The sequence below is a fragment of the Corynebacterium sp. HMSC078H07 genome, from assembly GCF_001812805.1.
Lineage (GTDB): Bacteria > Actinomycetota > Actinomycetes > Mycobacteriales > Mycobacteriaceae > Corynebacterium.
Window position 1 is genome coordinate 429 of sequence record NZ_KV810504.1, and the last position, 41,630, is coordinate 42,058.

Here is a 41,630-nt window from a genome sequence, read left to right on the forward strand (position 1 = left end):
TCGCAAGCGGCTCGAACAACATTACCCAACAAGCCCAACCAAAGTCAAACCCGCCGAACAAACATTGTCCCAACATCTACCACCAGTTAACCAAACGGCTACCTCGCGGCGACTCGAATTAATATACGCACACCCCCAACAAACAACAAATCGCCTGGCTAGTGCATATCTTTCACAGCACTCCAGGCGATGAGTTTTCGGACTTTCTAGTGGTAACAGGCTAAAAGCCCATCCGGACCATCGATCACGGTGATAGGCGTTTCGAAGATCGGTGTGAGAATGTCATCTCGCATAATCTCATCTGGCCCGCCGAAGGCCACGATGTTGCCATCCTTCGCGGCACAAATGTAGTCGGCATATCGCGCGGCGAAGTTAATATCGTGCAGGACAATGATGATGGTGCGTCCAAATTCTTTAGCGGCCCTGCGTAGATGTTTCATCATCTCGACGGAATGGGCGATGTCGAGGTTGTTGAGTGGCTCGTCGAGAAGCACGTAGTCTGTCTCCTGGCACAACACCATCGCCACGTATGCGCGCTGACGCTGACCACCGGAAAGTTCATCGAGGTAGCGGTTTTCCAGTTCACCAAGGTGGAAGAAGTCAATGTAACGCGAGACTATGTCTTCATCCTCGGCGGTCAGGCGGCCCTTGGAATACGGGAAGCGGCCAAAGCTGACGAGCTGGCGCACGGTCAACTTGGTGATGAAGTGATTCTCCTGGCGCAGGATGGACAGAATCTTGGCCAAGTCCTCGGACTTTGTGGAGGAGACGTCGTAGCCGGCGACCTCGATGGTGCCCTCGTCGGCGTCGAGAAGCCTGCCAATCATAGTGAGCATCGTGGACTTGCCCGCGCCGTTCGGCCCAATAAGAGCGGTGATACCTCCGGTGGGGATTTCCAGATCGACGGGGCCAATGGTGGTCTCGCCGGAATAGGCCTTAGAGACCTTGGAAAGCTTGATCACAGCTTGCCCTTTCGCAGAATGACAAAGAGGAAGACACTGCCGCCCACCAGCTCAATGATGATGGACACCACGCCCTGCGCATAGAAGACGTGCTGCATGAGGAAGTAGGCACAGGTAAGCACGGCAAAGGCGGTGGCCATGGACATCGGGAAGAGATAGCGGTGATCGTAAGTCTCCGCCGCCTGGTAGGCCAAGGTGGCCACGAGGAAGCCCAGGAAGGTCATGGGGCCCACGAGTGCCGTGGTCGTAGCCATGAGGATGGAGACCAAAATCAAGGTATAGATAGCGTTGACCTTGTGGTTCACGCCCAAGTTGGTAGCAGCATCACGGCCTAGAGCCAGCACGTTGAGACGGCGCGAGTTAAAGAACATCAACGCCGTGACCGCAATAACGAGTGGAATAGCGATGGGATAATACTCGGTTTCGGCGTTATTGACTGAGCCGAAAAGGCGTGCGGTAAGCACGTCGAACTCACTCGGCGTGAGCATACGCTGCATGAAAGTGGACAATGAGCCTAAACCACCGCCAATGATGATGCCTACCAGCAACATCGCATGCATATTGTTGCGGCGGCTGGTGAGCAGCCACGAGTACAGAATCAGTGACAGCCCCACCATGAGCACGAGTTGAACAAGGAACATGCCCATGTTGCGGGATTGCGTCAGCCCAGCAGCGCCGAGAAAGAAGATGGTGGCAGTATTAATTGCCACATAGAGGGACTCAAAGCCCATGATGGAGGGCGTCAAGATGCGGTTATTGGTCACCGTGTGGAAGGCCACGGTGGCCACCGCCTGGCACACCGCAACAATCGCCATGGCGGTGACTGCATCAGCGCGGCGGCGCGCAATGAGCCACCACTTCCGGGTTCCAAAATCCATCGGATTGTCGTAGGCCAACAGGCCGAAAGCAAAGATGAGGCCCGCGGCGATGAGGGCGCCGAGGATTATCCAGTACTTGCGCGCAGCAGCAGCGGACTGGAAGCTTCCCACGCTGCGGCGCGAGTTATCGACCTGCAGCTGAATAGTCGTTGCTGGAACGGAGATACGCACACTCACTTGGTTGACTTCACAATCAGAACGACGAAGACGATGGCGCCGACGACGCCAAGGATGACGGAGACGGGCATCTCAAACGGAGCAATAATAACGCGGCCCAGGATGTCACAAAGCGTTACGGTGGCAATACCCAGCAGGCACACCCACGGCAGGTTGGAGCGCAGGTCATCGCCACGCAGCATGCTCACCATGTTCGGGACGATGAGTCCTAGGAAGGGCAGGGCGCCTACGACGACGGTGACCACGCCAGTCGCCACCGCAATAAGGCCAGTGCCCAGAAGAATCATTCGTTGGTAGTTCAAGCCAATGTTGGTGGCGATATCCTTGCCAAGGCCGGCCACAGTGAGTTTGTCCGCGTAAAGGTACACGGCAACAAGCACAAGCAGAACTACCCACAAAACCTCATATTGTCCCTCATAGACCGAGGTAAAGGACCCCATGAACCAGATGCCGAGCTGCTGCAACGTGTCAGTGCGCAACGCCACGTAGGAGGACACTGCGGACACAACGGCACCGAGCATGATTCCGATGATGGGCACGATGAGCGAGGAGCGCAGTGCTACTCGGCGAAGGAAAGCGAAGAAAACCATGGTCCCCGCAAACGCGAAGGCCACGGAGATGATCATCTTCACCAGTACCGATGCATGCGGGAAAAGAATGAGGGAAAAGAGCAGGCCCAAGCCGGCCCACTCGGTGGTCCCCGTGGTCGTGGGTTCCACGAAGCGGTTCTGGGTCAGCAGCTGCATCACCAAACCGCTCATCGCCATGGCCGCACCGGCCAAGACGAGCGCAATCGTGCGCGGCACGCGCGTAGTGAAGAACATGGTCCAGCCGTCCTCATTATCGAGGATGCTGTACTCCCCCACCATGAGGGACAGGGTGAGGAGGGCAACTACGCCGAGCACACCGAGGCCCAGCGTCCATGTCACAACGGGTCCACGAGAGCTGCGCGTGGGCATGCGCCCACGATCATCTTGTGTGCCCATCCGCACCGTCACGGTCTTCACACTGCTCCTTTAAGTTTTAGGCGTTGGCCTTTGCGAAGGCGTCGGCAAGCGCGTTGAGAATCTCGGTGTAGGTAATGATGGATTCATCAATGTAGGTGTCCTGCGGCGCGACGTAGACATTTCCGTCCTTGACCGCGGTGACGTTCTTGAGCGCCGCGTTGTCCTTGACCAGTTTCTCGCCCGGGGTGACCTGCTCGCCTTCCTTAGAAATGGCAGAGTCGCGGTCCATGACCAGTATCCAATCCGGATTCGACTGTGCAATAGCCTCGACGGAGATGTCGTCGCCCTCGTGATCATCAGAAGCGTTGTCCACCTCCAGTGCCGGGGTCAGACCAAGCAGGTCGAAAACCGGCCCAAAGGTGCGGCCAACCTGCGGCGCGATGTAGCCAATCTCGCCACCAGAAGTGTTGACGGCCATGACCTTCTGCTCCGGGTCATAGGCCTCCTTGGCGCGCTGAGCAGCATCATCGAAGTCTGCGATGAGCTTTTCGGCGTCTTCTTCGTGCCCAAAGACTTGGCCCAGTGCTTCGGTGTGGCGCTTGAGTTCCTCGAAGAAATCCTCGCCGTCGCGCGGCTCGAAGTCAAGAACAGAAACGTCCTCGAGCAGCTTCTCCATGTCTTCCTGGTGCTGCTCGAAGCGCTGGCCGTTCCACACCACATCCGGCTCGGCCGCCACGAGGCCCTCGAGGTCTGGCTCCTTGTGCGAGCCGAGATCCACCTCGACGGTGTCCTTGTTGTAGGTATCACGCAGGGACTTCGGCACCAGCGGAAGCGGTGCTGCAGCGAGGTCAATATCCCACTGGGCCAACACTGCAAAGGCACGGTTATCCGTCACCGCCGGGTTCTCCACCGGGGTGGTAACGGTCTTTTCCCCGAAGTTATCCTCCAGAGTGATGGTGGAGGCGTCTGCTGCCGCGGAACCCGCTGCCTCAGTGGTCTCCTCGGCAGAATTGGAGGAGCATCCGGTCAACGCCAGTGCTGCAATAGAAACAGTCGCAGCAATCTTGGTGGTAGTCGTGCCGAAGGCGCGGCGGGAAATCGTGAACATAGTTTCCTTGCGTATTAGGTGTGGCTAACCACAGTCGGTAGATAACATCGCCGCCTAACCTAACCTATGTAAGGGTTACCTTTCAAGCACACTATTGTTTCCTAATTCCTCGCGGGGGTACCTGCACCTCCCGCCAGAAGGGTATCCACGGCGACTGGGCCCTGCTTATCGAAGTCCTCGCGGGCAGCGCGCCGAAATTCCGGGTCCGCTAAGAAATCCAGCGTGACCTGCGCCAAGCCAGCCGCCGAATCCACTGCAGCGTCGACGGCTTGGGGCGTGGCCGCCCACCGCGCGAAGTCCTCGGTATGCAAGGCCACGTCCGACGGTGAGACTTTCACCATAGGGTGCAGGCCCGGCACCAGATTCGAGACATTGCCAAAATCTGTCGACGCCGCCACGGTGTCCGGCACCGTCCCAGCCGGCAACGCCGTGCGCCCCCGGCGCGCTTGCGTAGCCGCCCATCGCTCGACGAGCGCAGCATTATTGCGCACCGGCAGTGTCATCGGGTGCTCATCCCACTCGAGGTCTACCTCAACGCCCGCCATTAGGGCCGCGCCCCGCACAATGTCCTCGACGCGTCCGGAGAGGTCCATCAGCGTGCGCGTACCTAAAGAGCGCACGTAAATGTGCATATCCGCGCTCTTCGGAATGATGGACGGCCTGTCACCACCAGCCATGGTGGCGTGAACGCGGTCTGACGGCGGCATCTGTTGGCGCATAAGCCCAATGCCTTGATAGGCCAAGCTCGCCGCGTCGAGGGCATTGCGCCCCATAAAGGGCTGCGAGCTTGCATGGGCTGCCACACCGCGGTAGGTCACACGCAGGATACGCCGGCCAACCCACGCATGCGCCCCGATGTCATAGCCAAATCCGTGAATCATGACCGCAGCATCCACGCCGTCCAGGCTGCCACCGCGAATCATATACTCTTTGCCCGAATGCCCCTCCTCCGCTGGGGTTCCTTGCAGGAGGATGCGGCCAGGCAGGGGGACGTCGACAAGCGCAGCGGTCGCCGCGAGGAATCCCGTCACACCCGCCGCGGCGATGATGTTGTGACCGCAAGCGTGACCAATCTGCGGCAGTGCGTCATACTCCGCCAAGATGGCCACGGTGGGGTGACGCTTCGGGTCGAAGTCCTCGCTCTGCCACGAGGCTTCGAAGGCAGTATCCACCCCATAGGCCCCGCGACGCGTGGAGAAGCCGTGTTTTTCCACGATGTCTGCGAGCACCGCCATGGAACGATGCTCCTCGAAGGCGGTCTCGGGGTGGGCATGCAGGTCTGCCACGATGTGCGCGGCGGTTTCCCGCAGCCCTTCCGCCTGCGCCGCAGCGCTGTCCCACGCCTTCTTCTGGCCGGGGTAATCCTCCTCCGTATGTTTGGGCGGGGTGGCGGCCGCCACGCGCTTGGCGACGTCCCCCTCCATCGCTTCCAGATATGCCGTCGAGGGAGTGTTGGGTTGAGTCATACGTCTACCCAATCATGACCGCATTACCGGGGCCTAGTGGAAGATCGGCATAGAACCAGACAGCCAGCAAGATGGCCCAAGCGGTGAAGAATGGAATAACGAATGGCACGAGGCGGGACATGAGTGTTCCTAGACCTGCCTCACGTTCATAACGCTGGAGGAATCCCAGCATGACAATCATGTACGGATTGAGCGGGGTAATGATCTGGGTTGCCGAGTCACCCACGCGGAACGCGCCTTGGATGAAAGCCGGCTCGTAACCGAGCAGCGCAAACATGGGCACGAAGACCGCTGCCATGAGCGTCCACATGGAGGAACCGGAAATGATCAGCAGGTTAAGGCAGGAGGCCAGCGCGATGAAGGCGAAGATGGCCGGGAAGCCGGTAAGGCCGATGGATTCAAGGAAGGCCGCACCTTTGACCGCGGTGAAGGTACCGATGCCGGTCCAAGCAAACAGCGCCACAAACTGGCCCAAGATGAACGCCAGAATAAGGAAGCTCATCATGTCCTTGAGTGCGCCGATCATCATATTGACGACGTCATTGATCCCCTTGACTGTGCCGACAACCCGGCCGTAGACCACACCGAGCACCAAGAAGTAGGCAAAGACAATGAAAACGATGGAGTTCAGCAGCGGCGATTTGGGCAAGAAGCTGCCCTCCTCGTTACGCCAGGGGGATTCTGGCAGAAGGACCGCGAAGAGGATGACGGCGGTGAGAATAACTGTGGCTACACCGGACCAGATAAGACCCTTGTTCTCCTCTGGGCGCAGCTCGGCGGTCAGCTCTTCACCGTTCTCGTCACGATCACCACGCTCAGCGGCGTCCTCTGGGTCGATGTCCTCCTCGGTAGGAACCTCCTGCTGCCACATACGCGGCTCGATCACCTTGTCGATGATGAATCCGGCAAGCACACCGAGCACGATGGAAGAGGCCACGTTGAAGTAGTAGTTCGACATCGCGTTGACGGGAGCGAACTCCGTGTTCGGCAACGTGTCCATGACCGCTGTCGTAATTCCTGCAAACAGGGCATCCAGCGAGGTGGGCACCAGTGCCGTCGAATAACCTGCGCCCACAGCGGCGAAACCACCAATAAGGCCGGCAACGGGGTGGCGGCCAGCAGCCTTAAAGACCATGGCAGCCAGCGGTGGGACGATAACGAAGGCTGCATCCGCCATGACAGACGCCGTCACGCCAATAACACCCACGGCGTATGGCAGCAACCACGGCTTCGCCGAACCGAACAGCTTGCGGATAAGAGCAGAGAGCATTCCGGAGCGCTCCGCCACACCCACGGCCAACATGATAGGCAGCACCGTGACCAGCGGCGGGAAGTTGATGTAATTCTCACCCATCGTCGTGGTGAACCACGTCAGCCCCTCACCGGTGAATAGGCCCTTAACCGGTTGGATTTCATCTGAGCCTGGAATCTTAATCTCCACGCCCATTTTCGCCATGATGGTAGACAGCACGCCCGTAATCAGGAAGAGGATTAAGAAGATGGTGAAGGGCTCCGGCAGTTTGTTGCCGATGTATTCCACACCGTTGAGGAACTTGTCCAGCATTCCCCCGCTAGGCTGTGGGCTCTTGTTCTGCTCTGCCTTGACGGAATTCGCCTTGGGCTTCTCCGCGGTACCAGCGCCGCCTTGTGGCGCTGCGTTGGTCGGGCTGTTCATGGGTACTCCTGTCGTAGGGGTCAGTCCCAGTGCTCCACGTCACACTGTTGGGAAAAGGCTACCACGGAAATGTAACTCAAGTAACAAATATTTCGGACCCACGTCACATTTTTATCTAGCTAGCCCTACTCCGCTTTCTTCCCGGCCCCTACCCCATTACAAGCCTTCTCTCCCCCCGCTACGGTCACGGTAGATAGCGGCAAGAAAATCGCCGGTTTTAGCCCCTTATCTACCGTGAGCGTCACAGAATCTGCCCGAAAGCCACGACGCCCCCCTCACTCAGCATCGTCGCCGCTCGACGACGCCAGCCCATAAAGCCGAGCGTAAGGATCCCACTCGCTGTCGCGGTGCGGCTCATACTCTGCAAGGTTGGCAGCAGCCAGCGCCACTTCTTCAGATCTGAGATGCGCAATGAGCGCGACCATCATATCCATCCCAGCCGCAACACCTGCGGAAGTCCATCGATTTCGGTCGTGTACCCACCGTGCTTCCGGCTGCCAAGCCACAGCCTCCCCAAAGGAGCTCGCCCACGCAAACGCGCGTTTGTTGCTCGTTGCGGCATAGCCCTCCAAGAGCCCCGCCGCCGCTAGGACCGCAGAACCCGTGCACACGGCGGCAACCACAGGCGCTTGCGAGCCCACGCCACGAAGCCACGCCAGAAAAGATTTGTTCGTTACGAGCTGCCGGGTTCCTTTGCCGCCTGGGACAAGAATGATGTCAGCCTGCTCAATCTGCTCATAAGAAATTGTCGGCACCACTTCCACACCTTGAGAGCTAGCAACTGGCTCGCCCGTGGGCCCGGCGAAATCCACGATGACGTCAGGGACAGCTTGAAGCAGTTGGACGGGCCCGAAGACGTCGAGAAGCTCAAAGCCCTCGAACAAGACAACAGTGACGCGTTGTGGCTCAAAAGTCATACAGCAATACTATGTCCGACGATGACCATTCCCCGTGAGGAACAGTTGCTTCGGCGATGATGGCTAACCTGACTGGCATAACCACTGCCGCACACAATTCCGACGACACTCACCAGACCTTGAGATTTAGCAGTTTCCTCCCGAAAGGACATCAGCATGAAGAAGCTCACCATCGCGCTTACCACACTTGCCATCGCCGTAGCTGGGTGCAGCTCCAACACCGAGCCTGCTCCGACCCCACCGAGCAGCGCGGCGTCATCTTCACCTGAGACGTCCGAATCCAGCTCGAGCATGCCACCCACGAGCGAGACAGAAGAAGCAAAGCCCGAGACCACGAAGCCAGAAGCCAAAGAACCCGATCCCACCATGGCTTCCCCACAAGCTGATAATCCAGTAGCTGAGGCTCCCGCGGTCGAGCAGGCCCCCGCAGAACCCGTCGTTGTGGAATGCCTCGAGGGCACCCCAGGGTCAGCACGCTGGTCTGACGGCACCGTCTCCTATTCCCAATGGTGTTTCGACACCATGGGTGGTGAGCAGTCCCTCGAAGACGAAGCAAACGCAGGCGTTCCGCCCACGCCAGAACAGCAACAGCCGCGCAAGCCTAGCCCATGGGTACAGGGGCAAATTGACTGGGCAAACTGCCTCGACTCCGGCAAGACCAAGGAACAGTGCCGAGAAGAGCTGAACTAAAGCGGGCCTACTTCACCACGTGACATAAACGAGAAGAAACCCCAGCTAGAATGCTATCTAGCTGGGGTTTTTCGGTGGAGCCGCCGGGAATTGAACCCGGGTCCTTCGTCATCTTGCCAGGGCTTCTCCGTGCGCAGTCTGCACAGGATCTCTACTCGGCCCTCCGGCTCGGGCAAACACGCTCCGGATGATGGGCCCAGTTGCTCTAAAAGTCCCCAACCGGCCGAACAACAATCCGGTCAGGCAAGTTCCCTAGTCGATGCCAGGATCTAGGTCAGGAACAAAACCTAGGCTGACAGACACGCGTCGCTGGAATTAGGCAGCGAGGGCGTAGTCACGCTGAGAGTTCTTCTCTGCGTTTATTGGTTGCTACGACGCTTAACGGTGGTCTCTAGCCTGCACCGGCACGCTTCCCCTGGCTCAATGTACGAAGTCGAAACCAAGTCGACCCCTTGTCCGCAACTGTGCGAAAACATTGCTGTGAAAAGCGCTGTAAAGAAAGCTCGCGCTTCCTCTACGGTTCGTACAACGCTAGTGCATTCAGACCTATTCCCGCAAGCAATCCACCCCACAGTCCCTATGCAACCCCGCCTTGTGACCTGAAATAAATTCAACGTTGCTAAGGTGTGTGAGTCACATCCGTCAAAATAGTTGAAGGTAGCGAAGTGAGCTCAACGACCGAGAACTCTGCCTCCGTACACACCGACCAGAAACAAGCCAGCAACACTGAATGGGCAATTTCGCTCTTTGGCACCGCCGTGGGTGCCGGCATCTTGTTCCTTCCCATCAATGCCGGCAGCTTCGGCTTCTGGCCACTGCTGGTGGCCACCATTCTCATTGGCCCGATGACGTACTTCTCCCACCGCGGGCTCGCGCGCATGATTTGTGTGTCGCCCCGCCAGGGTGAGGACATCACCGCCGTGGTTACGGACTACTTTGGCAAGACCGCAGGTCTTATCATTTCGGTGGTGTACTTTTGCGCGATTTTCCCCATCGTGCTGATTTATGGCGTGTCCATTACAAATACGGTCAACAGCTTCATCGTCAACCAGCTGCATGGTCCCACCATTTCACGTCCACTGCTGTCCTTCCTGCTGGTGGGTGTGATGACCATTGTCTTCGCCTTTGGCCAGCGCATCGTGCTGACCGTTACGCAGTTCTTGGTTTACCCACTGATTTTCTGCCTCGGCGCGCTGTCCATTTATCTCATCCCACGCTGGGATATTGCCTCCTTCATGGAGGTGGGCAACAATGATTGGCGCGTCGTCGGCGCGGTGGCGCTCATCATTCCGGTGCTGGTGTTTTCCTTTAACCATTCGCCGGCAATTTCGCAGTTCTCCCTCGCGATGGTCGCTGCACACGGGCGCGAAAAGAGCTCCGAGAATGCCTCGCGCGCACTAGCGCTCACAGCGATTTTGCTCACCGTGTTCACCATGTTCTTCGTGTGGTCCTGCACGCTCACTCTGGGAGCGGATGGTCTGGCTGAGGCCCGCGAGCAGAACCTGCCGGTGCTGTCTTACCTGGCTAACGTCACCGGTGTGCCGGTCTTGGCTTTCATCTCCCCCATCGTCGCGATGGTGGCCATCATCTCCTCCTACTTCGGCCACGTGCTGGGCGCTACCGAAGGCGGTAACTACCTCCTGCGCACCGCGGCGCCGCGAGCCACCCAGAAGCTGACGGAGAAGCAGTTGACCTCCATCATGCATGGCATCATCTTTGTCTCCGCCTGGGTCGTTGCCATCATTGATCCGTCGATTCTCAGCCTTATCGAGGCCATCGGCGGCCCCTTCATCGCCTCGATTCTCTACCTGCTGCCGATGTACGCCATCAACCGTATTGACGCTCTCAAGCAGTTCCGTGGCCGCCCGAGCAACGTGTTCGTTGTCATCACAGGCCTCATCGCCGTGGGCGCCGCCATCTGGGGACTTTTCGTTTAGTCCTCGTCGAGCCACGCCTTCAGCACGACGGCGTGGTTCACCTCGCGGTCTTTGGCGGCGAAGAGGAGGGTGACGTCGCCAGCCGCGGCAAACTGGCGCAACTGCTTCAGCTCCTCATTGTCGTTGTCATCGAGCTCCGCACGGTAGCGCTGCGCGAACTCCTCAAAGCTGTCAGCATCGTGTCCCCACCACTTTCGTAGTTCCACGCTGGGAGCCACGTGCTTGAACCAGTGGTCGTAATCGAGGCGCTCTTTGGCCACGCCGCGGGGCCAGAGCTTATCGACGAGCACCGCTTCCCCACGCAGCTCCTCGTCACCGTGAATAACGTCATGAACCTTGGCCGTATAAATCATGGCACCCAGGCTAGACGTTCACAGATTAGGCGTTAATGCCCTTCACGCGGCGCCCCAGCTCACGGGTAATATCGCGGTCTTGGTCGCGGCGTTTAATGGCTTCGCGCTTGTCGTAATCCTGCTTACCCTTAGCCAGCCCCAGCTCGCACTTGGCGCGGCCGTTCTTGAGATAGACCTTGAGGGGGATAAGCGTCTTGTTGCCATCGCGCACTTGGCCCATGAGCTTGTCAATCTCACGGCGGTGCAGCAGCAGTTTGCGGGTGCGCTTGGGCGAGTGATTCGTCCACGAACCTTGGGAATACTCCGGGATGTGGAGGTTGCGGATGTAGACCTCGCCGTCGTCGATAGTGGCGAAGGCATCCGCCAGGGAAATCTTGCCTTCGCGCATCGACTTGATTTCGGTGCCCACGAGCACCATGCCGCATTCCAGGGTGTCAAGGATGGTGTAGTCGTGGCGGGCACGTCGGTTGGTGGCCAGTGTCGAGTTGTTATCGGCCACTGCCCCTTTTTTCTTCTTTGCCTTCTTCGCCATAGTTCGGACTATATTACGCCACAGCCAGGCAAAAACCACATCGCGGATGCGGGCTTAGGTCCGCACGTAGGCGCGCATAGTGACCTGCGCTGTGAGCGCAGCCAGAACCAGCGCCACAATGCCAACGATAGGCAGCACCGTCCACACATCGGACGAGGTCACGGGGGCCAAGAGTTGCTTCTGGTAGAGGTCCTTGAGTGCCGGGTCGATGACCAGGTTCTTGCCCAAGACGATGCCCGCCCCGGCGAGGATAACGCCGCCAATCGCACCTAGGATGGCCTCAACGATGAACGGCGCGTGTGTAATCCAGCGCGATGCACCTACCATGCGCATGATGGCGGTCTCGCGCTGGCGCTGGAAGGCGGCAATCTGCACCATGTTGGCGATGAGCATGATGGCGGCCAGCGCTACCACTCCGGCCACGATGAAGGTGGCGTTGCGGATCGCATCCAGGTTGCCGGCGGCGCTGCGCACATCTTCCTGTTGGTCGATGACGTCGGTAACGGCGGGGTCATCCGCGATGGCGTCGATAGGCGCGGTGTCCGTCGGGTCCTTCAGCCGCACATGGAAGGCTGCGGGCAGCGCGTCCGGTGATGTTTCCTCCACCATGACTGGGTCAGTTTCCTTGAACAGCTCAACGAAGCGGTCATAGGATTCCTTCTGGCTGCGATAGCTGACGGATTCAATCTCATCGTCTGCCTCCAGCTTCTTCTTCAGGCCAGCGCAGGCAGCGTCCTTGCACTCTGGGTCGTTAGCGGAGATGTCCTCGTTGAGCTGCACCATGACCTCCACCTGCTCAAGGTAGATATCCTTGGTGTCCTTGGTCATCTGGGCCACGAGCACGCCGGCAACCACCAGCGCCACCGAAATTGCCGTAGTAATCACCATGGCGATGGTCATGGTGATGTTGCGGCCGAGCCCCTTAAAGGCCTCCCGAAAAACAAAGCCTAAGTTCATCTAGAGCGCCTCCCCGTACATCGCGTTCTTCTCATCGCGCACGAGCGTGCCGTTGTGCAGCTCGATGACGCGCTGGCGGGCGTCGTTGACCGCGCGCGCATTGTGCGTCGACATCACCACGGTGGTTCCGCGGCGGTTGATCTTGGTCAGCAAGGCCATGATTTCCGCAGCAGTGGCGGGATCGAGGTTGCCCGTGGGTTCGTCGGCAAGCAGCAGCTTGGGACGGTTCACAAAGGCACGCGCAACGGCCACGCGCTGCTGTTCGCCGCCAGAAAGCTCGTGCGGCATGCGGTGCTGCTTGGCGCCGAGGCCCACCATGTCGAGGACCTCCGGAACCTGCTTCGCAATGCGCGATTTCTTCTTGCCGATGACCTGCAGAGCAAACGCTACGTTGTCGTAGACATTGAGCTTGGGCAGCAGGCGGAAATCTTGAAAGACATAGCCAATGGACTGGCGCAGTTGGTTAATCTGGCGGCCCTTCAGCGCGTTGACGTGGAAGTCCCCAAAGTGAATATCACCGGAGCTCACATTTGTCTCGCGCACCATGAGCTGCAGAAAGGTGGACTTTCCGGAGCCCGAGGGACCGATGAGGAAGACAAATTCGCCGTCGTCTATGTCAAAAGACACGTTGTCCAACGCGGGCCTAGTGGAGGTCGGATAGACCTTGGACACATTCTCAAAAGTGATCACTTAAGCAACAGTAGCAACAATTGTCACTGAAACCTAGGCTTCGTTGTCCTCCATACGCCACCGAATACCCGCCTCCAAGAAGCCGTCAATATCGCCATCCAGCACCTTGGACGGGTCCCCGACCTCATAATTCGTCCGCAGATCCTTGACCATCTGATACGGATGCAGAACATAGGAGCGCATCTGGTTACCCCAGGACGCATTGCCGCCCGCGCCCAACGCGTCCAGCTCCGCGCGCTCCTCCTGGCGCTTGCGCTCCAGCAACTTGGCCTGCAGCACGCGCATGGCAGAGGCCTTGTTCTGAATCTGGGACTTCTCGTTCTGGCAGGTCACCACGATGCCGGTCGGGATGTGCGTCAGACGCACCGCCGAGTCCGTCGTGTTGACCGACTGTCCACCGGGGCCCGACGAGCGATACACATCCACGCGCACCTCCGAATCCGGCACCTCGATGGAGTCCGTCTGCTCGACCACCGGAAGCACCTCCACCTCGGCAAAGGAGGTCTGGCGGCGCCCCTGGTTATCAAAAGGCGAGATGCGCACGAGTCGGTGCGCGCCCTGCTCAACTGAGAGCTGACCGTACATATATTCACCGTGGACAACGAAGGTGGCAGACTTGATACCGGCCTCTTCGGCATAGGAAATGTCGTAGACATCCACCTTGTGGCCATTCTTCTCCGCCCAGCGGGTGTACATGCGCATGAGCATCTCCGCCCAGTCCGCAGCATCCACGCCACCCGCGCCGGAGCGAATGTTGATAACAGCCTCGCGCTCGTCATACTCGCCGGAGAGCATAGTGGTGATCTCAAGAGATTCGATGGCGGCTCCCAGCTCCTTCAACTCGGTGTCCACCAACTCCTGGGAGGCCTCATCGCCTTCTTCCTCCGCCAGCTCAGCCATGACGGGCAGATCCTCAATCCTCCCCCGTAGGGAGGTCAGCTTGCGCAACTTCGCCTGTTCCGCCGAAAGGGCTGAGGTCACCTTCTGTGCATGGTCGGGGTCGTCCCACAGCGACGGGTCCCCCGCCTGGGCCTCGAGCTCGCGCACGCGCTCGGACACCGCCCCCGGGTCCATGACCTTCTCAATCGAGGTCAAGGTGGCGCTGAGTTCCTCAAGTCGTGCTGTTTGTTCCGGACGCATAGCCCCCTACTTTACTTATTCTCACTCCCTGATTAGCCATCGGCCGCATTTAGCGCGACAATAGGCGGCATGAGTGACCAGCCAAGCCTCACCGAGATGATCGATGCCATCATCAAGACCTTCATCGTCGCCCATGCGGACGATTCCGACGCCCACCTTGCCCAGGCGCTTGTGTACAACGCCGGCCGCCTGGCCTGGCGCCTGCGTGAGCAGGGCGTAGACGTGTCTCAAAAGACCGACCGCGCGGACGTCGTCACTGACGCCGACTTTGCCGCCGAGCGCTTCGTCGCAGGCGTCCTCGAGGCCCTTCGCGGCGAGGACGGCATCGTGGGCGAAGAAGGCGCCAACCGCGCGTCAAAGTCCGGCCGCACCTGGGTCATCGATCCCGTCGACGGCACCTTCAACTTTGCCTCCGGTTTCGACTATTGGTGCTCCGCACTTGCGCTTATCGACGCCAACGGGGTCATCCTCGGCGCCGTCCACCGCCCGGCCATGGGCTACACCTGGTTCGGTGGCCGTGACTTCCCCACTACCTTGGACAGCAAGGAGGTCACCCCGCTGACCGATACCCCCGCGGAAAACCTGTGCTTGTCGACCTACCTCCACCCTTCCTGCATCACCAATCCCAAGATTTCGGCGGCGTGGGAAAAGGTTGCCCCGCATTTCGCCACCGTGCGCATGCTCGGCGCTGGGTCTGTGGATCTTTCCTCCGTGGCCGATGGCACGTGGGGCGCATGGATGCAGCATTCTGTGAAGGACTGGGATTGGTATCCAGGCCAGGCGCTGGTCATCGCGGCCGGCGGCGCGGCGCGCAAGGTTGAAGCCGGCGGTGTGGAATGGTGTATCGCGGGTAATAAACAGGTAGTCGATCAGATGGAGGAATGGCTCCGTGGGTAAGTACAAAGAAGACCTCGGTCTGGCCTTGGAAATGGCGGGCCACGCGGATGCTGTCACCATGCACCGCTTTGAGGCTGCCGACCTTTCCGTAAAGGAAAAGCCAGACATGACTCCGGTCTCGGATGCGGACTTAGCCTGCGAAAAGGCCATCCGTGAAGCACTCAAGCGTTCCCGCCCGCGTGATGAAGTTTTGGGCGAAGAGTTCGGCGGCGAAGCCTGCTATGAGGGCCGCCAGTGGGTCATCGATCCCATCGACGGCACGAAGAACTTCGTTCGTGGCGTCCCCGTCTGGGCCACGCTTATCGCTCTCCTCGAAGACGGCAAACCCGTCGTCTCCGTCATCTCCGCCCCTGCCTTGCGCCGTCGCTGGTACGCCGCCAAGGGCGGTGGCGCCTACCGCGTTTTCGGCGGCGAGCCGAAGCGCCTTCGCGTCTCCGAAGTCTCGAACCTAGAGGACGCTTCTTTGGCTATGAGCTCCCTGGCCGGCTGGGGCCTTAATCGCGACACCTTCGTATCCCTGACCGACAAGGTCTGGCGCCTGCGCGGTTACGGCGACTTTTGGAACTACTGCCTGGTAGCCGAAGGTGCGGTCGACATCGCCGCAGAGCCTGAGGTTTCCCTCTGGGATTTGGCAGCCCCTGCCCTCCTCGTCACCGAAGCAGGCGGCCGCTTCACTAACGTCCGCGGCGAAGACGGCCCCCACGGCGGCTCGGCCTTGGCCACTAACGGCACGCTGCACGACGCCACCCTCACCGCTCTGTCCTAACCCTCGTGCGGCGCCGCACGCCGGTGCCGCACCTCAGCGCCGGCCTGCGAACCGCACTCCGCAGGTCATTTCGATCAAATAAGGCCCCAGATCTTTAACGATCTGGGGCACAATTTGTTAGAAACGTACTTTTAATCTTCCGGAAGCGTGAAACCGGAACCGACCTCACCGCGGCGGTTGAGATCCGCGATGATGGCATCGGTGTTAGAAACGACCGTCGGGTTGTGCAGCGCTCCCTGCCACGGAGTGCGGCAGGACGGCAGGCCCGGGAACAGTCCACGGGAGATAGAACCGACGACGCGACCGTCACGGAAAACCGGCGCGCCAGAGTCACCCACCATGGCGCAAACCTGGTTGACGGAGATCTCCTTGCCGTGCTGGAAGGTCATACCGCAGGTGGTACCAGTGGCAACGCCACGCTTGCAGGCAACTTCGCCCGGCTGTGCCGCGCCGCCGACACCGTGGGCGGTCACGCCGTTGTAGCTGCGGGTTACCTCAGCCTTGGAACCGAACTCAATGACCGAGTAGTCCAGGTAGGTGTTCTTGCTCACCAGGGTGCCGGTGGGGCCAACCTGCCAGGAGTCCGCCGACGACACAGGATCCCCCACGTTGCCGCAGTGACCAGCGGTGATGCCTACCTTGCGGCCTTCAGCATCGGTACCTGCTGCAGTCAACGTGCACATCGTGTCCTCGCTGATATACAGCGGGGTGCCCGGACCATACAGGGACTTGCCCTCTGTCATCGCAGTGTTGGATTCTTCCGGGATCTGCGGTGCATCGTAGAAGGACCCCGGCACGCGGTGCAGGATGTAGTCTGCCTGTGGCTTGCCCGCAGCAAGTTTGGAGAACGAGTCGTTCTTCCACACGTAGTTTGGATCCGTGCCCTTCGGCACGAAGTCCGGCTGCGTAGCCTCCTGCAGCAGCCCAATCGGCTCCGGGTTGGTCAGCGGGTCACCCGTGATGGCATCAGCACCGGTATAGGCGGGAGCCTCCGGGAAAGCCGGCACCTGTGCCTGGTCCGCAACCTGGCGTGCTACTGGAGAGTTCGCCGCGGACGCCACTGCTGCGGAAGCATCCTGAGCCGCCTGAGCAGCGGCGCCATTGACGGCGGTATCGAGAGCGTCGGTAAGTTCGGCATCAACCGGCTTGGTCTCAATACCCACAGACGCCAAATCCGCTCGCACCTGGTCCACGATGTCCGCCGAATCTAGCTCCGGGATGGTGGGAAGTTCCTGGGCGCCGGCCGCCGGGTTGCCCAGGAAAAACGCACCTGCGAAAGCCGAGCCCACAAGGACTTTCTTAAGGTGCGGGATTTTTCGCATTACGCAATTCCTCTTTCACTTCTTCTCGTATTGGTCTATAAGACCTACCCATGATGGCACGCCCACTGTGGCGTGTGTTTCAACCGCGTGGGACTGTGTCCAACCCGTTACATTACTGACAGCTTTCGGGTGCCCCCTCTCTTCTTTCACCACAGTCCCCCTACCCCCGCCCAGACCTACAATGGAGGTATGTCTGAGAACCCCACCTCGCCATCATCTACTGCAGACATTTCAGAAATTGTCGCCATTGTCCTGCGTGATACTCACGGCCGAGTTCTTGTCATTCGCGCTACGTCCACCCCAGAATTCGTCCTGCCATATGGCTCCATTGACAACGCCATCGATCCCGCCCGCGCAGCCCAGCTCATCGCCCATGAGGCCGTGCGTGCTGTGATTGATATGTCGAAATTGCGTCGCCTCGCCACCTACGTATCGTCGGCTGCCAACGGTGCACCAGAGACCATCCACGCGCACGTCTATGTCTACGAAGAAGAAATCTCCGTCGCACATCCCGACAAGGAGATTGCTGAGCTCGCGTGGGTCGATCCCGCCGCCCCGGACGTCACTATCGCGCCATTACTTAGGGAGAGGGTATTCCCCGCCCTGCAGGAACTCTAGGACCATAACGTCTAGACTCCCCACCATTTTTACGCAGCGACTACTCCCCGTTCTCACCGCCGATTCCCTTGCCCTTACACTGGCCGGCTGCGTCACCGACGACAGCACTGATGGCACGCTTTCCGCTGTCTCCCCCACCACTCAAGCTGGGTGGAGCGATCCGTCAGCCAGTTGTCTGCGCCCTCCGGGATGCCCACGACCGGCGCGATGGCCGACAGTGTGTCGTAGCGCTCTTGATCGCCCGAGGAACGAACGCCGAGGATGAGGATAAGGTCCGGCTGCACGCCGAGCGAGAGCGCCACCTCGGCGTCGCCGCAGACCAGGGCCACGACGCGCCGCGGGGCCTCGTCAATGGTGACGTCGCCGAACTTGGTGGAGATGGTGGCCGGGAATGCCGCGTTGTCCGAGTTGGAGGCGGAGGCCGCGCTCGAGGAGCAGGCGGCCAGGCCGAGGGTGAGCACAGCGACGACGCCGAACACGCGCACGGAGGCAGGTTCACGAGAGGTACCTGTATAGAAAGGAAACGATGTGCCGCGTAGCTTGGCCTTGCCCATCTCCCATGCGCGAATTACCGGCAGGCTAGGACTGCTACACAGGAACGATATCCTCCAGCAGCGGCACCAGCTCGTCCAAGGCGTAGTTGGTGGCCTCGGCTGTCACGAGCGAGAAAGCCTGCGAAAGCTCCTTCGGCATGACGATGGCGCGCCCCTCGCGGACCGCGGGCAAGCCCATCCACGCCGGGTCCGTCTCCACCGTGGAGATGTCCGTGGACACGGCCTGCGCAATGACGACATCCGAGTCCGCGTTGGACAGGGTCTCCCCCGAGAGCGGGACCGAGATATTCTTCGCGGACGCCGACTGCGACTTCACCCAGGGGTTGAGCGAGAAGCCGAGCTCGATGAGCTGATCTGCGCGGTTGGTGCCGTCGTTGTAGGCACCCCACGTCGTGGCCGTGCGGCCGAGAACGGCGAAGGTCGTGCCCGACCACTCCGGATGATCCGCGGCGATGCCCGAGATGCGCTCCTGCAACTGCTCGATCTGCTCCTGCGCCTCCGCAGGCTTGCCCAAAGCGGCGCCGATCATGGTGAGCTGCTCGTCGCGCGACGTCTTATACTTGTCGCCGCCCACCGAGACGCCGATGACCGGCGCGATGGCGGAGAGCATGTCGTAACGCTCCTGGTCACCGGACGAGCGCACGTCGAGGATGAGGTCGGGCTCGAGCGCCGCCACCGCCTCGTAATTCACGTCGGTCGTGCCGAGGATCTCCGGCGACTGCGTGTAGCCGTGTTCTACCCAGGGGCCCACGCCGTCGCCACCGAAGGAGAGCCAGTCGGCCGCGGCGATGGGCTCGACGCCCAGCTATAACGCCACCTCCGCATCACCCCACCCCAGGGCCACCACGCGCCGCGGGGCCTCCTCGACGGTGACGTCACCGAACTCGGTGGCCACTGTGACCGGATAGGCCGCGGCGTCGCCGTCAGCCGATGCCTACTGCGCCAACGATGCCGACGATGCCGCCACCGAGTTGTCGGCCGCACCGGAATCGGGGTCCGACGAGCATGCGGCCGCACCCCAGCCGACAAGGGCGAGCGACAGGAATACCGCGGCCGAGCGACGAGTGCGGGAAGTCCGCAGAGGCATAAAAGACCTGTCGAATTGAGAAAAGATAGCCTAACCAACATTAGGTGGACCTATCTCAAGCCGACAAACCTCCAGCAAGGAAAGACAATTCACGCATATCGGCGAAATAAGGCTAACCTTACCTACATGACATCGACGACTCTGCCGACACCGGCCGCGGGCACCCCGCGCGCCGCGGGCCACAGCAGACGACTCCTCGGCCTAGCCCTCCTCGTGGCCGCACTCGTCGCCCTCGTCTTCGCCAGCCTGGCACTGGGCGCCAAGACGACCTCCATCTCAGAGCTCACCCAGGCCTGGCCCACCGCCTGGGCGATCCTGCGCGGGCACACCGACACCGCCCAGGCCGCCGGCACCGTGGGCAGCAGCGTCGCCGAGATCGCCGGAATCCTTGCCACCATGCGCATCCCGCGCACCGTGCTCGCCATCGTCGTCGGAGCTGTGCTCGGACTAGCCGGCACACTCGTGCAAGGTCTGACCCGCAACCCGCTCGCGGACCCTGGCCTACTCGGCGTCAATGCGGGCGCCGCACTCTTCGTCGCGGCTGGCATCTTCCTCTTCGGGCTGACGTCCATGCAGTCGCACCTTTTCCTCGCCTTCCTCGGCGCGGGCCTGGCGGCGCTGCTCGTCTTCGGGCTCTCCGCCGGCGGCATCGGTCGCGGCGACACCCTGGGCCTCGTCCTCGCGGGTTCCGCCCTGTCCGCCGTCCTCGCGGCGGCCACGTCGGCCATCGTCTACATCGATCCCAACGCGCTCGACACCCTCCGCTTCTGGCAAGCGGGGTCCGTCACCGGACCCGGCTTCGACATCATCACCCCTGCGCTCGTGCCGCTCGCCATCGGCGCGGTACTAGCGCTGGCGCTGGGCCCGACGCTCAACATCCTCAATCTGGGCGCGGAGGCCGCGCAGGCGCTGGGCACCAACGTTGCCCGCGCCAATATCCTGGGCTTCGTGGCCATCACCCTGCTGGCCGGCGCGGCCACGGCAGCCGCGGGTCCCATCGGCTTCATCGGTCTCGTGGTGCCCCACGTCGCCCGCGGCATCACCGGCCCGGACTACAAGTGGGTGACCCCTACTCCGCGCTGGCGGGCGCCTGCCTGTTGCTCGGCGCCGACATCGTGGGCCGCCTCATCATGCGCCCCGGCGAGCTCCAGGCGGGCATCGTCATCGCGCTGCTCGGCGGGCCGGCGTTTATCTGGCTCGTCCGGCACCGAACGGTGGTGAGCCTGTAATGAAGCACCTCAGCTTCGGAAAGTTCAGCTTCCTCTACCACCCGCGCACGCAAGCCTGGACCGCGGCCATCGTGGTCGCGAGCGCGCTCGTGTGGGTCATCAGCCTCGGCACCGGCGAGTTCCCCCTTAACCCCGCCGAGGTCATCGGTGTTCTGGCGGGCGGCGGAAACAAGCTCGAGCGCACCGTCGTCATCGACTGGCGCCTGGCCCGCTCGCTCGTGGGTCTAGCCGTCGGCGCCGCGCTGGGGCTCTCCGGCGCCATCACGCAGCGCATCGCCCGCAACGGCCTGGCCAGCCCGGACATCCTGGGCATCAACCAGGGCGCCACCGTGGCGGCCGTGGCCATCATGGTCTTCGGAGGATCTGCCGGGGCCGGCGGGGCGTTCGGCGCCTACGTCGGCATCCCGCTCGCCGCCATGGCCGGCGGTCTCGCCACCGGCGCAGCCATCTGGATGCTGTCCCGGCGCGGCGGGGTGGATATGTTCCGCCTCGTCCTCGTGGGCATCGGCGGCAACGCCTTCCTCCACGCCCTGGTCACGTACATGTTGGCCGCCACAGATCTCAACACCGCGGCCGCGGCCAAGGTGTGGATGGTCGGCTCGCTCAACGGCGGCACCTTCGAGCACCTATGGCCCACCCTGGGCATGCTCGTGGTGTGTGGCCTAGTGCTAGCCCGCATCGCCATCGATCTGCCCGCGCTGGAGCTCGGCGAGGATTCCGCCCAAGCCCTCGGCGCCCCCTTGAAGAAGATCAACGCGGCACTGCTCATCGTCTCAGTTCTACTGGCCGCGGTGACCGTCTCCGCCGTGGGCCCGGTGGGCTTCGTGGCCTTCGTCGCCCCGCAGATCTCCGCGCGCCTGGCGCGGGTCGGGGCGCCGCCCCTGGGGGCATCGGCGGCCATGGGCGCACTCATCGTGTGCGTGTCCGACCTCATCGCCCGCTGTGCCTTCGGCTGGGAGATCCCGGTGGGCATCATCACGTCGGTCATCGGCGGACCTTTCCTCATCTGGCTGCTCTGGCAGCAAACTCGAACACGAAAGTAGACGACCATGCAACGACGTAACTTCCTCAAGATCACCGCTGGCCTCGGCGTCGCCGCCTTCGCTGCGGCCTGCTCCAAACAGGAGACTGCGCCGATCGAGCAGGCGGCCACCTCCGCGGCATCGTCCAGCGCCGCCGAGCAGCACCAGCGCGTGATCGCGCTCAACACCGGCCAGCTGGACAACCTCCTCATGCTGCGCATTCTCCCGGTGGGCGCGGCCAAGGCCAAGAACCTGGGCGTCGTCCCGGACTACATCCGCAACCGCTTCGGCTCCGACTTCGATCTGGACTCCATCGCGGACTGCGGCCTACGCGCCAACCCGGATCTTGAGACCATCGCCTCCCTGAAGCCCACCCTCATCTGCGCTAACTCGCGTACGGACGAGGCCATCCTGGAGCAGCTCAAGGCCATCGCGCCTGTCGTCACCGGTAAGGGCGGCGGCGAGAACTGGAAGCAGGACCTCCTCACCATCGCCGAGGCCGTGGGCAAGAAGGACTCCGCCGAGACCCTCCTGGCCGAGTACGAGTCCAACGCCAAAGCCTGGGGCGAGGGCCTATCCTCCAAGCCCACCGTCTCCTTCCTGCGTTCCAAGGACGACCAGTTCCAGCTCTACGGGGTCAACTCCATGGCGGGCTCCGTGGCCGCCGATGCCGGCCTGCCCCGCCCCGCCAACCAAAAGCAGATTGAGAAGGCTGGCCAGGACATCTCCGCCGAGCAGCTCTCCGAGGCCGACGCCGACTGGATCTTCTACGGCGTCAACGCCGGCGCCGCCGACCCCTCGCAGGCCGCCACGTGGCACTCTCTCAAGGCAGTGCAGGCCAACCAGGCCGTGTCCGTGGACTACGAGTCCTGGTACATGAACGCGTCCCTGCTCTCGGCCACCATCATCCTCCAGGGTCTGAAGGACAACATCAAGTAATGAACGCTCGACTTTCCGCGCACTCCGTCTCCGTCGGTTATGGCGATACCGTCATCAGCCGCGACGTCACACTCGACATCCCCGACGGCCAGGTCACCACGCTCATCGGCGCCAACGGCTGCGGCAAGTCGACCCTCCTGCGCGGCCTGTCCCACTTGCTCCCACTGTCGGCGGGCTCCGTCACCCTCGACGGGAAGAAGCTGGGTGACTACTCCTCCCGGGAGCTAGCCACGCGCTTGTCGATGCTCCCCCAGTCCCCCATCACCCCTGCCGGCGTCACCGTCGCAGACCTCGTGGCCCGCGGCAGGCACCCGCACCAGTCCTGGCTGCAGCAGTGGTCCGCCTCCCACTCCGCCGCCGTGGACGAGGCCATGGCGCTCACCAACGTCTTTCAGCTGCGCGACCGCCCCGTGGGCTCCCTGTCCGGCGGCCAGCGCCAGCGCGTGTGGATAGCCATGGTCCTGGCTCAGGACACCGACATCGTCTTCCTCGACGAGCCCACCACCTACCTGGACCTGGCGCACTCCATCGACGTCCTCGAGCTCGTCTCCACGCTCAATAAGGAACAGGGCAAGACCATCGTCATGGTGCTCCACGATCTCAACCTAGCCGCCCGCTACTCGGACAACCTCGTCCTCATGAAGGACGGCTCCGTCACGGCCCTGGGCTCGCCCGAGTCCACCATCACGCCGCAGGCCCTGCGCGACGTCTTCGGCCTGGACTCCCGCGTCATCGAGGACCCCGTCACCGGCGGGCCGCTCATCGTGCCGGAGCGCCCATAGGCCCCGTCGTTCCCTGCGTTTTTCGATCATGGGAAAGGCGGCGGGAGTTCATCATGTTCACACTTTCAGTCACAGGACGGCTACTGCACACTGTGTGACACATTCTGCGAATCGTTGCTCATTGCTAACAAAGACTTAACAGACTCGTGACCAGTAATCTCTAGTCCCCGTCGTGCTGTGAAACTACCCTGTGGGTATGAAGAATCTGCGCGCACTCCTGTCCCTCAGCCTGCTGCTGCCACTCGCCGCATGCTCCGCCGGCGAGGAGGACTCTGCGGCACCGTCGGCAGTCACGACCACCGTCGTTCACTCGGCCGACGCCCCTGCGGGTGACGATGCCGCCGACGACGTTGCTTCCGGGGCCGCTCCCGGCGCGTCCGGCACCGCACCAGCCCCAGCATCCTCCACTATCCCGCCCTTGCCCGAGGGCGCCTGCGCCACCTCCCAGCTCTCCGCCGAGATCACCAACGAACAGGGAGCCGCTGGCTCCCGACTCGTCGACATCGTGCTGACCAATACCTCTGACGAGGAGTGCACCCTCACGGGCTTCCCCGGCGTCTCCGCCGTCACCGGCAACGACGGCACTCAAGTAGGCCCCGCCGCGCTGCGTGAGACCGGCACCGAAGCTGCCACCGTGACGCTGGCGCCAGGGGCCCAGGCCCGCGCGGGGCTCAAGATCACCAACGTGGGATTGCTCGACGCGGCGGCCTGCCAACCGCAGGACGCCGATGGCCTGCGGATCTATCCGCCCGAAAACACCGACAGCCTCTATGTCGCAGTACCGGGCCTGCAGGCCTGCGCGGGCGAGGTCGACATCTTGTCTGTCCAGCCCATCACTCAGCTCTCCCCGTAAATCATTTCGATCTCCTAACAATTTCCAGCCGGTGATAGAACTCGGCTTCGCGCTTCGTTAGTCTCGGCCACGAGTTCGCCCCTCGGACGAAGGACATACACCATGACCACTCTCCCTGTCCTCCTGCCCCAACGCACCGCGCGTGCCGCAGTAGCGGCGGCATCAGTAGCCGCGCTCGTTGCGTCCTGCTCCCTCCCCGACACCCGGCGCGATGCAGCCCCGTCGGAATCCGCAGTGGCAGCTGACTCGACCACGGCGACCGAGTCTGCCTCCAACCCAACAGCGACCTCGAGCACTTCCTCACGCGCGACTCGCAGCAGCACCACCCCAGCTACGTCGAGCAGGGCGGCATCGACACGCAACTGGCCCGTATCCTTGGCCGAAGAAAACTGCGACCCGAACGCCGGAGTCGCCGACACCGGAGTCGGCGAATTCGTAGACAAAGGCGAAGCACCAACGGCCATCGTTCATTTCCTGTCGACGGAGGAGCCTGAACGCGGAGCACCTCTCAAAGACTTCAAGGTCACCCAAGATTCTTTCGATGCGTGCGAGCCCCTGAGCTACATCATTGCCTCCGGCAACTACGAGGGCGAACAAGTGGTCTTCCCCATCGTTTTCAACTGGGGCCACCCGCTCAATGACAGCAATGGTTACTTCTCCGGCGACGGCTTCGACTTCGCCATTGGCAGCGACTCCGTAAGTTTCACTACGAGCGATACTCCCGCACATGAGGCAGGCAAGCCAGTGAGCGTGACATTTACCGCGATGGACTTCGGAGCACTCAAGACCGAGCTCAACGCAGAAGACAAACACCACATCGGAATCGACCTCACCCATCTGAGCGACGCCGTCGATCCCGCCGACCTCGACGAGTTCTACGAATTCGACACCAATAGCGGCCCCGTCCGCTGCCGCTTCTCCATCAGCGAAAGTGAATGCGGCTTCATCGACGGCGATTTTTCCCCCGCGGAAGCCATGAACGGACCAAGCAACTACTTCCTCAAAACCCATGGCGAAACGGAAGTCGACCTTGCCACCTTCAGAGACGACTCCAAGGACTTCCTGTCCGACAAGAAATTTGAAAAGGTCGGCGACGGCACTTACGAGGCCGGCACCTTGGGTCACCTCATCCAGGCGGAGCTCAAAGACGGCACTCTGACCCTTTACTTCCCCGACGGCGCCTACGTCTTCGAGGACGGCGTCCTCGACTTCTTCAGCGAGGATGACCTGGAGGCGGGTACCATGCGCTCGGCGGCAACGTCCTCTGCCCGCGCGGATTAGCCCCCGATGTCGCGCAAGTAACGGGCCGACACCCCGCCCGCAATAGTGCGCAGCGCGACGTCCTTGGTCACCACCGTGCCCGCGGCCACGACCGCATGCTCCCCTTTGTGGATGCCACCTTGATCCTGGAAACGCGCGCCCGAGTTGATGACAACGTTTTCCCGATGTGCGTGTTGCTGCCAAACAGGCTGGATACCTAGCGCGAGCAAGGTATCGCCGTCTCCTAGGCCAACTGCGGCGATGCGCTCGTTCCCATTTCCCTCAATATTTGACGCCGAGGAATCCTCGCCTCGGGAGCAACCGGAAAGGACGAGAGTGGATGCTGCTAAGACAGCGGCCGTCTTCATTGCCGCGCGACGGGTCAGCGAATTGTTTCGAAACATACAGAAGCCTAACGTGTAGGGAGCTCATTGGGGTGCGGTGAAGGCCATCGGACGCACGGGGTGTTGATCGATCCTCGAGCGCGCGTCAATCACGTCTACCGCGTCTACCCCGCATAGGGCAGCCTAACTAGATAAAGGATAGGCTAAGTTAATTATTTTGGGGGGTGTGTGGCTGCCGATATGGAGGCAGCTCAGCCGCTAGGGGCCAGCCGACAGGCGCTCCCAGCCGAAGGGGTGGGACCCCAGCCGATAGGAAGGCTCCCAGCGGAAGGGGGGATCCCGGCCGACAGGGGGCACTTTAGAAACGGTTTAGCAAACCACCGAACGTCCGCCGCTCCTCCACACGCTTCGCCCGACCACCGGCAGTTACCTACCTCCCCTCCCCACCTCGAACAGCTGGGCACTCCACCCCACCGGCTGCTTCGAACGCACTACCGCACCCACGGCAGCCAGGTGCTTCGCAATCACACGGGCCGTGGGCAGCTGCGATCCATACAGAACGAGGCGTGATAAATCTTCCTGGTAGTCATGATCCTCGGCCCCACTTTCCTGCAACACTGGGGTCACCAGGAACAGCTGCGCCCCAGAACGTAGTACGGCAGCTACCAGCTGCTGCAACTCTATAGTTGGCCAACGTCGCCACGGATCAACCAGCACCACAGCATCTACCTGCTCGCACAAAGTAGCCACTGTGCCAGCCCAATCCGCCCGGCGCGCATCCCCACCGCTACGCCCAACCGTTGGAGCGTGCAGTGCACTATAGCGAGCACGATCCCGGCGGCGTGGAGCAATATCGCGCAGCATAACCTCCTCTGCGCTGGCCCCAGGCTCCGTCATCGCTGCAGTTGCTGCGCCTACTGAGATCCTTGCGTCATCCTCTGCCTCCGAAAACGACCCCAACACCACGGCGTTTGCCTGCGGTATCTTACGTAGAATCTCATCCGCATACACCGCTGCGGCCGGACCTCCCACCGCGCATCGAAGCGAGCCAGCATCCTGTCGCGCTAGTAGCTTGCTGCTCAGAATCTCCGCTGCGGCCGGGGCCGACCACTGAGCACTGGAGGCCGCCTGTTCGTGTTCCTCCACGGCCAGTTGTGGCTGGGTTTGCACAATGTAGTCCCAGCGGTGCTCGCCGGTATCAGCCGGATTCTGCAGTGCCTGCCCTAGCCGGCCAAGTGCTGCGGTCTTGGCGGCCGCCGGCCCGGTAATCCAATCCCTTACTGGAGAATCCGGGTTTGCCAACTCGCTGCCCAGCGCAGTGAGGCCGATTCGAACCGCCCGTTGGTCCGCCACATCCTCCGATGAGCTATCCAGTGCTACATCCGCCGACAACGTCACTAACCCCACTGCCTCCAGGTAACGCGCAATCCGGAGAGCCAGCTCCTGCTGCACGCCAGTTGCTTCGGCCAGTTGATCCACTCGATCCGCGCCCTCATCAATCAGGCCGAAAATCCCCATCCCTACGGCTTGGCGCACCAGAATCGCCGACCCCATTTCGGTGAGTTCATGCAGCTCAACCAGCGCATTACGGTAGCTCGTCACAGCCCCTGTCTCCGCCCCCTCACTGTCGCCCTGCGACGGAGTGCCCGTAACCTGCCCCGCACTCTCAGCCTGCGTAGCCGTCGCCCCTGCTTCCGATTGCGCCGGTGCCATTGCGCGCCAGTACCCCGTAATCTCCACGTTTTCCCGCGGAATCCCCAGAGCTCGAACCCAGCGTCGGATCGCCTTCAATCGCCCGGCCTCTCCCGCAGCCCATACATAGGGCATCGCAGCGGGCTCGGCCGCCCACTCTGGGTGTTCTCCGTACAACTCGGTAGCTTTCGCCACGAAGTCCCCGCCCTCGTCTCGCACCTGCCAGTGAATGTCCACCTGTGCTTCGAACTCCAGTCGCTGGACATGTGCCCGCGTGGCTACCTCAATAATCGCCACTGCCCTATACCCGGCGGGCAAAGACTCTATACAGCGAGCAATCGCCGGCAGCGCCGTCTCGTCGCCCACCATCAGTAGCCACGGAGTGTGGGTGGGCAGCGCTGCGCAAGACTTCGGCCCTGCGATATACAGGGGATCTCCCGGTCGAGCTCGTGCGGACCAGTCCTCGGCCAGGCCTTGGCCATGCCGCGCGAAGTCTACGACGAGACGGCCCTGGGAGGCGTCGAATGAACGGACGGTATATGTCCGAAACAGATCTTTGACTTCCTCTTGCCATAGCACCGTCGCGTCCTCCCGTGTGATGGGGTGAGGGCGCTCCCCGGTGGCCGGGTCTGGGAAGATGATGCGGATATCGTCGTCGAAACCATCGCTGACTAGCGGTGGTGCGTCTACGCCGAACGCACTATGGGCGCGTAGTTGTTCGCCCGTCAGAGTAATGCGACGCATCCCTGGTGTGATGTCCTCGATGTCATCGACCTGCAGTTCGCGGATCGTAATGGGGTAGATTTCCCTGTCTCGGCTATTCCTCGCCATGGTCATTCCTTTCTCGTTTCTGAGTTGGCGGTGTGCGGTGAGTCGGTGTGCGTAGGGTCAGTATGTGGGTTGGTTCAGTGGATTGGGACGGTGTGTAGCGGGTCAGTGCGGTGGATCGGCATGCGGTTGGTCGGCATGCGCAGGGTCGATGCCTCTCGCCTCGGGTGCTGGCCGGTCAGCCGAACTCTTGTCCAGCACCGCGGTGCCCACTGCTGAAAACGTTCTTCCAGCCATCGACTTTCACCAGCTGCGCGTGCGTAAGTTCAAGTTCGCTCACCCGCACCGGATACGCCCCCGGACGGCGCCTCCACGCAGCAGCCGGATCCCACTGCGCAGAAGACAAGCAAAGTTCCTTGCGGGTCGGCGGGCGGCAGCGGGGAGGCGAGTGAGCGAACAAGAAAGGGCATAAGAAAACACCCCACGCTGCCACACCGGGCGACACACTCGCGAGGGGTGCTGGAGAAAAAGAGACTAAGAGAGCTTTTTCAAGGTAGGCTTGACCTGCTCCAATACCCATGCACGGGACAGGGAGGTCGGCGTGTTCAGGCCGGCAACCACAGCCTCGTTACCCGCCAGGGTGGCGCCGGACTTGACCTGCGGCAGGTCTGAGTAGCCCGGGATCTTCTCCACCTCCGCGATGTCACCGGTGCGGTTATAGATCACCATGAAGTCCGCAGCCAGGGCGGAGACGTTTTCTGGCGACAGAGTCACGCGCCCCTGCTTTACCTCAATAGAGCCGTCGGTCAGAGGTTCCGGGAATTTCATACCCAGGTCGTAGATGAAAGAGGCTCCTGGGTCCTTCGGGTCGGCCACAGCTCCAAAGGATCCCTGAGCGAACTGGGAGACCACACCGGTCTTACCCTCGATATTCGGCAGCTCGGACTTCGCATCGGAGAAGACCTTCTCATCCTGGTCGATGACTTCTTGAGCTTTATCTTCCTTGTTGAAGATCTTGCTGAGCTCCTTCAGCTGCGACTTCCAGCCGATCCCCTCACCCTCGGTGCCAATACCACCCAGAGTGGGCGCGATCTCGGAGAGCTGTGTGTAGTTATCCTCGGAGATCGTCCAGTAGTCCCCGACGATGAAATCCGGAGCAGCGGCAGCGATCTCTTCCTTCGGCAGAGTCTTGAAATCGGTCTGCTTGATAATCTCCACGCCGTCCAACTTGCCGTCGCGCCACGGGGCATTCATGTCCTTAGCAGACACCACCACGGCGGAGGGCTTGATGCCCATAGCCAGCAGGTTGTCGATGGCTGGACCAATGGCAACGACGCGCTCGGGGTTTACGGGGTATGTGTCTTCCCCCCTGGCGTGCTTGATGGTGACTTCGGAGGCATTATCACCGGAATTCGCTGCGGAGTTTGCGCCTGAGGAAGTATTTTCCGCCTTGCCATCTGTATCGGAGCTGCAGGCTCCCAACATCAGGGTAGTGGAGAGCACGGCGAGACTGAGCGCACGGACAACGATTGAGTTCTTCATCCTGAATGGGTTTCCATTTCACTAAACGAACAAGGTTAGGTAAGGCTACCATCACCCAGGGTAGGCTAACAAGGGTAATCCGAGACTTTTTAACTTAATTTGGATCGGGGAGGGCACGACGATCCAGCTTCCCATTACTGCTCAGCGGCAATGCCTGCAGAGCTGAAGCCATGTCCGACAACAACACGTCCAAACGGCCCCGGCTGAAACATCAACCCCGATTAAGACACCCGCGAGGTTGACAAAATATATCGGAACGCCTCCAAAAATGAAGCCTCGTATATTCCATTACACAGGCCTACAATCGCGGCCATGGAATCGAAGACGCTGACGTCCCTGGTATTTGGAAATGTTGTGTTGGAATCGCAGATGACGAAGACGATTATCGTCGTCTACGCCGACGACATGAGGTCGTGGTACTTCCGGCCGAGCCCATACACTGAGCTCAAGGTGCCCCTCGATGAGCTGCGGGGGAAGCTGAGCAGAGAACGCGCGGAGCTCATTTCAGAGCGCATTTTTGATAGCGTCAAGCTGGAGCTCGAGGAAAGCTACCCCGGAGGCGTCGACCGCGCCCAAAAGGAGCTCTGCGGTTGGCTCCTGCGCGAGGACCCAGCCGCTTAAACCAACGTCAGGCAGGTGCAGGTGCTGATTTGGGCTCGATGCGGCCCGTGGGACCGTATGCTAGCCGGCGATGTGCCCACTCGAACGGGCCAGGTTTACCCCAAGCCTCAAGCAAAGCGGCAAGAAGCAGCGTCAGGACAAAGACCAGCAGACCGATTCCGAGCTTGCCGCTCACCGAGGCATCCGCACCTAGCCCCAAACCAGCTGGGGTAACCAGGACAATGAATAAGATCGACTGCGCAATGTAGCCCGACATTGAACGCTTGCCCAGCGCTACAAAAGCATAGGCCCACCCGGGAACACGGTTGTTGAGTTTCTCCGTGAGCAGTGCCAGTACAGCCAGAATGCCCGGACCAGTGAGAAAGCCAAAGGCTTGGTTCAGCATGAAGAAGACCGGTTCCAGTTCGGTTGGCACAACACCAGCAGCCGCTAGACCCCACGGCAGCCCAATAAAGACGATGATCACGCCTGCAATGACAACCCAGGTGACTAGGGTGCGACGGTGCGCAGAAACGCTGGCCAGCACGCCCTCCCGCGCCCAGATGTACCCGATGAGGAAAACACCGGTCAGCCCAAAAACATCAAGGGGATCTGTCCCAAAGCAGCGACCTCACCGCGCACGTTGCGGGCGAAGAAATCACCGAAGGTGACAAGCTCCCTGGTCATCGGCCGCGAACTGGGCAGAAGATTCAAGTAGCCAAAGTAAGCAGCCACCGCACCCGAACCGGCGAAAACCGCATAGCCGCCGAAGAACCAGTAGGCGATGCGCCGAAGCGTACGTGTCGAGAGCGTCAAGCACCAGGCCATTGCGAGGGCCATGAGGCCATAGACCAGCATGATGTCTTGATTGAACAGCAGGAAGCCATGTGCCAGACCAAACACTGCCAACAAGCCGTAGCGGCGGATGAGCACGCAGCGGGATTCCTTTACGGTGTAGCCCTTGCGATGCAGGCTGGCCGTAATAAGACCAATACCGAATCCCGCCAGCATGCAGAACATGGGCAGTCCACGCACTCGCACAAACATGCCGGTAAACACCGCGGCCACGACGTCGAAGGTGCTATCGGGACGCACACCGCCCACGGAGGAGCTTGGCCCCACGGACCACTCGTTCACAATCCAGCTTTGCACGGCGTTCGCCATGGCAATCCCCAATAGAGCCGTACCGCGCGCTAAGTCAGGGACGATCAGACGTTGTCGTTTCTCCTGCATACACCCTATTTTACTTCGTCAAAGCATCACCTGACGGTGCTTTGACTAGGCTAAATCCCATGCTTGAGCCACTGTCGTACTTTTCAACTGAGGGCTTCCCACAGCTGCACATGTCCCGCATCATCGATGCCGATTTCGACGCCGCGGCAGACAAGCTCTTCCGCTGGGGCCTGCAGCGCAGCGGCCTCTTCCGCGTGCGCGCTACTCATGACGTCGTGGAGGAAGGCGCAGAGGTCAGCCTTGGGTTGGGGCCGTGGGAGTTTCGCTGCCGAGTGGTGAATGTATTCCGCGAGGAGGGGCGCTGCGGTTTTACCTACGGCACCCTCCCCGGCCACATCAAGCGCGGCGAAGAAACCTTCACACTAGAGCGCCTGCGGGATGGGCGCACGCTGCTGCTTGTCGATGCCTCCTCCCAGCCCGCCCGCCTTACTTTCCTACGCCCGCTGCTCGATATTCCCCGGCGCGCATTGATCCGGTGCTTCTATCTGCGGGCGTTGGACGGTTAACAGTGGGGGCCACTCCCCTCGCGAGCCGCTGTCGACAGCAAGGCCCCCGCGCATAATGTAGCTTGACTCACATGAATACAGCGCCTCGCTTCTCGTCGTCATCACGATTCACCGCGTTACTTGGCTTCCTAGCCGCCATCTCCATTGCCATTGTGGCTGAGCTCTTTCCAGTAGCCGCTGCCGACGACAAGACAGTAGAATCCCCCAGCCCATCCACGTCGAATGCTCCTTCTGGCCCCAGCACTATGGCCCCCACCATGGTGGTCTTCGATTCCTCTGGCTCCATGATCACCAACGACGCCGGCGGCCAGACCCGCATCGATGCTGCCAAGGACGCAGCTCGCACCTTCATCACCGAAGCCGGGGACGACGCCCCGCTGGGCCTTGTCACCTACGGCGGTAATACCGGCGAGGCGCCCGAAGATGAGGCAGCTGGCTGCCAAGACATCACCGTAGTAACACCACCTGAGGCCGGCAATTCTGAGAAGATGATTGCCCACATGGACGGCTTGCAACCCCGCGGCTTTACCCCCATCGGTGAGTCCCTGCGAAAAGCCGCGGCCGAACTGCCAAAGGAAGGCCAGCGCAGCATCATCTTGGTCTCGGATGGTGTTGCCACCTGCACCCCGCCACCCGTGTGTGATGTGGCGAAAGAGCTGAAAGAACAGGGCATCGACCTAGTCATCAACACCGTCGGCTTCAACGTTGAGCCCGAGGCACAGCAGGAACTGCAGTGCATTGCTGACGCCACCGGCGGCACCTACGCCGATGCTTCCGACGCCGATAGCTTGGCCAAAGAACTACGCCGCGCCGCCCCGCGCGCTTACAACGCCTACGAGTCAGACTTGGAGGAGATCGAAAGCGGCAAAACCGAAGGTTCCCCGGCCAAGGTAGACCGTGACGTAGAGGCCTTTTCCACCACCCTTCCACCGACGGAAGGTAAAAGGTACTCCGCTGAGTCCACGACCTTCTTCACCACCCCCATTGCTGAAGGCGAGCGCGTGGTCATCAGCGCCAACACGACGCAAGAGCCGAGCATCAACAACTTCCGAAAAGGTGGATCACTCCATTTAGCTGTTAGATCAGTTGAGCTATCCTGCGAACTCGACACCGCTACCGATAGTGATATCGCGGTGAACCAATACCAGACCGCAACCTTGTATAGCACCCAGGGCGGTGAAGAGGGATGTGATTCCGATGAACTCGCCTTCACTATCGAGCGGACAGGCGACTGGAAGCAGGATGAAGAGCTCGGCGTCGAAGTGACCATCACCCGCTTTGGCGAACCGAATATGGACGGACAGCCAGATCCAGCTGAAGAAAAGACCGAACCGGGCCACATCACGGCTTCCAGCGACCCCGCCGAGGTAACTCCCGGAACGTGGTTCACTAATGCAACTGAGCTCACCCCTCAACAACCTGTACGCGCACAGATTGTTCCCGGCGAAACGCACTTTTACCGTATCCCTGCCGAGCACGGGCAGCAGGTTGCCGGCACGGTTTCCATGGTCGAAGAGGCCGAAGACTTTGAGAACAACGGAGCGGGTGACGCCCTGATCGTTACCGCGTACAACGAAGCCCGTGCACAGATTGACGTTGAGGGTTCCCACACAACCATTCAGAAAGACAGCAAGAACGATTTCAGCTACCCAGCGCCCATCCTCTTTGCTAACCGCTACGGCGGCTCGAACGGCAACGGTTCGGTGGGTCTAGGAATTGAAAAGGTGTGGCAGGGCGGCGAGCAATACATCGCCGTCAACTACGAACAGTTTCATTCTGAACAAGAAATCGACGAAACCACCCAGCTACCTGTTCTTACGTATGACCTCGTTGCCGATGTTCTCGGCGACCCAGTTCCAGAACCGACCTTTGCACCGGTCAAGCTTGAGACTGAGAAACCCTCAAAGGCACCGGAGCTAGCTACACGAGACAACGCCGATAACCAGGCGCAAAGCAAGGACGACTCCTCCTTCTTCTCTGCTATCCCTCTTCCTCTTATCGGTGGTCTGGGACTGTTAGTCCTACTCGGACTCATCATTGCTCTGGTTGTCGTTATTAGAAGCCTGAACCGCTAACCACTCCACGGCGCCCACCCGGATCGGGTATTAGGAGTCAAAGCCCCCCTCAGGGGTCCATGTCTTTGTCACAGCCAAGGTCACCGAAGCGTCGGGGTCTTCGACGTCAGACACGCGATAATAGTTCATGTCAACTCGTCCCGGGAACAGGTTGGCAACGGCATAGCCATGGGAGTCGTAATCCAAGTGCTTGACCCACGGGTTGGCGCTCTTAATGGCATCCTCAATAAGCAGGGACGTGGAATTGTCTTCTGCATGGTAGATGCCAGTGTAAGTGGTGAGGATTTCGTCGATGTTCGGCGCCGAAATCGACGTGGTCACCATCTCACACGCCACGCGGTTCTCACCGCGATAGATGTCGTTGGCCCATTCAGAATGAATGTCACCGGTGATAAACAAAGAGTTTCCCTCACGCGCCTCAAGGGCTTCGAGAAGGCGGTCCCTATCCGCGGTATAGCCATCCCACTGGTCAGAGTTGACAGCGAAACCCGAGGTATTTCCCTTGACGAAGCGCAGGCCCTCGTTCGCTGCGTCGTTGCCCGGAAAAGTCATGATGCGCATCGGGGCCATCATTACGGAGTTGCCCATCACCATCCACGTCGCGTCCGACATCGTGATGGTGTCGCGCAGCCACTGCAACTGTTCATCGCCCACGATGGTTCGGTTCGGATCCCCAAAGTTGGCGGAGGTGGTCTCTTGGTCACGATAGGTACGCAGGTCCATCATGGTGAGTTCCATCAGGGATCCGAAGCGCAGATTGCGGTAGAGTTTTCCACCCTCACTCAGCTGCTTCTGGCGCAGCGGCATCCATTCATAGTAGGCCTGCAACGCATCATTCCAACGCCTTGTCCATTCACCTTCCACAAACCCCGGGGTATGGTTTTCCGCTCCATCGCGCCACGAGTTATTGGCGGTCTCATGGTCATCCCACACCACGACCCACGGTGCTGCTGCATGCGCTGCTTGGAGGTGCGCATCCGTACGGTAACGGCCATAGCGAATGCGGTAATCCTCGAGGGTGACGATTTCCCACACTGGGTGGTGCGGACGGGCAACTCCGCTCTTACCAGCATATTCACCGGTGGGGTACTCGTAGATGTAGTCACCGAGGAAGACCACGAAGTCGATCTCTCCTGAGCGGCCGCGCTCCGCCATGTCCTTGTAAGCATTAAAGAATCCGGACTCGTAGTTAGCGCAGGATGCCACAGCGAAGGTAAGACTTTCCACCTCAGCATCAACCGCCGGAGCAGTCTTCGTTCGGCCAACCGGGGACACTGCTCCTTCGTGCGGGCCGGATGCTACTCGGAAGCGGTAGAAGTACTCGGTATCAGGGTCGAGCCCAAAAGGATCGACATGGACGGTGTGATCGTGATCAACGGACGCAGTGACCCTGCCTTGAGCTACCACGGAGTTCATGGACTCGTCGGTCGCGATTTCCCAGTCGACATCGACGTCCTCGCCCATTCCGGACCCCGGCAGGCAATCTCTGTCCGGGGTGACGCGTGTCCACAGCACCACTGACGTGGGTAGAGGATCACCCGAAGCGACGCCATGGAGGAACGGGAGTTGTGCGTCGGAATCCTGGTTGTAGGTATCCAGCGGTGCGGTTCCTGTTTCGGTGCGTTGCGCTGCGGCAGAAGCTAGGCCAAATCCAGCAGCTGCGGTGGTAGCGCTGGCGGCACCCCAGCGCAGTGCTGTACGACGATTGATGCGAGACGGAATTGAAGAATTAGCTAAGAAATTGCTCGAGTGTGACGGCCCGTTCGTGGACCCGAATTCGTGGGACATGAAGCTTAACCTAAGCCCAACAAAAAGCTGCCTTCAACACGTACAAACCCGTTGAGACCCCCATTGTAGGGGACTTTCTCTAGATTTTTATTCCGATTAACCAAGGATTCATCTGCGCGTGTTTCTGTATGGAAGTCATATTCGACTCTCCGTTTTCTCGGCGGAGAGCCCTACCGGCGGACAGCCCCCCTTAAGATTTCTCACACAAAGGCATAACAAGACAATAATGAAACTTTTCCGTTTTTCTCCGGCATCAGCAGGCGTAGCCGTCGTCACTGCAGCCGCGCTCACGTTCACCGCACAAATTGGCGTGCCGTTTGAAGCTTCAGCACAGACTGATCCGACGTTCCGCATGGTGCTCCAGCCAGGCAGCGATGAGAGCTCTGTGATCGTGTCCTGGCGCACCAAGGGCCCAGCTGATAAGGAAGTTCTCGAAATCACCGGGCCGGAGGGCAAGCAGACCTTCGATGCCCAGGAAAAGGATGCCGGTGCCGTGGCGTATGTCTCCAACAACGCCACCGCGACCGGACTAAAAGAAAATACCGAGTACACGTACCGTGTTGGTTCGGATGAAGGCGGTTGGTCTGCGGAAGAAACCTTCAACACCGGTAGCTTCGGGGAAGACTGGCGCTTCATCACCGTTGCCGACGCCCAGATCGGCGTCGATACAGATGTAAAGGGGCAGACGGATCAGTGGAACACCACCATCAAGAATGCCACTGCAGACTACCCAGACGCCAACATGATTTGGTCCTTGGGCGATCAGGTCGAAGGCTGGGGATCCACCGTGGCGCAGTATGACGGCTTTTTCTCTGCACCTGCCATCCGCAACTACCCTACAAATGCGATTCCAGGTAACCACGAGACCTACCCGTCAGACTTGGCGATGAAGCACTACGACGAGCACTTCATCAACCCGAATCAGGATTCAGATCTGCGCAACTTCTACTTCGAGCGCAACAACGTCCTATTCATCGGTTTGGACACTAACGCCCATAGCGAAGCTGAGATTGATCGCCACGCGGAGTTTCTACGTAAGACCATTGAGAACCGTGGCGCCTTTAACGACTGGGTCATCGTAGGCATGCACCACTCCTTCTTCTCCCAGGGAACCCACTACACGGATACTGACGTCACCGCCCTCCGCGAAAAACTAGCTCCCGTAATGTCAGATCTGGATGTGGATGTTGTCCTCAGCGGCCATGACCACATCTACACCCGAACCCACCTCATGGACGGCCTTACCCCAGTTGAAACCCCGGGCAAGCGTGGCGATGTCCTCGACCCCAACGACGGCGAGGTCCTTTACATCACCACCAGCTCCGCCGGTGGCGGTAAGTTCTACGATTTCCAGGGCGAAGACGGCAAAAAGTACCCCAATGCCCGCATGGAGAACATGGATCCAGCGCTAGTGCACGATTCCACTGCGTTCTGGCGCCAGGACTACGACGAGGACTACATGGTCGTCGATGTGACCGGTGAGACCCTCACCTTCCGCACCTACAACGCCAACAATCCGTATCTGGTGGATAAGGTCACCATCAACAACAATGACCGCGCTATCCCTGAACCTCGTGAAGAGGAGCCCACCACTCCAGCACCTGCCACGACCACTGAGGTCGTCACGACTGTGGTCCCTACGACCATCACCACCACCGAAACCAAAGAGGTTCCCACCACGGTAACCACTACTCTCCCCGCAGAGAAGACGACCAAAGTCATCACGACGACGGTCCCGACCACCGAAGTAAAGACAGAAACCAAGGACGTGCCCACGACGATCACGTCCACTGTGAAGGAGCCTGCACCGGCCGAGGTCGAGACCAAAGTAGTTCCCACTACAGTCACGTCCACTGTAAAAGAGCCAGGCACAACCAAGGTAGAGACCACAGTCGTTCCCACTACCGTCACTTCCACTGTTAAGGGAGACGGTGGAACCAAGGTAATTACCAAGGAGGTTCCAACGACGCTTACCTCCACGGTCGTAGTCCCCGGTGGCACACGGACCGAGACCAAGGTAGTGCCCACCACGATTACCTCTACTGTGGCTGGTAAGCCGCAGGAACCGTCCGAGCAAAAACCACGCCCCTCTGAGGAACCGTCTAAGGAGCGGGTGTCTTGCGAGGAGATTTCCTCGGGGTCGTCGGGAAACTCGGCGCACTCTTCTGAGAGCTCCTCGGACGAGGATTGCATGTCTTCGCGCGGCGGCGTAATTGGATTCCTGCTCGGTGCAATCAGTGCACTAGTCGTCGCCGGCGGCGCGGCTGCCCTGGCCCCGAACAGCCCACTTCGCGACAACATTCAGCACATGCTCAACTCGATTTTCGGGATCTACATCAGACTGTTCTAATCACCCCCTAGACAACGGTGGTGCCTTGCTGAAATGTCCCTTAAGCCTAGCCGCGCTCACGACGATCGTCGTTCACGGTAAATAGTGCCCCGAACCTGCAAAAGATTTCGGGGCTTATTTACGGTGACGGTAAGGTCTAGCCTTGGAGTCGGCCTTCGGGCCGAGCGGTCCGAGGACAGCAAACGAGAAGACCCACCAGCCGAAGGGACTGGTGGGTCTCGGAAGTTGGTAGCGGGGGCCGGATTCGAACCGACGACCTCTGGGTTATCGGATTACATTCGAGCCTAACTGGTGTTATTCGATTCTGACCTTGCAGTTTAGGCGCGTTTTCGATCATTTGGAGCCATTTAGAAACATCCAGAATCATGCCCCTAGTGCACCATCTAGTGCACCACCCTCAAGCGCGGACTGCATGGCCGAACCGTCGGTGAGATCGGTGTAGTTTCGGGCGTTCATAGCTTCAGTGTGGCCGAAGAAGGCACTGCGGATCTCAGCAGGAACGCCACGAGCGATTGCGCGGTTGTTGAGCACCGTGCGCCACGCGTGTGATCTCATGGAAGAAACGGCCGGGTCTTCGAGTTGGACGCCAATGTCTTTGTAGAGCGCCGCGCACGCCTTGACTGCGTTATCTGTCCGCCAGTGCGAGTGCTTGTCTCCCGGTGCCGGAAGGAGCGGATCGCCGGGGCCGATTGTCTTGATTCGCTCTAGCCAGAATTTCTCACACCGCGCATCAAGCATCGGCACGGTACGTCCCCGGTGAGTCTTAGAATGTTCAGCCTGCACTGTTACTGCCAGCGAGTCTTGCGTGACCGTTACGTCCCCACGGGTGAGCGCAAGTGCCTCGCTAATACGCAAGCCGGTACCCGCCTGCAGCACGGCCAGCGCCACGGTGATTTCGTGCTTCTTAATGGAAGCGTGCCGCCTATCCGTCCCCGGCGGGATCGGCCCAGAGGTATCGCGTCCTACGAGGTGATCAACCACCGCGTCGTACTGTACATCAGTGAGCGCGTGCGACTGGCTTGGCTTGCTCCCCTTGCGCGTATCCCCGAGATCAATAGAGATACCCCTCAGCGGGTTGTGGTCGATAATGCCTTCACGGATCAACTGGTCCAGAACGTACTTACTCAGCACGGTACGTGCCTGCCGTGCAGACTCGGCACCGTGGTCACGGCCGATATCTTGGAGCGCTCGCTCAAGAGTCCTGAACCTCACGGCGTCGCCGATGGTCAGCCCGTCTAACTGTCGGCGTAGCTGCGACAGTGCCAGCTCATAGCGCTTCTTCGTATTGGGCCTCAGACGCGCGGCACTTACGGCAGGTTCGCTGACCTCGTCGATGAAGACTGTTATGCGCCTTGCTTTCGTCCAGTCACTTGTGGATGTGTTGAGATAACCGTCGATCATCTCTTTGGCCTTAGCCCGAAATTCGCCCTTCGTTGCCGCCCGGACATGAAACCGTCTGGAGCGTCCTTCCCAGTTTTTGACGGTAAAAAATTCGTCAAACGGTCCTCGCGTGCGCGTGTCAAGGACGCGCTCAACAGTATCTTCACCCGGTTGAAGAGGCGCCCTCGATGCTTGCTGTTTCTTTGCCATGCACACGACTATAGCACCACTTTTGTATAGGTTCGAATAATGGTAGAGTTGAGTGCATGAATGCGCCACGACCTGCCCTCTGGGACTCTCCAGAACTCGTACAGCTCCGCCTTGATGAAGGTGCAACACCGGCAGAAGAGCGGGAAGCTGAGCGAGCAGCTCTTGCACGGGACCTCAGGGAGACCAACGCTCGTCTTGAAGAGCTGAGTGCTGCGATCAAGGCTGCGCGAGGCGACAGTGCGCTTGCTACTGGTAAGCGCGGACTTAAGGCACTAAAGAAGGCACTCACAGACCGACTACGCGAGCTTGAACACGGTGGACTACCTGCACCTGGTCTTCAATCTGGAGCAGCCACGTCGGCACATGCAGGCGCACACTGGGGTACGGCCTCAAAGACCGATCTTCCCTACAACGAATGGTTTCCGTCTCTGTTCAGCTGATCGCGAGGATCTAAAACAGAAGTAACGAAACATGTTACCGCAGGCCACAGGGTGTTTTGCAGGATGTTTCGTAAACACCGAAAAGTAAAGAAACAAATTACGAAACGCAGAAACACAGTGTGAGCAGCGGAAATGCAGTCTGCTTCGTTATTTTTCACTCTTTTGAAGAACATCTAAATAAAGAGACGCAGTACTTCTTTTTTCTGCGTCACGCCACACGAAGGCTGTGCGACTGTACCCATGCTCCGTAGAGCGTGCCTTTGTGTGACGTGTCTCACTATCTATGCGCCACGGCGGCAGCAGCTGTCGTAAAACAGTAGGGGCAGGGGGATAAGGGGGCTTCTATACCCCACGCGTAAGGAAAAAAGAAAAAAGACATTAATTGGTATTTACCAACTAATACGTTTTTTACTTTTCTAGGCTTCAGGGGCCGAACCATCCCCCGTATCCCCCTATCCCCCTTCGGACCCTTATACTCCGACACCCTTCACGTGTGGGTCACGTCATATGCAACGTCTATGTGTCTCTGCCCTAAAAGAGTTGAGCCGAAAAGTAGCGAAATTACGAAACACGTACGTAGCCATGTACCTCTATGCAGGTCACAGCCCTGTGGCATGTTTCGTAATTTGGTTCTTCGATTTTTCTGTGCTTACGAAACCGCAGGTCAGGCGTTTCGTAATTTTTTCGATGCTTGAACGCCAAATTACGAAAGGGCGCGTACTACGAAATATGCTGCATCAGCAAAGTGCTTCAACTTATCTCGCAACACCCCTTTTTCAAACAGCCCTAAATGGGTGTCGATTTGGGGTAGTTGGTACCGCGAGTCCGCGTAGTTGGTACCGGTGTTCCGTGTATCCGGTACTGCATGGGGTTTTCTTTCATAGTTGATGTTGGCGACACCACAATCCGCTGGTGTTGCGTCAACTTCTACTTGGAAGGAGCTG

40 protein-coding genes, 1 other RNA gene and 2 pseudogenes are annotated in these 41,630 nt (G+C 60.1%); 17 read left to right on the plus strand and 26 right to left on the minus strand.

The genetic code is table 11. The annotated features are described in order from the left end of the window. Window positions 1-206 precede the first annotated feature (206 nt). From HMPREF2875_RS09580 to HMPREF2875_RS09610, 7 genes are all read right to left on the minus strand, one after another. Window positions 207-962, minus strand: coding sequence for an iron ABC transporter ATP-binding protein (locus HMPREF2875_RS09580; protein WP_070672568.1), 756 nt, complete (start codon window positions 960-962; stop codon window positions 207-209). After that, complete coding sequence (locus tag HMPREF2875_RS09585; RefSeq protein WP_246817082.1) at window positions 959-2,017, minus strand: iron chelate uptake ABC transporter family permease subunit; 1,059 nt, start codon at window positions 2,015-2,017, stop codon at window positions 959-961. Before HMPREF2875_RS09585 ends, HMPREF2875_RS09580 begins: the two co-directional genes overlap by 4 nt. Further along, on the minus strand, window positions 2,014-2,976 hold the full coding sequence (locus HMPREF2875_RS09590; RefSeq protein ID WP_070672654.1) for an ABC transporter permease: 963 nt from the start codon (window positions 2,974-2,976) through the stop codon (window positions 2,014-2,016). Before HMPREF2875_RS09590 ends, HMPREF2875_RS09585 begins: the two co-directional genes overlap by 4 nt. Window positions 2,977-3,040: 64 nt before the next feature. Then, window positions 3,041-4,072, minus strand: a complete 1,032-nt coding sequence (locus HMPREF2875_RS09595; RefSeq protein ID WP_070672572.1) for a siderophore ABC transporter substrate-binding protein — start codon at window positions 4,070-4,072, stop codon at window positions 3,041-3,043. A 101-nt stretch (window positions 4,073-4,173) separates the two neighbouring features. After that, window positions 4,174-5,538, minus strand: a complete 1,365-nt coding sequence (locus tag HMPREF2875_RS09600; RefSeq protein WP_070672575.1) for a M20 family metallopeptidase — start codon at window positions 5,536-5,538, stop codon at window positions 4,174-4,176. A gap of 4 nt (window positions 5,539-5,542) precedes the next feature. Then, window positions 5,543-7,213, minus strand: a complete 1,671-nt coding sequence (locus tag HMPREF2875_RS09605) for an AbgT family transporter (RefSeq protein WP_070672578.1) — start codon at window positions 7,211-7,213, stop codon at window positions 5,543-5,545. 275 nt (window positions 7,214-7,488) lie between these two features. After that, entirely contained in the window at window positions 7,489-8,130 is a 642-nt protein-coding gene (locus tag HMPREF2875_RS09610) for a DJ-1/PfpI family protein (RefSeq protein WP_070672581.1), read from the minus strand. A gap of 156 nt (window positions 8,131-8,286) precedes the next feature. On the opposite strand from HMPREF2875_RS09610, the gene HMPREF2875_RS09615 reads away from it, so the two are divergent. Beyond that, window positions 8,287-8,820 carry a hypothetical protein gene (locus HMPREF2875_RS09615; protein WP_070672584.1) on the plus strand — a complete coding sequence of 178 codons (534 nt, stop codon included), beginning with the start codon at window positions 8,287-8,289 and terminating at the stop codon, window positions 8,818-8,820. Window positions 8,821-8,892: 72 nt separating this feature from the next. Here HMPREF2875_RS09615 and ssrA read toward each other — a convergent pair. Next, window positions 8,893-9,272, minus strand: a transfer-messenger RNA (tmRNA) gene (gene ssrA, locus HMPREF2875_RS09620). 213 nt (window positions 9,273-9,485) lie between these two features. Here ssrA and HMPREF2875_RS09625 point away from each other — a divergent pair. Then, window positions 9,486-10,757, plus strand: coding sequence for an SLC5/6 family protein (locus tag HMPREF2875_RS09625; RefSeq protein ID WP_070672588.1), 1,272 nt, complete (start codon window positions 9,486-9,488; stop codon window positions 10,755-10,757). On the opposite strand, the gene HMPREF2875_RS09630 is transcribed toward HMPREF2875_RS09625, so the two are convergent. The 5 genes from HMPREF2875_RS09630 to prfB are packed head-to-tail and all read right to left on the minus strand — an operon-like array spanning window position 10,754 to window position 14,429. Beyond that, on the minus strand, window positions 10,754-11,110 hold the full coding sequence (locus tag HMPREF2875_RS09630) for a DUF488 domain-containing protein (protein WP_070672590.1): 357 nt from the start codon (window positions 11,108-11,110) through the stop codon (window positions 10,754-10,756). The genes HMPREF2875_RS09625 and HMPREF2875_RS09630 overlap by 4 nt on opposite strands. Before the next feature lie 25 nt (window positions 11,111-11,135). Continuing rightward, window positions 11,136-11,642: an SsrA-binding protein SmpB gene (gene smpB, locus HMPREF2875_RS09635; RefSeq protein WP_070672593.1), complete on the minus strand. Its 507-nt coding sequence runs from the start codon at window positions 11,640-11,642 to the stop codon at window positions 11,136-11,138. Window positions 11,643-11,696: 54 nt separating this feature from the next. Beyond that, window positions 11,697-12,599 (minus strand): permease-like cell division protein FtsX, encoded by a 903-nt coding sequence (ftsX, locus tag HMPREF2875_RS09640; protein ID WP_070672596.1) that lies wholly within the window; start codon window positions 12,597-12,599, stop codon window positions 11,697-11,699. Then, a complete protein-coding gene (ftsE, locus tag HMPREF2875_RS09645; protein WP_070672598.1) occupies window positions 12,600-13,289 on the minus strand; it encodes a cell division ATP-binding protein FtsE in 690 nt (229 codons plus the stop codon). It lies immediately after the preceding gene. 33 nt (window positions 13,290-13,322) lie between these two features. Next, window positions 13,323-14,429, minus strand: coding sequence for a peptide chain release factor 2 (prfB, locus tag HMPREF2875_RS09650; protein WP_070672602.1), 1,107 nt, complete (start codon window positions 14,427-14,429; stop codon window positions 13,323-13,325). Between the two features lie 69 nt (window positions 14,430-14,498). On the opposite strand from prfB, the gene HMPREF2875_RS09655 reads away from it, so the two are divergent. Then, window positions 14,499-15,326 (plus strand): inositol monophosphatase family protein, encoded by an 828-nt coding sequence (locus HMPREF2875_RS09655; RefSeq protein ID WP_070672605.1) that lies wholly within the window; start codon window positions 14,499-14,501, stop codon window positions 15,324-15,326. Next, entirely contained in the window at window positions 15,319-16,092 is a 774-nt protein-coding gene (hisN, locus tag HMPREF2875_RS09660; RefSeq protein ID WP_070672608.1) for a histidinol-phosphatase, read from the plus strand. Before HMPREF2875_RS09655 ends, hisN begins: the two co-directional genes overlap by 8 nt. 131 nt (window positions 16,093-16,223) lie before the next feature. On the opposite strand, the gene HMPREF2875_RS09665 is transcribed toward hisN, so the two are convergent. After that, on the minus strand, window positions 16,224-17,414 hold the full coding sequence (locus HMPREF2875_RS09665) for a S1 family peptidase (RefSeq protein ID WP_070672611.1): 1,191 nt from the start codon (window positions 17,412-17,414) through the stop codon (window positions 16,224-16,226). 189 nt (window positions 17,415-17,603) lie between these two features. Here HMPREF2875_RS09665 and HMPREF2875_RS09670 point away from each other — a divergent pair, with 189 nt between their 5' ends. Continuing rightward, window positions 17,604-18,032 (plus strand): NUDIX domain-containing protein, encoded by a 429-nt coding sequence (locus HMPREF2875_RS09670; protein ID WP_070672614.1) that lies wholly within the window; start codon window positions 17,604-17,606, stop codon window positions 18,030-18,032. 92 nt (window positions 18,033-18,124) lie between these two features. Here HMPREF2875_RS09670 and HMPREF2875_RS09675 read toward each other — a convergent pair whose 3' ends face one another. The 3 genes from HMPREF2875_RS09675 to HMPREF2875_RS14015 all read right to left on the minus strand — a co-directional run bounded on the left by HMPREF2875_RS09675 (window position 18,125) and on the right by HMPREF2875_RS14015 (window position 19,673). After that, a complete protein-coding gene (locus HMPREF2875_RS09675; protein WP_070672618.1) occupies window positions 18,125-18,586 on the minus strand; it encodes an ABC transporter substrate-binding protein in 462 nt (153 codons plus the stop codon). Window positions 18,587-18,620: 34 nt separating this feature from the next. Continuing rightward, window positions 18,621-19,337 carry an ABC transporter substrate-binding protein gene (locus HMPREF2875_RS09680; RefSeq protein ID WP_246817083.1) on the minus strand — a complete coding sequence of 239 codons (717 nt, stop codon included), beginning with the start codon at window positions 19,335-19,337 and terminating at the stop codon, window positions 18,621-18,623. A 183-nt stretch (window positions 19,338-19,520) separates the two neighbouring features. Then, window positions 19,521-19,673: a hypothetical protein gene (locus HMPREF2875_RS14015; protein WP_227485943.1), complete on the minus strand. Its 153-nt coding sequence runs from the start codon at window positions 19,671-19,673 to the stop codon at window positions 19,521-19,523. Between the two features lie 126 nt (window positions 19,674-19,799). Here HMPREF2875_RS14015 and HMPREF2875_RS09685 point away from each other — a divergent pair. From HMPREF2875_RS09685 to HMPREF2875_RS09710, 7 genes and pseudogenes are all read left to right on the plus strand, one after another. Further along, window positions 19,800-20,684: pseudogene (locus HMPREF2875_RS09685) on the plus strand (FecCD family ABC transporter permease); the annotation flags it as partial. 104 nt (window positions 20,685-20,788) lie between these two features. Then, entirely contained in the window at window positions 20,789-20,902 is a 114-nt protein-coding gene (locus HMPREF2875_RS14020; RefSeq protein ID WP_246817084.1) for an iron chelate uptake ABC transporter family permease subunit, read from the plus strand. Then, window positions 20,902-21,945, plus strand: a complete 1,044-nt coding sequence (locus HMPREF2875_RS09690; RefSeq protein ID WP_070672621.1) for a FecCD family ABC transporter permease — start codon at window positions 20,902-20,904, stop codon at window positions 21,943-21,945. The genes HMPREF2875_RS14020 and HMPREF2875_RS09690 overlap by 1 nt, the downstream gene beginning before the upstream one ends. Before the next feature lie 6 nt (window positions 21,946-21,951). After that, window positions 21,952-22,863, plus strand: coding sequence for an ABC transporter substrate-binding protein (locus HMPREF2875_RS09695; protein WP_070672623.1), 912 nt, complete (start codon window positions 21,952-21,954; stop codon window positions 22,861-22,863). Beyond that, a complete protein-coding gene (locus HMPREF2875_RS09700; RefSeq protein ID WP_070672626.1) occupies window positions 22,863-23,645 on the plus strand; it encodes an ABC transporter ATP-binding protein in 783 nt (260 codons plus the stop codon). Before HMPREF2875_RS09695 ends, HMPREF2875_RS09700 begins: the two co-directional genes overlap by 1 nt. A 196-nt stretch (window positions 23,646-23,841) precedes the next feature. Then, on the plus strand, window positions 23,842-24,498 hold the full coding sequence (locus HMPREF2875_RS09705) for a DUF4232 domain-containing protein (protein ID WP_070672629.1): 657 nt from the start codon (window positions 23,842-23,844) through the stop codon (window positions 24,496-24,498). Between the two features lie 102 nt (window positions 24,499-24,600). Further along, on the plus strand, window positions 24,601-25,779 hold the full coding sequence (locus HMPREF2875_RS09710; protein WP_246817085.1) for a hypothetical protein: 1,179 nt from the start codon (window positions 24,601-24,603) through the stop codon (window positions 25,777-25,779). On the opposite strand, the gene HMPREF2875_RS09715 is transcribed toward HMPREF2875_RS09710, so the two are convergent. The 4 genes from HMPREF2875_RS09715 to HMPREF2875_RS09725 all read right to left on the minus strand — a co-directional run bounded on the left by HMPREF2875_RS09715 (window position 25,776) and on the right by HMPREF2875_RS09725 (window position 30,104). Continuing rightward, window positions 25,776-26,162, minus strand: coding sequence for a hypothetical protein (locus HMPREF2875_RS09715; RefSeq protein WP_070672633.1), 387 nt, complete (start codon window positions 26,160-26,162; stop codon window positions 25,776-25,778). The genes HMPREF2875_RS09710 and HMPREF2875_RS09715 overlap by 4 nt on opposite strands. A gap of 366 nt (window positions 26,163-26,528) precedes the next feature. Continuing rightward, the gene (locus tag HMPREF2875_RS09720; RefSeq protein ID WP_070672662.1) at window positions 26,529-28,625 is read right to left on the minus strand and encodes a siderophore-interacting protein; all 2,097 of its coding nucleotides are present in this window, start codon (window positions 28,623-28,625) and stop codon (window positions 26,529-26,531) included. Between the two features lie 175 nt (window positions 28,626-28,800). Further along, the gene (locus HMPREF2875_RS13730; RefSeq protein WP_168165576.1) at window positions 28,801-28,968 is read right to left on the minus strand and encodes a hypothetical protein; all 168 of its coding nucleotides are present in this window, start codon (window positions 28,966-28,968) and stop codon (window positions 28,801-28,803) included. A gap of 128 nt (window positions 28,969-29,096) precedes the next feature. Continuing rightward, a complete protein-coding gene (locus tag HMPREF2875_RS09725; protein WP_070672636.1) occupies window positions 29,097-30,104 on the minus strand; it encodes an ABC transporter substrate-binding protein in 1,008 nt (335 codons plus the stop codon). Between the two features lie 312 nt (window positions 30,105-30,416). On the opposite strand from HMPREF2875_RS09725, the gene HMPREF2875_RS09730 reads away from it, so the two are divergent. Further along, window positions 30,417-30,725 carry a hypothetical protein gene (locus HMPREF2875_RS09730; RefSeq protein ID WP_070672639.1) on the plus strand — a complete coding sequence of 103 codons (309 nt, stop codon included), beginning with the start codon at window positions 30,417-30,419 and terminating at the stop codon, window positions 30,723-30,725. Between the two features lie 7 nt (window positions 30,726-30,732). On the opposite strand, the gene HMPREF2875_RS14025 is transcribed toward HMPREF2875_RS09730, so the two are convergent. Both HMPREF2875_RS14025 and HMPREF2875_RS14030 read right to left on the minus strand, forming a co-directional pair. Continuing rightward, complete coding sequence (locus HMPREF2875_RS14025; protein ID WP_246817086.1) at window positions 30,733-31,251, minus strand: DUF418 domain-containing protein; 519 nt, start codon at window positions 31,249-31,251, stop codon at window positions 30,733-30,735. A 41-nt stretch (window positions 31,252-31,292) separates the two neighbouring features. Then, the gene (locus tag HMPREF2875_RS14030; RefSeq protein ID WP_246817087.1) at window positions 31,293-31,937 is read right to left on the minus strand and encodes a DUF418 domain-containing protein; all 645 of its coding nucleotides are present in this window, start codon (window positions 31,935-31,937) and stop codon (window positions 31,293-31,295) included. A gap of 59 nt (window positions 31,938-31,996) precedes the next feature. Here HMPREF2875_RS14030 and HMPREF2875_RS09740 point away from each other — a divergent pair, with 59 nt between their 5' ends. Together HMPREF2875_RS09740 and HMPREF2875_RS09750 are read left to right on the plus strand one after the other, a co-directional pair. Next, window positions 31,997-32,443, plus strand: a complete 447-nt coding sequence (locus HMPREF2875_RS09740; protein ID WP_070672642.1) for a DUF1990 family protein — start codon at window positions 31,997-31,999, stop codon at window positions 32,441-32,443. Between the two features lie 71 nt (window positions 32,444-32,514). After that, a complete protein-coding gene (locus tag HMPREF2875_RS09750) occupies window positions 32,515-34,518 on the plus strand; it encodes a vWA domain-containing protein (RefSeq protein ID WP_246817088.1) in 2,004 nt (667 codons plus the stop codon). 30 nt (window positions 34,519-34,548) lie between these two features. On the opposite strand, the gene HMPREF2875_RS09755 is transcribed toward HMPREF2875_RS09750, so the two are convergent. Beyond that, window positions 34,549-36,306: an alkaline phosphatase D family protein gene (locus HMPREF2875_RS09755; protein WP_083311903.1), complete on the minus strand. Its 1,758-nt coding sequence runs from the start codon at window positions 36,304-36,306 to the stop codon at window positions 34,549-34,551. A gap of 226 nt (window positions 36,307-36,532) precedes the next feature. On the opposite strand from HMPREF2875_RS09755, the gene HMPREF2875_RS09760 reads away from it, so the two are divergent. Then, window positions 36,533-38,656 (plus strand): purple acid phosphatase family protein, encoded by a 2,124-nt coding sequence (locus tag HMPREF2875_RS09760; protein WP_070672651.1) that lies wholly within the window; start codon window positions 36,533-36,535, stop codon window positions 38,654-38,656. Between the two features lie 363 nt (window positions 38,657-39,019). Here the strand turns inward: HMPREF2875_RS09760 and HMPREF2875_RS13290 are convergent, their stop codons facing one another. Further along, window positions 39,020-40,057 (minus strand): tyrosine-type recombinase/integrase, encoded by a 1,038-nt coding sequence (locus tag HMPREF2875_RS13290; protein WP_083311904.1) that lies wholly within the window; start codon window positions 40,055-40,057, stop codon window positions 39,020-39,022. Window positions 40,058-40,302: 245 nt separating this feature from the next. Between HMPREF2875_RS13290 and HMPREF2875_RS13550 the strand changes: the two genes are divergently transcribed. Continuing rightward, window positions 40,303-40,686, plus strand: coding sequence for a hypothetical protein (locus HMPREF2875_RS13550; RefSeq protein ID WP_141754614.1), 384 nt, complete (start codon window positions 40,303-40,305; stop codon window positions 40,684-40,686). 703 nt (window positions 40,687-41,389) lie between these two features. Here HMPREF2875_RS13550 and HMPREF2875_RS14035 read toward each other — a convergent pair. Beyond that, window positions 41,390-41,630 (minus strand): annotated as a pseudogene (locus tag HMPREF2875_RS14035) (hypothetical protein); the annotation flags it as partial.

What these genes read in the sequence shown, in the direction of transcription:
- HMPREF2875_RS09590 (WP_070672654.1), bottom strand. Translation starts at nt 2,976, where the DNA reads ATGCCCACGCGCAGCTCTCGTGGACCCGTTGTGACATGGACGCTGGGC.
- HMPREF2875_RS09595 (WP_070672572.1), bottom strand. Translation starts at nt 4,072, where the DNA reads ATGTTCACGATTTCCCGCCGCGCCTTCGGCACGACTACCACCAAGATT.
- HMPREF2875_RS09600 (WP_070672575.1), bottom strand. Translation starts at nt 5,538, where the DNA reads ATGACTCAACCCAACACTCCCTCGACGGCATATCTGGAAGCGATGGAG.
- HMPREF2875_RS09605 (WP_070672578.1), bottom strand. Translation starts at nt 7,213, where the DNA reads ATGAACAGCCCGACCAACGCAGCGCCACAAGGCGGCGCTGGTACCGCG.
- HMPREF2875_RS09610 (WP_070672581.1), bottom strand. Translation starts at nt 8,130, where the DNA reads ATGACTTTTGAGCCACAACGCGTCACTGTTGTCTTGTTCGAGGGCTTT.
- HMPREF2875_RS09615 (WP_070672584.1), top strand. Translation starts at nt 8,287, where the DNA reads ATGAAGAAGCTCACCATCGCGCTTACCACACTTGCCATCGCCGTAGCT.
- HMPREF2875_RS09630 (WP_070672590.1), bottom strand. Translation starts at nt 11,110, where the DNA reads ATGATTTATACGGCCAAGGTTCATGACGTTATTCACGGTGACGAGGAG.
- smpB (WP_070672593.1), bottom strand. Translation starts at nt 11,642, where the DNA reads ATGGCGAAGAAGGCAAAGAAGAAAAAAGGGGCAGTGGCCGATAACAAC.
- ftsX (WP_070672596.1), bottom strand. Translation starts at nt 12,599, where the DNA reads ATGAACTTAGGCTTTGTTTTTCGGGAGGCCTTTAAGGGGCTCGGCCGC.
- prfB (WP_070672602.1), bottom strand. Translation starts at nt 14,429, where the DNA reads ATGCGTCCGGAACAAACAGCACGACTTGAGGAACTCAGCGCCACCTTG.
- HMPREF2875_RS09655 (WP_070672605.1), top strand. Translation starts at nt 14,499, where the DNA reads ATGAGTGACCAGCCAAGCCTCACCGAGATGATCGATGCCATCATCAAG.
- HMPREF2875_RS09665 (WP_070672611.1), bottom strand. Translation starts at nt 17,414, where the DNA reads ATGCGAAAAATCCCGCACCTTAAGAAAGTCCTTGTGGGCTCGGCTTTC.
- HMPREF2875_RS09670 (WP_070672614.1), top strand. Translation starts at nt 17,604, where the DNA reads ATGTCTGAGAACCCCACCTCGCCATCATCTACTGCAGACATTTCAGAA.
- HMPREF2875_RS09675 (WP_070672618.1), bottom strand. Translation starts at nt 18,586, where the DNA reads ATGGGCAAGGCCAAGCTACGCGGCACATCGTTTCCTTTCTATACAGGT.
- HMPREF2875_RS14015 (WP_227485943.1), bottom strand. Translation starts at nt 19,673, where the DNA reads ATGCCTCTGCGGACTTCCCGCACTCGTCGCTCGGCCGCGGTATTCCTG.
- HMPREF2875_RS09690 (WP_070672621.1), top strand. Translation starts at nt 20,902, where the DNA reads ATGAAGCACCTCAGCTTCGGAAAGTTCAGCTTCCTCTACCACCCGCGC.
- HMPREF2875_RS09695 (WP_070672623.1), top strand. Translation starts at nt 21,952, where the DNA reads ATGCAACGACGTAACTTCCTCAAGATCACCGCTGGCCTCGGCGTCGCC.
- HMPREF2875_RS09700 (WP_070672626.1), top strand. Translation starts at nt 22,863, where the DNA reads ATGAACGCTCGACTTTCCGCGCACTCCGTCTCCGTCGGTTATGGCGAT.
- HMPREF2875_RS09705 (WP_070672629.1), top strand. Translation starts at nt 23,842, where the DNA reads ATGAAGAATCTGCGCGCACTCCTGTCCCTCAGCCTGCTGCTGCCACTC.
- HMPREF2875_RS09710 (WP_246817085.1), top strand. Translation starts at nt 24,601, where the DNA reads ATGACCACTCTCCCTGTCCTCCTGCCCCAACGCACCGCGCGTGCCGCA.
- HMPREF2875_RS09715 (WP_070672633.1), bottom strand. Translation starts at nt 26,162, where the DNA reads ATGTTTCGAAACAATTCGCTGACCCGTCGCGCGGCAATGAAGACGGCC.
- HMPREF2875_RS09720 (WP_070672662.1), bottom strand. Translation starts at nt 28,625, where the DNA reads ATGGCGAGGAATAGCCGAGACAGGGAAATCTACCCCATTACGATCCGC.
- HMPREF2875_RS09725 (WP_070672636.1), bottom strand. Translation starts at nt 30,104, where the DNA reads ATGAAGAACTCAATCGTTGTCCGTGCGCTCAGTCTCGCCGTGCTCTCC.
- HMPREF2875_RS09730 (WP_070672639.1), top strand. Translation starts at nt 30,417, where the DNA reads ATGGAATCGAAGACGCTGACGTCCCTGGTATTTGGAAATGTTGTGTTG.
- HMPREF2875_RS14030 (WP_246817087.1), bottom strand. Translation starts at nt 31,937, where the DNA reads ATGCAGGAGAAACGACAACGTCTGATCGTCCCTGACTTAGCGCGCGGT.
- HMPREF2875_RS09740 (WP_070672642.1), top strand. Translation starts at nt 31,997, where the DNA reads ATGCTTGAGCCACTGTCGTACTTTTCAACTGAGGGCTTCCCACAGCTG.
- HMPREF2875_RS09750 (WP_246817088.1), top strand. Translation starts at nt 32,515, where the DNA reads ATGAATACAGCGCCTCGCTTCTCGTCGTCATCACGATTCACCGCGTTA.
- HMPREF2875_RS09755 (WP_083311903.1), bottom strand. Translation starts at nt 36,306, where the DNA reads ATGTCCCACGAATTCGGGTCCACGAACGGGCCGTCACACTCGAGCAAT.
- HMPREF2875_RS09760 (WP_070672651.1), top strand. Translation starts at nt 36,533, where the DNA reads ATGAAACTTTTCCGTTTTTCTCCGGCATCAGCAGGCGTAGCCGTCGTC.
- HMPREF2875_RS13290 (WP_083311904.1), bottom strand. Translation starts at nt 40,057, where the DNA reads ATGATCGACGGTTATCTCAACACATCCACAAGTGACTGGACGAAAGCA.
- HMPREF2875_RS13550 (WP_141754614.1), top strand. Translation starts at nt 40,303, where the DNA reads ATGAATGCGCCACGACCTGCCCTCTGGGACTCTCCAGAACTCGTACAG.